Origin of the sequence: Secundilactobacillus silagincola, assembly GCF_002583405.1 — a bacterium.
GTDB lineage: Bacteria > Bacillota > Bacilli > Lactobacillales > Lactobacillaceae > Secundilactobacillus > Secundilactobacillus silagincola.
In genome coordinates, this window is record NZ_BCMJ01000002.1 from 345,653 (window position 1) to 403,323 (window position 57,671).

At 44.1% G+C, this 57,671-nt stretch carries 51 protein-coding genes, 8 tRNA genes, 1 pseudogene, 1 riboswitch and 1 other annotated feature (2 of these 62 running past the window's edge); of the genes and pseudogenes, 44 read left to right on the plus strand and 16 right to left on the minus strand.

Going from position 1 to position 57,671, the window contains the following annotated elements; all coding sequences use genetic code 11:
• From CES82_RS03445 to CES82_RS03465, 5 genes are all read right to left on the minus strand, one after another.
• A protein-coding gene (locus CES82_RS03445; RefSeq protein ID WP_098823928.1) for a 3-hydroxyacyl-CoA dehydrogenase crosses the window boundary here: on the minus strand, positions 1-224 show its beginning. The gene continues 661 nt to the left of window position 1, outside the view; the window shows 224 of its 885 coding nt (coding positions 1-224); it begins with the start codon at positions 222-224; its stop codon lies beyond the left edge, outside the window.
• Positions 225-307: 83 nt separating this feature from the next.
• Entirely contained in the window at positions 308-880 is a 573-nt protein-coding gene (locus tag CES82_RS03450; RefSeq protein WP_098823929.1) for a TetR/AcrR family transcriptional regulator, read from the minus strand.
• A 106-nt stretch (positions 881-986) separates the two neighbouring features.
• Positions 987-1,766, minus strand: coding sequence for an MBL fold metallo-hydrolase (locus CES82_RS03455; protein ID WP_180245644.1), 780 nt, complete (start codon positions 1,764-1,766; stop codon positions 987-989).
• A 216-nt stretch (positions 1,767-1,982) separates the two neighbouring features.
• Positions 1,983-3,107 (minus strand): aminotransferase, encoded by a 1,125-nt coding sequence (locus tag CES82_RS03460; protein ID WP_098823931.1) that lies wholly within the window; start codon positions 3,105-3,107, stop codon positions 1,983-1,985.
• A 12-nt stretch (positions 3,108-3,119) separates the two neighbouring features.
• Positions 3,120-4,166, minus strand: coding sequence for an ornithine cyclodeaminase family protein (locus CES82_RS03465; protein WP_098823932.1), 1,047 nt, complete (start codon positions 4,164-4,166; stop codon positions 3,120-3,122).
• Between the two features lie 300 nt (positions 4,167-4,466).
• Here CES82_RS03465 and CES82_RS03470 point away from each other — a divergent pair, with 300 nt between their 5' ends.
• Both CES82_RS03470 and CES82_RS03475 read left to right on the plus strand, forming a co-directional pair.
• Positions 4,467-5,123 carry an ABC transporter ATP-binding protein gene (locus tag CES82_RS03470; RefSeq protein ID WP_098823933.1) on the plus strand — a complete coding sequence of 219 codons (657 nt, stop codon included), beginning with the start codon at positions 4,467-4,469 and terminating at the stop codon, positions 5,121-5,123.
• Positions 5,116-5,898 (plus strand): ABC transporter permease, encoded by a 783-nt coding sequence (locus tag CES82_RS03475; RefSeq protein WP_098823934.1) that lies wholly within the window; start codon positions 5,116-5,118, stop codon positions 5,896-5,898. The genes CES82_RS03470 and CES82_RS03475 overlap by 8 nt, the downstream gene beginning before the upstream one ends.
• Before the next feature lie 71 nt (positions 5,899-5,969).
• Here the strand turns inward: CES82_RS03475 and CES82_RS03480 are convergent, their stop codons facing one another.
• Positions 5,970-6,947, minus strand: coding sequence for an NAD(P)H-dependent flavin oxidoreductase (locus CES82_RS03480; RefSeq protein ID WP_180245645.1), 978 nt, complete (start codon positions 6,945-6,947; stop codon positions 5,970-5,972).
• Positions 6,948-7,087: 140 nt separating this feature from the next.
• Between CES82_RS03480 and CES82_RS03485 the strand changes: the two genes are divergently transcribed.
• The 11 genes from CES82_RS03485 (at position 7,088) to CES82_RS03535 (ending at position 20,190) form a co-directional block, all read left to right on the plus strand.
• Positions 7,088-8,014: a LysR family transcriptional regulator gene (locus tag CES82_RS03485; protein ID WP_098823936.1), complete on the plus strand. Its 927-nt coding sequence runs from the start codon at positions 7,088-7,090 to the stop codon at positions 8,012-8,014.
• A 41-nt stretch (positions 8,015-8,055) separates the two neighbouring features.
• Positions 8,056-8,733: a type 1 glutamine amidotransferase gene (locus tag CES82_RS03490; RefSeq protein ID WP_098823937.1), complete on the plus strand. Its 678-nt coding sequence runs from the start codon at positions 8,056-8,058 to the stop codon at positions 8,731-8,733.
• A 166-nt stretch (positions 8,734-8,899) separates the two neighbouring features.
• The gene (locus CES82_RS03495) at positions 8,900-10,186 is read left to right on the plus strand and encodes an MATE family efflux transporter (RefSeq protein WP_369689069.1); all 1,287 of its coding nucleotides are present in this window, start codon (positions 8,900-8,902) and stop codon (positions 10,184-10,186) included.
• A gap of 664 nt (positions 10,187-10,850) precedes the next feature.
• Positions 10,851-11,972 (plus strand): NAD(P)-dependent alcohol dehydrogenase, encoded by a 1,122-nt coding sequence (locus tag CES82_RS03500; protein WP_098823939.1) that lies wholly within the window; start codon positions 10,851-10,853, stop codon positions 11,970-11,972.
• A 92-nt stretch (positions 11,973-12,064) separates the two neighbouring features.
• Positions 12,065-13,504 carry an aldehyde dehydrogenase gene (aldA, locus tag CES82_RS03505; protein ID WP_098824017.1) on the plus strand — a complete coding sequence of 480 codons (1,440 nt, stop codon included), beginning with the start codon at positions 12,065-12,067 and terminating at the stop codon, positions 13,502-13,504.
• 392 nt (positions 13,505-13,896) lie between these two features.
• The gene (locus CES82_RS03510) at positions 13,897-15,075 is read left to right on the plus strand and encodes an RNA-guided endonuclease InsQ/TnpB family protein (protein ID WP_098823940.1); all 1,179 of its coding nucleotides are present in this window, start codon (positions 13,897-13,899) and stop codon (positions 15,073-15,075) included.
• A gap of 151 nt (positions 15,076-15,226) precedes the next feature.
• Positions 15,227-16,441 carry an NAD(P) transhydrogenase subunit alpha gene (locus CES82_RS03515; RefSeq protein ID WP_098823941.1) on the plus strand — a complete coding sequence of 405 codons (1,215 nt, stop codon included), beginning with the start codon at positions 15,227-15,229 and terminating at the stop codon, positions 16,439-16,441.
• A gap of 1 nt (position 16,442) precedes the next feature.
• On the plus strand, positions 16,443-16,754 hold the full coding sequence (locus CES82_RS03520; RefSeq protein ID WP_098823942.1) for an NAD(P) transhydrogenase subunit alpha part 2: 312 nt from the start codon (positions 16,443-16,445) through the stop codon (positions 16,752-16,754).
• The gene (locus CES82_RS03525; protein ID WP_098823943.1) at positions 16,754-18,172 is read left to right on the plus strand and encodes an NAD(P)(+) transhydrogenase (Re/Si-specific) subunit beta; all 1,419 of its coding nucleotides are present in this window, start codon (positions 16,754-16,756) and stop codon (positions 18,170-18,172) included. The genes CES82_RS03520 and CES82_RS03525 overlap by 1 nt, the downstream gene beginning before the upstream one ends.
• Before the next feature lie 269 nt (positions 18,173-18,441).
• Positions 18,442-19,068 (plus strand): NAD(P)H-binding protein, encoded by a 627-nt coding sequence (locus CES82_RS03530; protein ID WP_098823944.1) that lies wholly within the window; start codon positions 18,442-18,444, stop codon positions 19,066-19,068.
• Positions 19,069-19,230: 162 nt separating this feature from the next.
• A complete protein-coding gene (locus CES82_RS03535; RefSeq protein ID WP_225364832.1) occupies positions 19,231-20,190 on the plus strand; it encodes a serine hydrolase in 960 nt (319 codons plus the stop codon).
• A 111-nt stretch (positions 20,191-20,301) separates the two neighbouring features.
• On the opposite strand, the gene CES82_RS12450 is transcribed toward CES82_RS03535, so the two are convergent.
• Together CES82_RS12450 and CES82_RS03540 are read right to left on the minus strand one after the other, a co-directional pair.
• Positions 20,302-20,466, minus strand: coding sequence for a hypothetical protein (locus tag CES82_RS12450; RefSeq protein WP_180245647.1), 165 nt, complete (start codon positions 20,464-20,466; stop codon positions 20,302-20,304).
• An 82-nt stretch (positions 20,467-20,548) separates the two neighbouring features.
• Complete coding sequence (locus CES82_RS03540; protein WP_098823946.1) at positions 20,549-20,881, minus strand: TetR/AcrR family transcriptional regulator; 333 nt, start codon at positions 20,879-20,881, stop codon at positions 20,549-20,551.
• Positions 20,882-20,957: 76 nt separating this feature from the next.
• Here CES82_RS03540 and CES82_RS03545 point away from each other — a divergent pair, with 76 nt between their 5' ends.
• Together CES82_RS03545 and CES82_RS03550 are read left to right on the plus strand one after the other, a co-directional pair.
• Positions 20,958-21,713: a sulfite exporter TauE/SafE family protein gene (locus CES82_RS03545; RefSeq protein WP_439959037.1), complete on the plus strand. Its 756-nt coding sequence runs from the start codon at positions 20,958-20,960 to the stop codon at positions 21,711-21,713.
• A 128-nt stretch (positions 21,714-21,841) separates the two neighbouring features.
• Positions 21,842-24,376 (plus strand): M1 family metallopeptidase, encoded by a 2,535-nt coding sequence (locus tag CES82_RS03550; RefSeq protein WP_098823948.1) that lies wholly within the window; start codon positions 21,842-21,844, stop codon positions 24,374-24,376.
• A 77-nt stretch (positions 24,377-24,453) separates the two neighbouring features.
• On the opposite strand, the gene CES82_RS03555 is transcribed toward CES82_RS03550, so the two are convergent.
• Entirely contained in the window at positions 24,454-24,777 is a 324-nt protein-coding gene (locus CES82_RS03555) for a hypothetical protein (RefSeq protein WP_143466283.1), read from the minus strand.
• A 189-nt stretch (positions 24,778-24,966) separates the two neighbouring features.
• Here CES82_RS03555 and CES82_RS03560 point away from each other — a divergent pair, with 189 nt between their 5' ends.
• The 4 genes from CES82_RS03560 to CES82_RS03575 all read left to right on the plus strand — a co-directional run bounded on the left by CES82_RS03560 (position 24,967) and on the right by CES82_RS03575 (position 28,876).
• Positions 24,967-26,718 (plus strand): thiamine pyrophosphate-dependent enzyme, encoded by a 1,752-nt coding sequence (locus CES82_RS03560; RefSeq protein WP_098823950.1) that lies wholly within the window; start codon positions 24,967-24,969, stop codon positions 26,716-26,718.
• Between the two features lie 17 nt (positions 26,719-26,735).
• Positions 26,736-27,608, plus strand: a complete 873-nt coding sequence (locus tag CES82_RS03565) for an RluA family pseudouridine synthase (protein ID WP_098823951.1) — start codon at positions 26,736-26,738, stop codon at positions 27,606-27,608.
• A gap of 170 nt (positions 27,609-27,778) precedes the next feature.
• Positions 27,779-27,970 carry a hypothetical protein gene (locus CES82_RS03570; RefSeq protein ID WP_098823952.1) on the plus strand — a complete coding sequence of 64 codons (192 nt, stop codon included), beginning with the start codon at positions 27,779-27,781 and terminating at the stop codon, positions 27,968-27,970.
• A gap of 183 nt (positions 27,971-28,153) precedes the next feature.
• Entirely contained in the window at positions 28,154-28,876 is a 723-nt protein-coding gene (locus CES82_RS03575; protein ID WP_098823953.1) for a DUF1003 domain-containing protein, read from the plus strand.
• A gap of 57 nt (positions 28,877-28,933) precedes the next feature.
• On the opposite strand, the gene CES82_RS03580 is transcribed toward CES82_RS03575, so the two are convergent.
• Positions 28,934-29,878 (minus strand): dihydroorotate oxidase, encoded by a 945-nt coding sequence (locus CES82_RS03580; RefSeq protein WP_098823954.1) that lies wholly within the window; start codon positions 29,876-29,878, stop codon positions 28,934-28,936.
• A gap of 197 nt (positions 29,879-30,075) precedes the next feature.
• On the opposite strand from CES82_RS03580, the gene CES82_RS03585 reads away from it, so the two are divergent.
• The 5 genes and pseudogenes from CES82_RS03585 to CES82_RS03605 all read left to right on the plus strand — a co-directional run bounded on the left by CES82_RS03585 (position 30,076) and on the right by CES82_RS03605 (position 35,000).
• Complete coding sequence (locus CES82_RS03585) at positions 30,076-30,486, plus strand: hypothetical protein (RefSeq protein ID WP_098823955.1); 411 nt, start codon at positions 30,076-30,078, stop codon at positions 30,484-30,486.
• A 231-nt stretch (positions 30,487-30,717) separates the two neighbouring features.
• A pseudogene (locus CES82_RS03590) lies at positions 30,718-32,042 on the plus strand (cytosine permease).
• A gap of 688 nt (positions 32,043-32,730) precedes the next feature.
• Positions 32,731-33,300, plus strand: a complete 570-nt coding sequence (locus CES82_RS03595) for a GNAT family N-acetyltransferase (RefSeq protein WP_225364833.1) — start codon at positions 32,731-32,733, stop codon at positions 33,298-33,300.
• Positions 33,301-33,410: 110 nt separating this feature from the next.
• Positions 33,411-34,334 (plus strand): cation diffusion facilitator family transporter, encoded by a 924-nt coding sequence (locus tag CES82_RS03600; RefSeq protein ID WP_098823957.1) that lies wholly within the window; start codon positions 33,411-33,413, stop codon positions 34,332-34,334.
• An 18-nt stretch (positions 34,335-34,352) separates the two neighbouring features.
• Positions 34,353-35,000 carry a metal-dependent transcriptional regulator gene (locus CES82_RS03605; RefSeq protein ID WP_098823958.1) on the plus strand — a complete coding sequence of 216 codons (648 nt, stop codon included), beginning with the start codon at positions 34,353-34,355 and terminating at the stop codon, positions 34,998-35,000.
• 151 nt (positions 35,001-35,151) lie between these two features.
• On the opposite strand, the gene CES82_RS03610 is transcribed toward CES82_RS03605, so the two are convergent.
• Complete coding sequence (locus tag CES82_RS03610; protein WP_098823959.1) at positions 35,152-35,484, minus strand: hypothetical protein; 333 nt, start codon at positions 35,482-35,484, stop codon at positions 35,152-35,154.
• Between the two features lie 161 nt (positions 35,485-35,645).
• Between CES82_RS03610 and CES82_RS03615 the strand changes: the two genes are divergently transcribed.
• On the plus strand, positions 35,646-36,395 hold the full coding sequence (locus CES82_RS03615) for a threonine/serine exporter family protein (protein ID WP_098823960.1): 750 nt from the start codon (positions 35,646-35,648) through the stop codon (positions 36,393-36,395).
• Positions 36,396-36,405: 10 nt separating this feature from the next.
• Positions 36,406-36,888 (plus strand): threonine/serine exporter family protein, encoded by a 483-nt coding sequence (locus tag CES82_RS03620; RefSeq protein WP_098823961.1) that lies wholly within the window; start codon positions 36,406-36,408, stop codon positions 36,886-36,888.
• Between the two features lie 319 nt (positions 36,889-37,207).
• On the opposite strand, the gene CES82_RS03625 is transcribed toward CES82_RS03620, so the two are convergent.
• Entirely contained in the window at positions 37,208-37,597 is a 390-nt protein-coding gene (locus CES82_RS03625) for a DUF1634 domain-containing protein (RefSeq protein WP_098823962.1), read from the minus strand.
• Between the two features lie 4 nt (positions 37,598-37,601).
• Positions 37,602-38,444 (minus strand): sulfite exporter TauE/SafE family protein, encoded by an 843-nt coding sequence (locus tag CES82_RS03630; protein ID WP_098823963.1) that lies wholly within the window; start codon positions 38,442-38,444, stop codon positions 37,602-37,604.
• A gap of 225 nt (positions 38,445-38,669) precedes the next feature.
• Between CES82_RS03630 and CES82_RS03635 the strand changes: the two genes are divergently transcribed.
• Positions 38,670-39,335 carry a phosphatase PAP2 family protein gene (locus CES82_RS03635; RefSeq protein WP_098823964.1) on the plus strand — a complete coding sequence of 222 codons (666 nt, stop codon included), beginning with the start codon at positions 38,670-38,672 and terminating at the stop codon, positions 39,333-39,335.
• 58 nt (positions 39,336-39,393) lie between these two features.
• Here the strand turns inward: CES82_RS03635 and CES82_RS03640 are convergent, their stop codons facing one another.
• From CES82_RS03640 to CES82_RS03650, 3 genes are all read right to left on the minus strand, one after another.
• Positions 39,394-40,500, minus strand: coding sequence for an amidohydrolase (locus CES82_RS03640; RefSeq protein WP_180245648.1), 1,107 nt, complete (start codon positions 40,498-40,500; stop codon positions 39,394-39,396).
• Between the two features lie 13 nt (positions 40,501-40,513).
• Entirely contained in the window at positions 40,514-42,145 is a 1,632-nt protein-coding gene (locus CES82_RS03645) for a peptide ABC transporter substrate-binding protein (RefSeq protein WP_098823966.1), read from the minus strand.
• Between the two features lie 184 nt (positions 42,146-42,329).
• Positions 42,330-42,557: a binding site (T-box leader), on the minus strand.
• Positions 42,558-42,676: 119 nt separating this feature from the next.
• Positions 42,677-43,477: a lp_1002 family arylesterase gene (locus CES82_RS03650; RefSeq protein WP_098823967.1), complete on the minus strand. Its 801-nt coding sequence runs from the start codon at positions 43,475-43,477 to the stop codon at positions 42,677-42,679.
• 115 nt (positions 43,478-43,592) lie between these two features.
• Between CES82_RS03650 and CES82_RS03655 the strand changes: the two genes are divergently transcribed.
• From CES82_RS03655 to rpoC, 17 genes are all read left to right on the plus strand, one after another.
• Positions 43,593-44,123 (plus strand): GNAT family N-acetyltransferase, encoded by a 531-nt coding sequence (locus CES82_RS03655; RefSeq protein ID WP_098823968.1) that lies wholly within the window; start codon positions 43,593-43,595, stop codon positions 44,121-44,123.
• A 41-nt stretch (positions 44,124-44,164) separates the two neighbouring features.
• Positions 44,165-44,342: riboswitch (Lysine riboswitch) on the plus strand.
• A gap of 84 nt (positions 44,343-44,426) precedes the next feature.
• Positions 44,427-45,893 carry an amino acid permease gene (locus CES82_RS03660; RefSeq protein ID WP_098823969.1) on the plus strand — a complete coding sequence of 489 codons (1,467 nt, stop codon included), beginning with the start codon at positions 44,427-44,429 and terminating at the stop codon, positions 45,891-45,893.
• 373 nt (positions 45,894-46,266) lie between these two features.
• Complete coding sequence (locus CES82_RS03665; protein ID WP_098823970.1) at positions 46,267-46,905, plus strand: deoxynucleoside kinase; 639 nt, start codon at positions 46,267-46,269, stop codon at positions 46,903-46,905.
• Positions 46,906-47,179: 274 nt separating this feature from the next.
• Positions 47,180-48,454 carry a serine--tRNA ligase gene (serS, locus tag CES82_RS03670; protein WP_098823971.1) on the plus strand — a complete coding sequence of 425 codons (1,275 nt, stop codon included), beginning with the start codon at positions 47,180-47,182 and terminating at the stop codon, positions 48,452-48,454.
• A 415-nt stretch (positions 48,455-48,869) separates the two neighbouring features.
• Positions 48,870-48,942, plus strand: a tRNA-Val gene (locus CES82_RS03675).
• Positions 48,943-48,944: 2 nt separating this feature from the next.
• Positions 48,945-49,017: transfer RNA gene (locus CES82_RS03680), tRNA-Lys, on the plus strand.
• Between the two features lie 17 nt (positions 49,018-49,034).
• Positions 49,035-49,116: transfer RNA gene (locus CES82_RS03685), tRNA-Leu, on the plus strand.
• Between the two features lie 28 nt (positions 49,117-49,144).
• Positions 49,145-49,217, plus strand: a tRNA-Thr gene (locus tag CES82_RS03690).
• Positions 49,218-49,221: 4 nt separating this feature from the next.
• Positions 49,222-49,293: transfer RNA gene (locus CES82_RS03695), tRNA-Gly, on the plus strand.
• Positions 49,294-49,309: 16 nt separating this feature from the next.
• Positions 49,310-49,395: transfer RNA gene (locus CES82_RS03700), tRNA-Leu, on the plus strand.
• A 22-nt stretch (positions 49,396-49,417) separates the two neighbouring features.
• Positions 49,418-49,491, plus strand: a tRNA-Arg gene (locus CES82_RS03705).
• 24 nt (positions 49,492-49,515) lie between these two features.
• Positions 49,516-49,589 (plus strand) — tRNA-Pro (locus CES82_RS03710).
• A 423-nt stretch (positions 49,590-50,012) separates the two neighbouring features.
• Positions 50,013-50,480: a CtsR family transcriptional regulator gene (locus CES82_RS03715; RefSeq protein WP_098823972.1), complete on the plus strand. Its 468-nt coding sequence runs from the start codon at positions 50,013-50,015 to the stop codon at positions 50,478-50,480.
• A 17-nt stretch (positions 50,481-50,497) separates the two neighbouring features.
• Positions 50,498-52,984 (plus strand): ATP-dependent Clp protease ATP-binding subunit, encoded by a 2,487-nt coding sequence (locus CES82_RS03720; RefSeq protein ID WP_098823973.1) that lies wholly within the window; start codon positions 50,498-50,500, stop codon positions 52,982-52,984.
• Positions 52,985-53,151: 167 nt separating this feature from the next.
• Positions 53,152-53,739, plus strand: coding sequence for a TetR/AcrR family transcriptional regulator (locus tag CES82_RS03725; protein WP_225364834.1), 588 nt, complete (start codon positions 53,152-53,154; stop codon positions 53,737-53,739).
• Between the two features lie 238 nt (positions 53,740-53,977).
• Positions 53,978-57,580 carry a DNA-directed RNA polymerase subunit beta gene (gene rpoB, locus CES82_RS03730; RefSeq protein WP_098823975.1) on the plus strand — a complete coding sequence of 1,201 codons (3,603 nt, stop codon included), beginning with the start codon at positions 53,978-53,980 and terminating at the stop codon, positions 57,578-57,580.
• Positions 57,581-57,599: 19 nt separating this feature from the next.
• Positions 57,600-57,671, plus strand: the start of a protein-coding gene (gene rpoC, locus CES82_RS03735) for a DNA-directed RNA polymerase subunit beta' (RefSeq protein WP_098823976.1). The gene runs 3,573 nt beyond the window's last position; only the first 72 of its 3,645 coding nucleotides appear in the window; it begins with the start codon at positions 57,600-57,602; its stop codon lies beyond the right edge, outside the window.

Sequence of the window (57,671 nt, forward strand, 5' to 3'; positions counted from 1 at the left end):
CTAGTATAAGTTAGGCGTGAAACGCCAGCTTTAAAGTCAGTTTCGTTCACGTTTAAATCAGTCTGATAACTGGGTTGTAAAGCTGCAACTCGTTTTTTAGCGGCGTTAAGGGCGTCTTCATTAATATCGTAGATGGTAACTGGGAATCCTTTGTATGCTGCCTGATAGGCGATTTGACTGCCTAATACACCGCCACCGGCAACGGTAAGCATTTTAATTGTCATTAAAAAAGCCTCCTTATTTGTTATCAATTATAAGGAGACTGATAGCAAATAAGGAGAGCCAGAAAACGGGATTGTGTCCCAAATTATTTTAGTTGGAAGAGATTGGCAAAATTAATGTTAAAGGCAGCTAGTGCACCAGTAGTCAAACGAGTAAGCTGATTTGCTAATTCATCAGGGGTACTGGTACCGTCAGTTCGTAGCCAGTTAAGTGCCATGCCCACGTGAGCAGCTACGATGTAGGACGCGATGTTTGTCACCGGGATATCTGGTTGATTAATTTTACCGAGAATGGCGGTGTAATTGGTCATCCCTTCCTCTAGCAACCTCTGTTCGAAGCCCAACCAATGTTGATCAACGATGAAGGACTTGTAGGCTTGCCGGTAAGCCTGACACTTTTCAAAGTAGCGTCGATAAAATATCAGTGGCGTTTGGGCTTCCTGTACCGTTTCTTGAAGCTGACTAAGTAAGTAGTCGGCTACCCAGTTGTAAAAAGCAAATTTATCAGCATAATGACGATAAAAAGTGGATTTAGAAATGCCAGCTTGCGCAATCAAATGGCGTGTACTGATAGTATCTAGTTGTTTGCCGTCATTCAATAAGTCAATGAAAGCGTTGAATAATTTTAAATCACTCGTTCTTGCTTGTTGAGTAGCCAATCATCTCACCTCAGCTTCTTAATGAGTAAAGTTTAACATATTTGCCGATTAAAAAAGCGATTAGCACGTGGCTAACCGCTTTTTAACATACTGGATTTTTCAACTGTTATGATACGTTCACGCTTTGTGGTTGATAATTTTTAGAATCAACGCTATTAAGGGTTTGTGGTATCAGATTTGGTAGCCAAAGGTTTCTGTAAATAAAGCTGGCATTTGCAAGTAAATCGTTGCCATGACTGACGAGCAGTTTATCGAATTCGTAGTAACTTAACTTCTCAAGACTATGACGCACCTGATTAAAATCAATATTACCAGGCGCAATAGCGAGATCATCGTTTTCATTAATCAAGTTATCGGCAGCAAATAAGATGCCGTTGTGACGGTTCCAAAGATAGGCTACCTGTCCAGCACTATGACCAGGTGTCTCAATCGCTGTAATGCCCCCAGCTAACGGAATTTGAGTATCACCATGAATGCGGTGAGTGACCGGAGCTGGTTCAAAATAGGGACAACCCTTACCAGGACTGCCATCATACTGATGAACGGGTGGCATTGGGAAGGATTTTTCCAAAATTCCTGCATCAGCGGCACCCATCCAAATTGGTGCGTGGGATTGTGCAGCTACTAAAGCAACGTTACCGATGTGATCTGGATGGCCATGCGTAATCAGAATTTGAGTGATATCAGTAGTCTTCAAGCCTAGTTGGTCTAGGGCACGGACCACCATATTTGGGTGACCGGGTTTAACCGGATAACCAGAATCGATTAAAATCCAGCCGTCATGATCATCATGGATCAAAAAAGCGTGGACGAACCACAGCTGCAGCTGCCATAAGTCAGGCTCCAGTTGAGTAATTGATAAAGGTTCAAGATTGTCTTCACTCAAAGTAAAAATCTCTTTTCTGTTAAATGACCAGTTTAATCATCACAAAAATAGCCACTAGCAACCATCCGTTTTATCGTCAAATCAATCTAATTATACCTTAATTATCGGACTCATTGCCGCGTTAGTCAATACACTAAAGGTTAGATATTACTGTTTTGCAGTCGTGGCTGAGTTGTTAGTGAACTAATCTTAGATTGTTTTAATGTTGGGTGTTTGTTAATTCAAACCAGTCATGAATTCACTTAATTTATCCAGTCCGGTTTGCAGTTCTTTGCTCTCAAAGGCATACCCGATTCGCAGTGCGTGTTCAATGTCGAATTCAGCACCAGGGACTAGCAGCACGCCGGTCTGTTTAAATAATTGATCACAGAATTGTTCACTTGGCAGAGCGAAATCGTAGTGCAGTAAAGCCGTTGTCCCAGCTTGAGGTTTGACCCAGCTGATATGTGGCTGAGAATTAACCCAGTCGTTTAAGATGGCTAAGTTCTTTCGCACGATATCGCGGTTCCGTTTCAGTAAGGTATCTTTATGATTCAGGGCAACTTCTGCTACCATTTCGTCCAGCACACCACAGCTGATGGTGTTGTAGTCACGGTGCGACAGGATGGTTTTCATGAAGGCTTCATCATGAGTTGCTACCCAGCCTAACCGCAAGCCGGCAAGTGAGAAGACCTTTGACATGCTGCTGGTAGAAATTCCCTTGTCGTAAAGGTCGATGACTGAAGGGGAATAGGTATCAGTTTGGGTTAAATGACGGTAAACTTCGTCGCACAAAACGTAGGCGTCAACTGATTTAGCAACTTCAATGATCCGTTGCAGGTGTTCTTGCGGCATTAATGAACCAGAAGGATTATCCGGATTGTTCAGCACGATTAATTTCGTTTTATCGTTCACTAAGGTCTTTAACTGGGCGATGTCTGGCAGGTAATCATTTTCCGGTTTCAGAGCAAGCAACCGGACTGTTGCACCAATGGTTTCTGGAATTGACTGCAGTTGCTGGTAAGTGGGCGTAACGACGACTACTTCATCGTCGGGGTCGACTAAGGTTGTCAGTACCAGACTGTTAGCACCGATTGCACCATGGGTGGTGACCACGTTTTCAGGGGTCAAGTTTTGGTAAAGCTGCGTGATGCCTGCACGTAATTCGGGAGCACCCACGATGTTGCCATAGGTCAGTCGGGTGGTTAACATTTTCTGCGTAAAAGTTTGTTCATCAGTATCGGTTAAGCTGAGTAATGCGTGCAAGGACAGCGGTGAGACACAGGTTTCGCCGAGATTATAGGTTGCAGCTGTTTCGTATTCGTCCATCCATTGTTCGACGCCAAAGGTTTTCATTTTCATAATTAAATTCTCCTAAAGGTTGATAGTTTGTCCGAGGTTTAACTTAGCAGCGTTATCCAGTGCAAGGTTAGCAGCTGCGATGTCTTGCAGCGCAATGCCCGTACTGTCAAATAACGTCACGGTTTGTGGGACCCACTGATTTTCAGTTGTTTTGGCGAGCAATTCACCAATTTCTGGTAGCTGTTCTTCGGTGACAATACCGGCTTTCACGGCCGTTTGGGCTTCCCCGACACTAGCTGATTGTGTACGGTCATCCACGTAGAACTTAGCGGAACTGAATAACTGTTCGTCTACTTCTTGTTTGCCGGCCATATCGGCACCAATGGTATTGATGTGAGTACCAGGTTTGACCCAATCAGCTTTGATCATCGGTTTGGTTGAAGGCGTCGCGGTAACGATGACGTCGGCTTGCTGAGTTGCTGCTTTAAGATCATCACTAGCACTGACTTTAAGCGCAGTTAATTGCTTGGCAAGTCGTTGATGTTCCTCACTGTTGCTATCAATCGCTGGCAGAAATTGGTTGGTGAGCGTTTCAACTAGTGAATGAGCCAGTGCCTCAGCATTTCCCGGTGACACCACGTTCACAATGGTAATGTCACGTAACTTTGGTAGTACCGTCAATTCGGCCATCACCTGAAAGGCGGCCTGTGAACCGGAACCCACCAGCAGGAGCTTAGTAGCGTCTGGATTGGCTAATGTTTTAGAAGCCACCGCTCCAGCAGCGCCAGTCCGGTACCCGGTGAGGGCCGCTGCGTTAACGATCCCCTTTGGTAAACCAGTTTGGTCATCGTACAGATTAACGGTGCCGTTGAGTTCAGGCAGTTGTTTGGCATCGTTTCCCGCGAACCAGGACAGTAATTTCATCCCGTAGACACCCTGTGACTTCAAATAACCGGAACGGATATCCATGTCGGCCTGATCTGAAATGAATTCATGGTAAATCATCGGCCAAATAGTGCCGTCGCCGGTGGCTTTTTCACGGTAAGCGTCTCCCACCACTTTGATGACACTCGGGAAATCTAATACTTGCTGTAAGTCGGATGCAGTTAATACACGCATATTGAAACCTCCTCAAATTGTTTAAAAGAAAAAAGGTATCCACCATTCAACCCTTGTAACGCTTTGCAGCGCCGTACCTACGGGTAGAATAATGAATACCATCACTCTTATAGTCTGATATATCCGGTGACATATCGACCAAGTTTGTTCAATTGCAATTAGTCTAGCATTGGGGAATTTGAAAGTCAATTTTAATTTTGTATTAACCCAAGTCTCATCTGATGACAACGTGACGAGTTGCTAGTAAAAAAGCGCTTTCTAAGATAAACTTGATTCAATAGAATAATTGGGGGGATTATGATGACAGAACCAATTTTTGACGTTCAGGGGTTAAGGTACCGAAACGGTAAAAACCAGATTTTGCAAGATATTACTGTTCAGATTGAACAGGGGGCTAATTTGACCATTGCGGGTCCATCCGGGTCGGGGAAAAGTACGTTTTTACGCATTTTAGCAACCTTACTGACACCAACAGCCGGGGTGGTGAAGTTTAATGGTAAAAAACAGTCGACCTATCCTAAGCCCGTCTACCGGCAGCAAGTTTCCTATTGTTTCCAGCAACCAACGTTGTTTGGTGAAACCGTGCGGGACAACTTAAAATTTCCGTTTGAGATTCGCAACCAAACCTTTGATGAGACTAAGGCTTTGGCTGCACTGGATTCGGTTGAGTTAAAAGCAGAGATGCTGGATCAGCCCATCATTGAGTTATCGGGTGGTGAGAAGCAGCGAGTGGCACTGGTGAGGAACCTGCTGTTTAAGCCACAGGTATTGTTGCTGGACGAAATATCAGCAGGACTGGATGTCGATACCAAGGGTGTAGTTCACCGCTTGATTCAATCCTATCGTGAAAGTGGCGTTACCGTGCTGTCTGTCACCCACGATGAGTCGGAAATTGCGGCTGCGGATGATTTGATGAGGATTCGCGACGGGAAGATTGAGGTGCCAGCTCATGAATAATTTAATTGTCAGTCCTACAGCGTTAGCCTTTGCGGTGATCCTCGTTGTGATTGCCTTAGCGATTAATTTAAAGGAAAAAATTGGCTTGGAACGCGATATGATTATTGGTGTGATTCGGGCAGTCATTCAACTGACGGTGGTTGGCTACGTATTGACCTACATCATTAAGGTCAATCGAATTTGGCTGACGGGCTTAATGGTGGCAATTATTATCTTTAACGCCGCTTTGAACGCAAATAAGCGAGCCAACGGTATTCCTCACGCCTTCGTTATTAGTCTGCTGGCGATTGCCACCGCTACATTAATTACGATTCTGTTGCTGGTTATAGCGGGTGCAGTCCGGTTTACACCTAGTCAAATCGTGCCAATTTCCGGGATGATTGCTAGTAACGCTATGGTGGCTATTGGACTGGCCTACCGCAGTATGAATACCAGTTTCCACGATCAGCGGCAGGGCGTGCTGGAACGATTGGCCCTTGGCGCTAATTTGAAACAAGCTTCCGCACACATCGTTCAAATGGCGATTCGGACTGGCATGGCACCTACAATTGACTCAGCCAAAACGGTGGGAATCGTTAGTTTACCTGGCATGATGTCGGGTTTGATTTTCGCGGGTGTTGACCCCACCAAGGCCATCATGTATCAGATCATGGTTACTTTTATGTTATTAGCGGCCACTAGTATTGGTAGCGTGATTGCCTGTTATCTGGCCTATCCGCGGTATTACAACAGTGATATGCAATTGAGAGATAAATCGTTAAATTCGGCTAAATAAGCTGATAACACAAAAGCAGCTTTACCATTCAGTTAGTCGCTGATAGTAAAGTTGCTTTTATGATTGAAAGTTTAGTTTTCCACTGGTACACCTGCGTTAAGGCGGTCCATGATCACTGAAACGGGTTCAATCTTCTTGATTTGTGAGATACCTAATCCAAATGAGGCATAACCCTTAGTGAGGTCGCCTTCAAGCATGCCAATCCGCATACCATCACCAGCAGATGAGGCTTTAGAAATTTCTTCCCGGCTTGCTCCCTTGGTATCCATTTGAACTAACTTATCTGGTAATTCGCCTGGTAAGGAACGGTAATAGGCGGGAAGTGTTCGGTACATCACCAGGTCATCCGCATCTGCCTTGAGTGCTAGTGCTTTGATATTTTCAGCCAAACGGCTTTCTTCAGACATCATAAATGCAGTACCAGCATACAGACCCTCAGCACCAAGCGCAAAGACGGCCTTAGCGGTTCGTGCATCCACGATACCGCCAGCTGCCATCACGGGCATGTCGTTAGCAGCATCGACAACCATTGGGACAGCTGAAAGGGTACCGATAACCTTTGTAGGGATAGTGCCACCTTCATCAAAGCCAGTGGCAACGAAGATATCGACGCCAGTAGCTTCAGCTTGTTTAGTAATTTCAACTGTGGGTGTGATGGGACGAAAGACAACGGTAATCCCGGCTGCTTTAACTTTAGTTACTTGATCAGCATTAAAATCACCAACGCAGATGGCAACGGGAACCTGCTCATCAATCATGAGTTGAAGGGTTGGCTCGAAGAAAGTGTCATTGGGGTTATTAGACATTGCCAAATTTAAGCCAAATGGTTTGTCGGTTAATTGACGGGTTTTCCGAATTTCGTTACGGGTGCGTTCGATGGTTTCGTCCAGTGAACGGGTAACGGTTGTTTGGCCAGCGTTAAAACCAATAACCCCTAAGCCACCAGCATTACTAACAGCGGCAACTAATTTAGCGTCAGTTAGCCAAAGTAGTGGTCCTTGGATGATTGGCTTTTCAATCTTCAAAATTTGAGCAACACGATTCGTCATGATTATTCACTCCAGTTATAATTTTTGTGATACAATTCACTTACAGATGTTATTATAGTGGCAGAAACCGAAACTTGCCATTAACTATTAAAATAAAAATTATTACTAAATAGATATAATTTTAAACAAGGAGGTTTGTCATGAGCACCCATCGAACATTATTGAATATCTTAAAAACGGTTGAATACTCACAGACTTTATCGGACGTTGCTAACCGGCTGTTTATTAGTCAGCCCTATATTAGTAAGTTACTTAAAGAATCTGAACAGGAATACCGCGTCACTTTGGTAACTCGTACTAAGCCCATCGAACTTACTGATGCCGGGATCATCATGATTAATGGCTTACAGGCAGTAGTAGATGAAGAAAACCGACTTAATGAAAGCTTACTGGCCCATGTTAATCAGGAGAACCAGCCGATTCAAGTTGCCGTAACTGATCCGTTTTTGAGCGACATCGTAACGGATGGGCTGTCCAAGTACTATGCAGCGCATCCTAACCAGCCGATTAATATTAAGCTTTTAAACGACGTGCCAGTTAGCAGCCAGATTGATACTAAAAATATCGATATTTTTGTCGGTAAGCGGCTGCTCGATACCAATTTTAAACAAATTCACGTTCCTGACCGACAGTTGTGTTTCTTCATTTCAAGTCACTGTAATTACTACGACCCTGACAGACTCTATCAAGACTTTCAGTATGATTCAATTAAGGCGTTGAATACCCATTCGTACATTGGCTTTGCGGGTTATGATGCTTTTCAACGTTACGTGAACCTGAGCTTTAAAAAGGAAGATGTGGCGTTATCGACCGCTCTAACTGTGCCAACGGCAGCGGATGCCCTTAGAGCTGTTGATCATATTCCTAACTCGGCGACGGTAACCACGTTATATACTGCCGAAAAGGTTTTTCCAGAACGGAATTTTAATTTAATGCCACTACCAGCAAACATACTGAGCCTTGCTTCAACCATCAATTATCGCAACACAGCGGATGATGCGTTTGTCAATATTGCCCAATACATCAAGCAATTACTGCAAACTCACGATCATTCACTAATGGTATGATAATAATCAATACTTCCAATTTGAAATGAAGGTCGTTATTAATGAGAATAAACGTTTTACAGCACACGCCAAGTGAAGGTCCAGGAAGCATCGTCGATTGGGCAGCAGACCATGGGCACCAAGTCTATATTTACCACCCGTATCAGTTCAACGGAATTCTGCCAACGGTGGATGACACGGACCTGTTGGTAATTTTAGGTGGGCCAATGAGTCCCAATGATGACGTGGAATGGGTTAAGAACGAGCGGCAATTGATCAAACAGTTACTAGCACAGCATAAGCCGATTTTTGGTGCTTGTTACGGGGCCCAGCAAATTGCTAAAACGCTGGGGTATCAAGTTTTAAAGGCACCGCATAAAGAGGTCGGCTGGGCACCGGTATACCTTCAAAGTAACAAGGTTCCGGGATTGCCTAAGCAACTAACCGCGTTGCATTGGCATGAAGAAATGTTTGAAGTCCCCACTGAAGCACAATTGTTATTTACCAGTGATTTAGTGCATAATCAGGGCTTTATACTAGGCGATAACGTGATTGGCTTGCAGTTTCATTTAGAACCCAAGACAATCAACGTGCGAACCATGGCTATCAATGATGGTCAGTATGCCAATGAGGGTAATGATCTGCACCAGACTGCTGCTGAAATTCTCCAAGCACCAGTGCCTGTAGAGAACAAGATGGCGATTGACGCTATTTTTGATTTTTTAACCAAAACTAATTAGTAAAATCCCGTTTGAAAGCCCATTCAAACGGGGTTTTTGTTCGAAATTGACTCCAAATTAAACTTATCTTGTGATATCATAATTGTTATGAATTTAAACAGGGGATGATAACATTATTGAGCTTTTCGAAAAAGCGCCGATTCCAAAAGCCTACTTTACATTAGCTTTGCCCGTAGTTTTTGGGACCGTTATTTCCATGATTTATAACTTAACGGATACCTTTTTTATTGCGCAGACGCAAAACGCTAACCTGGTTGCCGGAATTACGCTGTGTACCCCGTTGTTTTCAATGATGATTGCATTGGGGGATATGTTTGGCTTGGGTGCCAGTTCAGCTATTTCAAGGTTGCTCGGTCAGAAAAAGTACAAGCTGGCCGGCCGTGTTAACAGTTTTTCGTTTTATGGCGCGCTTACACTTGGCATTATTGTAATGATTTGCCTGTTTGTGTTTAGAAAAGAAGGCTTATCACTGTTGGGGGTTACACCTAGTACATATCAATACGCCAATATTTTTTATGAAATTATGGCGGCGGCTAGTGTGCTGATTATTATTTCTTTGGTTCCCATTAACACCCTTCGTACTGAGGGCTTGGCTACTCAATCGATGATTGGGACGGCATCAGGGACCGTTCTGAAGATTTTCTTGGATCCACTATTTATTTTTGGTTTTCACTTAGGTGCAGCGGGTGCCGCGTTAGCAACCGTGGTCGGGTACTTAGTTACAGATACAATTTTAATTGGCTACACCGTTCGACGCGCACGTTATTTGCACGTTCATGTTAACAAAATGAAGATTCCCCTCAGTGAGGTAAAAGACGTACTCATGATTGGTTTGCCAGCTTCGGTAACGAACTTTATGACCATGCTGGGCACGGCTTTAATGAATAACTTTTTGATTGTGTACGGTGCCACCAAAGTTGCCGGTTTCGGAATTGCAATCAAGGTTGAAACCATTGTTATCATGGTACTCGTTGGTTTCTGTTTCGGCTCACAAGCATTGATTGGGTACAACTATGGTGCTAGAAATAAAGAACGGTTAACCAAAATTATTCAGTTTGACTTGTTAGTTAACGTTGTGTTCGCGTTTATTATTGCGCTGGGCTTGATGGTGATTTCACCTGCACTGTGTGGGTTGTTTATGAAGGATCAAAACGTTGTGCACGCTGCAAGTTACATGTTGCGCTGGTTCCTGATTACCACACCGTTCATTGGGGCCTCGATGGTGTTCACCACCATGTTCCAGGCTGTGAACCAACCGCTAGATGCCTTCTTGATGTCAGTTTCCCGTCAAGGTGTGGTGTTTGCCGTTGTGATTTTCATCATGGCATCCGTTATGGGTTATCAGGGTGTCATTGTGTCGCAACCAATTGCGGATGTGATCACTGCAGTTATGGGATTAGGCCTTTATTACCATGAATTTGGTCCCAAGGGGAAAGTGGTTGCAAATTGGTGAATGAAACAGAGTGTGAAAACAAGCGGTTAAAGAGTGAAGTATAAGGGCTCAAAGCGTAACTTTCCCAAAGTTCAGGGAAAGTTACGCTTTGAGCCCTTATATGCAACTCTTTGCTTGTTTGAGCACGTTTAGGAGAGTGTGGTACAACTCGGTAGATTCCAGAATGTAACGCAAAAACTATTCCGGCGTTCTTTGTCGGAGTAGTTTTTGCGTTACATGGCCGGAATCTGAGTTGTAAAGCACGTTTAGGCTAGATAAAAGTATTGAACAAAGCAAGACTATTAAAACAGTTTGGTTAATTCGTGTGAACCATCACAAACTAACCAAGCTGTTTTAATTATGAGCACAATAACTCAAACGTTAGACTAGAACAAAACTTTGATTTAAAACTGAAACCCAGTATGTGATAAAATAACAATCTCAAAGTTTTTCTTAGACAAATATAATCGAAAAGATTGATGTAAACGCTTTAAAATTTAGCTGAAATGAACTATAACTAAGGTGTAAGCAAATGAGAACCAGTTCACAAGCAATTCTTAAGCATATGTAGAACTATAACATTCTGGTTATAGTGATATGTTCCAAGAATGATTTGTAAATTGACTTTCACTTCAACTTTCATTTAATTATTTTGTCAAATTAATCATTTGGAGATGATGGAGTTATGCGTATTAAAGCAGCAGTTGTTGATAAAAAAGGCGCTTCATTTGAAATGCGCGATGACGTCGAATTAGCACCAATGCAAGCTGACGACTTGCAGATCCACATGGTAGCTTCAGGGATTTGTCATTCTGACGAAGCTTTACGTAAGGGTGATGCCGAAATTGGTTACCCAATTATCCTCGGTCATGAAGGTTCAGGTATCGTTGAAAAGATTGGCCCAGAAGTTAAAAACTTCAAGGTTGGCGATCACGTTGTGCTTTCCTTCTATGGTTGCGGAAGTTGCGTGAACTGCTTGAGAGGTGTTCCGACACAGTGCTTGAACTACGCTGCTAATAACCTGTCAGGTGTACGTCCAGATGGAAGCGCTCACTTCACTGAAAACGGCAAGCAAGTTGATGACATGTTTGACCAATCCTCATTCACCACAACGACCATTGTTCGTGAAGCTAATGCAGTTAAAGTTCCTAAAGATCTTGATTTACGTAAATTAGGACCTCTGGGCTGTGGCTACGTCACTGGTAGTGGTACCGTTCTTAACACCTTGAAGCCGAGACCAGGTCAGACCATTGCCGTCTTCGGTACTGGTGCCGTTGGCTTGGCAGCTATGATGGCTGGTAAGATTTCCGGCTGCACAACTGTTATCGCGGTTGATGTTGTTGACTCACGTCTAAAGTTGGCTAAAGAATTGGGCGCTACTGATGTTGTTAACAGTAAGAGTGAAGATGCTGTTGAAAAGATCAAGTCATTAACGGATGGTCACGGTGTTGACTTTGCGGTTGATACTACCGGTGTTAAGAAGGTTATGGAAGATTCTATCCAAGCCTTAGCACAAGGTGGGACTTCAGCATGCATCGCCGTTACCCCTAACCACGTTGATTTGGATACTTGGAACGACCTTTGTGTTGACGATCGTAAAGTTATCGGTGTTAACATGGGCGATGCCGTTCCACAAATCGATATTCCTCGTTTGATCAAGTTCTACCAGGCCGGCATGTTCGACTTCGACAAGACCGAAAAGTTCTACAAGTTCGATCAAATCAACGAAGCTAACGCTGATTCAGGCAGTGGTAAGACCATCAAGCCAATCCTGGTTATCGATCCAGACTACGTACCAGGCAAATAAGTGATTGAGACGTTTGTTGTAGAATACAGTTTGCATTTTGGAAGGAAGCAATAACCGTGTCAGAAACAAAAACAGGTTTAAAGCATTATCAAATGTATATCAACGGTGAGTTTAAGGATTCTAAATCAGGCAAACTTTTAACCGTAATTAATCCTTCAACTGGAGAAGAGATTTCAACGGTGCCAAGTGCTACCCGTGAAGAAACTAAAGAAGCCATTGATGATGCTTATGAAGCTGAAAAATCATGGAAATTTGTACCAGCTGCTACTCGTGGCCAGTACTTACATGATGTTGCGACTGAAATTCGTAAGGATCAAGATCACTTGATCGATATGCTGCAAGAAGAACAAGGTAAGATCCGTTCATTAGCAACGACTGAAATTACCTTCTCAGCAGACTATTTCGATTACATGGGTTCGGCTGCACGGACTTACGAAGGTGAAATTCTTCAATCTGACAATGCTAACGAAAACATTATGATTACCAAGCAACCAATCGGTGTCGCCGCTGGGATTCTCCCATGGAACTTCCCATTCTTCCTGATTGCTCGTAAAATGGGTCCAGCTTTGGTAACGGGTAACACCATCGTTTTGAAGCCAAGTTCAGATACACCAAACTTAGCCCTTGAATTTGCTAAGATCGTCGACAAAGTTGGAATTCCAAACGGTGTTGTTAACTTTGTTACTGGCCCAGGTTCAGTTGTTGGTGACGAATTATCCAAGAACAAGAAGATCGGTATTATTAGTTTGACCGGTTCCGTTGATTCTGGTAAGCGTGTCATGGCATCAGCTGCTACCCACATGGCTAAGGTCTCATTGGAATTAGGTGGTAAAGCACCTGCTATCGTGATGGACGATGCTGACATTGATCTCGCTGTTCAATCAATCATTGATTCACGTGTGGACAACAATGGTCAGCTTTGCAACAACTGTGAACGGATCTACGTTCAAGAAGGGGTTGCTGATGAATTCATCAAGAAGCTTAGTGACAAGATGTCTGCAATCAAGGTTGCTAACCCAATCACTGATAAAGACTCTGGCATTGGCCCTCTGATCAACCAAGCTGCTTTGGACAAGGTTGCCGGAATGGTTGACCGTGCCGTTGAAGCTGGTGGCAAGATTACGGCTGGTGGTCATAAGGTTCAAATCGAAAACGGTTTCTACTACGAACCAACGGTCATTACCAACGTCAAGCAGGATTCCGAAATTATTCAAGACGAAATCTTCGGTCCAGTTCTGCCAGTTGTTACCTTCAAGACATTGGATGATGCTATTGAAATGGCCAACGACAGCGACTTTGGTTTAACATCATCAATCTTTACTAAAGATGTTGATGTTGCCCAACGTGCTGCTAACGAATTGGAAGATGGCGAAACTTACATCAACCGGTTCAACTTCGAAGCCATGAACGGGTCTCACTCAGGCTGGAAGGAATCAGGTATCGGTGGTGACGATGGTCGTCACGGTATCGATGAATTCTTGAACACTCACGTTATTTACCTACAGGGTCACCCTGAGAACACTAAGGCATAATTGAATCAAGTTAAATAACGCAGAATAGGTATCTAGGGGTGATTGTCTCTAGGTACCTTTTCTGTTAAGCTGGAATTGGAAACGCTTTCATAAAACGTGCATTTCCGTTGAATAGGATGAGTGACTGTGGAGAATAAATGTGTTATTTAAGGCGTTTTCAAACATTGAAGTGGAGGTATGAATAGTTATTATTTTGGTATAACAATATCTAAAAATTTATCAAAGGGGGTAACACTACGTTGCTTTGTCAAACTTAAATGAACTGACTGATTTTGAAAATAGTTTCCCTCATAATTCCCTTAAAGTGACTTTTAAATGTATCTATCCCGTATAATTATCACGAACTCATTAGATAAAGTGGGTCATCAAATTTAATTAAATGGGGATATGTGATGCTAATTACCTACAAAATTGAGCTTAAGCCAACGAATCAACAGGCTTGGCTGATCGATCAGCAGATATCTGGCAGTCGTTGGGCCTATAATCTCTTTTTAGATATTAATCGTCAGCGTTACGAATGTGGTTACCACTACATGAATGCCTACGAGTTCTCCAAGTGGTTTAATCATGATTACTTAGCAGCGAATCCAGATGATCAGTGGATTAAAGAATTGTATGCCAAATCCGTAAAACAGGCGTTTATTGATGCGGATACGGCCATGAAACGATTCTTTAAAAAGTTAAGTGGTTATCCGCATTGGCGTTCGTTTAAACGCGGTCAAGGTAGCTACTACTTTGTTAAGAACAGTCAGCAACAGATCATTGCTTGTGAAAGGCATCGAATTAAATTACCTAAATTGGGTTGGGTTCGCTTGAAAGAATATGGTTATATTCCCACTGATGCCGAACATTTTGTCATTAAACAGGGACGAGTTAAGTTTAAAGCCGGTCGGTATTATCTAACTTGTGTCATAGAACAAGCGGATCCCATTCAACTAACACTAGTCAATGACCCAATTGGAATTGATTTAGGATTGAAAAATTTGGCAATTTTAAGTAACGGTTTAGTTTATGGTAACCAAAATAAAAGTAGCCGTTTGAAAAAAATTAGAAAGCAGTTACGACGACTACAAAGAAAATTATCACGCCAGTATTGTGCACTGAAAGCTAGAAAACAGAAGGAAGGCAGATCTGCTACTGATTTAAACCTAGCCAAAACTCAGCTGAAAGTGCAACGGCTTTATCAACGGTTAACTAACATTCAAATTGATTATCAAAATAAGTTAATAGCAATTGTGGTGAGAACCAAGCCACTATGGGTTGCCTTAGAAGATTTAAATGTTAGTGGTATGATGAAAAATCGCCATTTGGCTAAAGCTATCGCTCAACAAGGTTTCTACAATTTTAGAGTGAGGCTGATTGCTAAATGCCAGCAATTAGGGATCCCAGTACATCTTACTGAACGTTTTGAACCAACTTCCAAGCTCTGTCATAACTGTGGCACTAAGAAAGTGAGTTTAAAGCTGAGTGAACGTACTTATCACTGTCCTAATTGTCACTACACCAATGACCGTGATTTAAATGCTGCCCTGAATATCAGGGATACGAAAAACTTTGTCTTAGCCTACTAAATAGGCCGCGAAGGATGTACCGGTGGCTAGCCGGGAATTGACGCTTGTGGACTATCAATGAACTGCAGTAGCAAGCAACGTGCGAAACAGGATAGGGAGAAGCAAGAATAATCGTTAACTTTTTATAAGTTATCAGTAGCAGGTAGTTTTCATGAGTATTGTGGTTTCTGCTTTAAAAGAAGAGCAGCCCCACGAAAAAAGGGTTGCCATCGATCCAGACGTCACCAAGCGGCTGATCAAAGCTGGTATGAAAGTTCTCATTGAAAAAGGTGCGGGGATTGCCTCGTACTACAACGACGACAGCTATCAAAAGGCTGGTGCGGAAGTCGTTGATCGCCAAACCGCGTTGTCTCAAGCTAACGTGGTTGCGGTCATTAACTTACCTAGCGATGAAACGCTGAATGCCTTGAAACCAGGACAAGTGCTGTTAGGTTTATTGAGTTCGCTGATCAAGCCAGAAAAGATGCAGCAGTTGGCCGATAAGAAAGTTTCGGCACTGTCGTTTGAACTCTTACCACGGACAATCAGCCGTGCGCAAACCATGGATGTATTGAGTTCTCAATCCAGCGTTGCGGGTTATAAAGCCGCTTTAGTTGCCAGTGATGCCTACTCGAAGTATTTCCCAATGATGATCACCGCTGCTGGGACCGTTAAGCCAGCTAAAGTATTAGTTCTTGGGACCGGTGTTGCCGGTTTACAAGCCATTGGGACCGCTAAGCGTCTTGGTGCGATTATTTCCGGTTACGATGTTCGGCCAGCTTCTAAGGGTGAAGTTGAATCCTTGGGTGCGACTTTCTTGACCAGTTCAGTTTCCAACGGGGCTGGTTCAGGTGGTTACGCTCGGGCGTTGACCCCTGAAGAAACGGCTGCCCAGCAAAAGGAGTTAGCTGGTTTCATTGCCGATAATGATGTCATTATTACCACGGCTCAGGTGCCTGGACACAAGCCGCCGTTGATGGTCACCCAAGAAAGTGTTGATAACGCCAAACCTGGGACCGTCTTCGTTGACTTGGCTGCCAGCGAATTGGGTGGTAACGTCGCTGGCAGTAAACCTGACGAAACGGTCACAACTGACAATCAAGTGATGATTATCGGCGGTAATAATTTAGCCAGCGAGCTTTCTAACTCAGCGTCGCAGTTATACGCCAAGAACGTTCAGTCAGTCATCAACGCCATGGTTGATAAAGATGGCAACCTGGCCATTGATCCTAAAGATGATGTCTTTAGTGGGCTGACCGCTACAACGAATGGTGAAATTATTAACGCGCGGTTGCGTGAAGCCCTTAAACTTGATCCGCTGCCAACGGATGAGCCAGTTAAGGACGAAAAGACTGATCAATCAGCTGAGTCGAAGGGAGCTGAGTAGAATGAGTCAGGAATTATATACGAATCTTGCCATTTTTGTTTTGAGTCTACTAGTTGGATTCGAAGTTATTAGTAAAATCCCAGCAACGTTGCATACACCAATGATGTCTGGTGCTAATGCTATTCACGGTGTGGTTGTTGTGGGTGCGATTTTAGTTGCTCTTGAAGCTGATACGCCAACCTTTTATGTGATTGCCTTTATCGCAGCCTTTCTGGGAGCCATCAACGTTTCTGGTGGTTACGTGGTTACCGACCGGATGCTTGAAATGTTCTCGAAGCCTAAGGACAAGGGTAACAAAGGAGGCGACAAGTGATGTCTGGGTTAATGACGCTTGTTTCTCTGTGTTATTTAATTAGTGCGGTTTGCTACGTGATGGGGCTGCATATGATGCGGACACCTAAAACTGCCCGTAACGGTAACCGGCTGTCATTTGTCGGCATGATCCTTGCCGTTATTATGACTTTCTTGATCGTTTTGAAAAAGAATGATACCACGATGACCGCATGGCTTGTGCTGTTGGTTGCCTTGGTTCTTGGGGTCGGCTATGGTGTTTACCGAGCTCGAACCGTGAAAATGACCGATATGCCACAACTGGTTAGTCTGTTTAACGCCGTTGGTGGTGGTGCCGCTGCTGCGATTGGTACCTTTGACTATTTGAGTAAGCCAGCTGGTGCTTCACTATCAGTTGCCTTTTCACTGCCCGTGATCTTGGACCTGATTATTGGTAGTATTACCTTCTCAGGTTCGCTGATTGCCACGGGTAAATTGGCCGGTAAGGTTTCCGGTAAGCCAATTACTTTTCCTGGTGCCAAATTATTAAATGGCATTGTGGTGCTGATTATCTTAGCTGCCATCGTCATGACGGTTGGTTTTCCAACCAACGTTTGGACGTTAGTGACCGCTATCGTTGCTAGTCTTGTCTTCGGTATCTTAATGACCATTCCAATTGGTGGTGCCGATATGCCGGTTGTTGTTTCACTGTTAAACGCCTTTACTGGTTTAGCGGTTGCCATGGCTGGTTTCGTTATCGACAACCAAGTCTTGATCATCGCCGGTGCCTTAGTTGGTGCTGCTGGTACCATTTTGACCTTGCAAATGGCTGCTGCTATGAACCGTTCAGTGGCGAACATCATTGCCGGAGGTTTCGGTACTGGTGATAGCGGCGGATCGACTAGTGCTGATGAAGTTCCCGTTAACGTTAAGGAAACTTCTGCTGATGATATTGGGGTGCAATTAGCCTATGCCAAGAACGTTATGATTGTTCCTGGGTATGGTCTGGCTGCTGCCCAAGCGCAACATGAAGTCGCCGAATTAGCCAAGTTATTGACTGATAACGACATTAACGTTAACTACGCGATTCACCCAGTTGCTGGACGGATGCCTGGTCACATGAACGTGCTGTTGGCTGAAGTTAACGTGCCATACGACCAAATGAAGCAGCTTGAAGAAGCCAATTCCATGTTTGAAAACACGGATGTTTCCTTGGTTATTGGTGCTAACGATGTCACTAACCCAGCTGCTCGTGAACCTAACACCGCAATTTCTGGGATGCCTATTCTGGACGTTGATAAATCGAAGTCGGTGGTTGTCATCAAGCGTTCTATGAGTACTGGTTATGCTGGTATTCAAAACTCGCTGTTCTCTGATGATAAGACCAGCATGTTCTTCTCAGATGCTAAGAAGGGGTTGCAAGAAATTATTGCATCGACTAAAGAGTATCTGGATCAATAATCTTAATTTGGGTTTCCAATCAATTCACTGATATGTTTCAAGTTTTAATTGAAAGCAGCCTGACCGTTGTCATTTAGTGATAAGCGGACAGGCTGTTTTTTAATACCAGCATTTCTAACGTTTTAGAAACATTTTTGAACTGTCAAGCTCGGAAAGAGCTCTTTTGATGACTATGAAGTGCTGGTTTGCTAAGAATATATATTAAAGTTATAAAAAAATATGCCAAGTATATGTATTATGTGATATTATGAACATACAGGAGGCGACGTATGAAAATTTTAATTCTAGGTAGTTCTGGTGTTTTGGGACAAGCCGTACTAAAGCAATTAGCACCATTACCAGACGTTACTATTCGGGCGTTTGATCGAGGAAAAAAGGGTGTTATTTACCCTGAGTTTGTTGAACATGCAGTTGGTGATGCCACGAAAGTTACTGATTTAAAGATGGCTTTAAAGGACGTTGATGTTGTTTTTTCAACACTTGGTCCTTTCAAAGTGGAGACTTATGCTAAGCCGCTAGTTCAAGCTATGCAGGAGACGGGTGTGACCCGTTTATTCTGGTCAACTCAGTTTCAAATTTACGATAAAGACGTTTCCAGTGAGAATCTAGCATTAGCAGCCACATTTGGTTTTGATGAAGTAACTGAACGGGGTTATGTTCAAAATCAACGCGAGGCCGCTGATATTATTGAAGCTGGCGGTCTTAACAGTACGTTGTTAATGATTCATTTCTTCAAGTATGACGATACTCTCCAGCACGCTGTTTTGGATCCTAAGGGCCGGTCAATTTCTGGTGGTCCAATTAGTATTCCTTCGTTAGCAACTGTGTTAGCAGAGATGCTGCATCATGAAACTGATTACCGCGAGGATGCTATTCAGATTTCTGCTGCTAAATAAATTTTTATTTTTTTAAATAATATGGCTCCAGGTCACCGTTTAATACTAAAAACGTTGATTTGAAGCTTTTTTATTTGATGATGACAAATATGCTAAACGCTGAGAATCGCCAGTTTAAAAGTGTATAATAACAGTAAAATAAGCTGAAGGGAATGACCAGCCATGGACAGACAGACGAGGATGACGCGATATCAGCAGTCTTCGAAAAAGCGTCTTCAAGCGTTCATTTTTATCGTTGCCGCAGTTGTTCTATTTCTTGGGGTTAGTTTTGTTAGCACTTCCGTACACGCTGCACCGGCTAAAGAAGAGGTTAGCAGTCAGCAAAGCGCAGTCAAACAGCAGTTGCAGAAGTATATTAATTCGGTCACTAAAGACGGTACAGTTAGCGTTTCGTTTTATAATCTGGGGGCGAAGTCTTCCACTCCCGCAGGTGCCAGCAGTACTGCCAGCTTTTACAAAGCGGGTCAGTTAGCCGTTGAGAGCTCAAACGCACATAAAGCTTACACCTCAGCAAGCACTTATAAAATGTTTATTGTCACGAATATCTTATCCCGAATTAATTCAGGGACGCTGAACAAGAGTGTGCTGAAATCAACCGGATTTAAAGAAATGATTTTGCACAGTCAAAATGGTTTTGCGGAAAGTTATTTAAGTTCATATGGATTGAGTAACATGAATAGTTTCGTTAAGAAACAGGGCTGGTACTCACATCCGTTCGCCTCGAATAGAGCTGCCAGAACAACTTCCGCAACTTTGGTGTCCGTGATGCGTAAATTGGATCAGGGTCGTTCCCCATTCAACAATGCGTCAAATCGTAGTCAGGTGTTGTCGCTGATGAGTCGTCAAGTTTATCGGTCCGGTATTCCCGCAGGAGCTAATCAGGCTATGAAGGGTTCAACGACGGCTGATAAAGTTGGCTGGCTCTGGTCGTATAACAACGATGCTGGTATCGTTACTTTACCAAACGGTCAGCGGTACGCCATCGCCATTATGACTCACGGTCATGGTCAATCTGGTTTTAGCGGTTTTCCAAAAATTGCTCGGATTACGAAGAATATCCAAACGATTGTTTATGGTAAAACGACTACGAATAAGGTGAACCAATTGTATGGCGTGAAATAGAGTGTGAAAACAAGCATGGAGAATAAGGCACAGCCAACAGAAATTTAGATTTCTGTTGGCTGTGCCTTATTTGCAACTCGTGCTTGTTTGAGTACGTTTTGAATAAATTCGTTACAGTTCCTCCAAGTGATGCAACGCCACCAACAGCATTTGCTTAAAACTATCAGTTTCGTTGACCGCATCGTTTTTAAACCAGCCACGGCCGACATTGACAATTTCGCCAATAATGAGATTACGGATCATCCGGGTAGCATTCAAGCGAAGTTCATCACTCATGTCAATTTTCATTAATAACTGGTATAAAATTTGTCTCAAAGCTTGGGAACTTGGCGCTTGAACGGGGTCTGTATTTAATAGTTCACGAGGAATTGCCAGGACGAACTGCCAGGACGAACTGCGTGAGTTTAAAACGCTCAAGCGCGTATTGCCGGCAAACGAAGGCAAATTTAAGGACGGCTTCCTCACCTGATAGCCCCAGTAATTGCTGCTGTAATTTGGCCAGCAAGTCAGCGTTATAAGCTTCATCGATTGAGGCGTTTAGCGCTGTGACATCGGGAAAATAATTGTAGAGTGCCTGTGAGTGGATGTCTAATCGTCTGCTGATGTTAGAGAAGGTTAACGGCTGCTGTTGGGCAATCAGCGCCATTGCAGTATTGATGATTTTTACCTTATTTAAAGTTCGACTTGTCAAAAATATTCGCCTCTTTGGATTGAATTTTACACACAGTCATTTATAATTACAAGGTGTAAATACTAAAATCTGGGTCATGAAAGAAGACGTTAATGTGAATACGGTTATCTTACTATTCGTTGGTTTAATCGTTGGTATCATCGTGATTTCCTTGGGCGGTGGCGGAGGAGCCATTTATCTTGGGCTGTTAGCTTCCGTGTTTAAAATTTCACCGCTATCAGCAGCTGCTACGTCTCTTGTGACCTCGTTGCCCTCTGTGATTATCGGTTCATGGGGGTATTATCGTCAGAAACAAATTAATTTTCGAATTGGCAATCAAATGCTGATTTCTGCTATTCCAGCAGTGGTGATCGGCGCTTTATTGGCGCCGTATATTCCAGAAGTCATTTATCGCTGGGCACTAGGACTGATTTTGGTTATTTTAGGGCTCAGAATCATTATTCGAAAAGGTGACCGGACTTCACACACGACCCATACCTTATTAATGGCTTCCATGTACGGCGTTTTGAGTGGTCTGATGGTGGGAATCGCTGGTATGAGCGGTGGTGGTCCGGTTTTAGCTGGCCTATTAATTCTCGGGCTGAATACTTTTCAAGCCGTTGCTACCTCTTCCTATGTCCTAGTTGGGTTAAGTATCATTGGTGCGCTGATGCACATCAGTGGGGGTCAAGTCGATTGGCAGTTAGGGCTACCACTGATGCTGGGGGCTGCTGTTGGCGCTTTGATTGCGCCGTTGTTAATGAAGCGGATCGCCAAATCATCACATGCTGCGATGGTTCAGGTGATCATGGCGGTTTTGATGGTGATTATGGGGATTAATACGATTCGTTAACACTGTTTTGGAGATTAGGAAAAGCAAGGTGGCATTACACGATTTAATTTGTGAAGCGTTCAAATTACCTGCTGAATAAGGAAAGTCGTATAATGGATATATTCTAACCATTAAATGGGGGCCAATCTATGACAGCAACAAACCATTTTTATGAGACTTTTCAACCAAGTCATTACAACTTATATCTAGATATTAACCGGGAAACAAAATTGATTTCCGGTAAAACTACGATTATGGGAAACGCTTCTCAAACGGCAATTTCCCTGCATCAGAAATTTCTCAACGTATCTGCTGTTGAGGCGGATGGGGAGGCAGTTGATTTTAACTTAGATCAACCTGCTGAAGCCATTCGCATCAACCTCAAGCAGGCTGGTGAAACGACGCTAACAGTCACTTACACCGCACCTTTGACCGACTCCATGATGGGCATTTACCCGTCATATTATGAAGTGAACGGTGAAAAGAAACAGATCATCGGCACTCAGTTTGAAACGACCTTTGCCCGCCAAGCCTTCCCAGGGATTGACGAACCAGAAGCTAAGGCTACCTTTGATTTAGCTATCAAATTTGACGAACACCCCGGCGAAACAATCATCAGTAACATGCCGGAAGTTCGCACGGAAAATGGTGTCCACTATTTCGACACCACCATGAAAATGTCCACTTATTTGATTGCCTTTGCCTTTGGTGAACTGCAAACGAAACAAACCAAGACCAAGAGCGGTGTCACGGTTGGGGTTTTCGGTACGAAAGCACACAAGGCCAACGAGCTGGACTTTGCGTTGGATATCGCCAAGCGCTCGATTGAATTTTACGAAGACTTCTATCAAACCCCTTATCCACTGCCACATTCATGGCAATTGGCACTGCCTGACTTTTCAGCTGGCGCTATGGAAAACTGGGGCTTGGTCACTTATCGGGAAGCCTACCTACTGTTAGATCCTGACAACACGTCGCTGGAAATGAAACAGCAGGTTGCCACAGTCATTGCTCATGAATTAGCTCACCAATGGTTCGGTGATTTAGTGACCATGAAGTGGTGGGATGACCTATGGCTTAATGAAAGTTTTGCCAACATGATGGAATACGTGGCGGTCGATGCTCTTGAACCTGATTGGCACATCTGGGAACTATTCCAGACCAGCGAGGCGCCAATGGCCCTGAATCGTGATGCCACTGACGGTGTTCAATCCGTTCACGTTCAAGTGGAGGACCCCGCAGAAATCGATGCGCTGTTTGACAGTGCTATTGTTTATGCAAAGGGTGCTCGGATGCTGGTGATGGTGCGTTCATTATTGGGCGACGATGCGCTGCGTAAGGGACTAAAGAAATACTTTGAAGCTCACCAGTATGGCAACGCAACCGGTGCCGATTTATGGTCAGCACTTGGTGAGGCGTCTGATTTAGACATTGGTGCTATCATGAACTCTTGGTTGGAACAACCAGGCTATCCAGTGGTGGATGCGCAAGTTGTCGATGGTCAGTTGACCTTGAAACAGCACCAATTCTTTATCGGTGACGGCAAGGATACTGGTCGCCAATGGCAAATTCCGTTGAATAGTAATGATTCACAGGCACCGGCTATTTTCAAAGATGCTAAACTGTCTCTAGGTAATTATGATGATGTTCGTCAGCGTCTTGGGGAACCATTCCGTGTGAACGTGGGGAATAATTCTCATTTTATCGTACATTACGATGAGAAATTACTGAACGATATTTTAGCTCACGTGGATGAGTTCGATGCCATTACACAGTTACAATTAATGCAGGATCTCAGGTTGTTAGCAGAAGGCCGGCAAATTTCCTACGCTAGCGTTGTGCCACTGTTGAAACGATTTGCTGATAGTCATGAAGCAGTGGTCATCACCGCTTTGTATACGTTAGCGAATAATTTAAAGAAGTTTGTTTTGCCTGATTCAACAGAAGAAAAACAGCTGCAGCAATTGTTTGACCAGCTCAGTGCCGCTCAAGTTAAACGGCTTGGCTGGTTGCCGGTAGCTGGTGAATCCATCGATGATCAGCTGTCACGACCAATGATTTTGAGTGCGGCATTATACGCGCAAAATGCGGATGCGATTGCGGCTGCCCATCAGATTTTCCAGGACAACCAAGCGCAGTTAGCAACGTTATCCGCTGACATTCGTGGCTTGATTTTGACTAACGAGGTTAAGCACTATGGGAGTGAAAAACTGTTTGATCAGTTATTAGCTGACTATCAACAGACTGCGGATGGCAGTTACAAAGCCAATATTCGTGCTGCTTTGACCAGTACGCCAGATGCTGGGTTGATCAAGAAAACCATTGATCAGTTTGAAAATGCGGATGTCATCAAACCGCAAGATCTCCGTGGCTGGTTTAGAGGGGTTCTTGCTAACCCTCATGGCGAACAAGCTGCGTGGGATTGGCTCCGTACTGATTGGCAATGGCTGGAAGACACGGTTGGTGGCGATATGGAATTCTCAACTTACATCACCGTTACCGCTGGCGTCTTTAAGACGGCGGATCGACTAGCTGAATTCAAAGCCTTCTTCGAACCAAAACTCAATACACCAGGTTTGACGCGTGAGATCACTATGGACATTAAAGTGATTGAAAGCCGGGTAGCATTGATCGAAGCTGAAAAGAACGCTGTGAATCAAACGGTTGCCAGTGAGGTTAAATAGTTAAAAGCAAGTTTCAGACAAAAAACAGACAGGGTTTCAATCTTTCGGTTGAGACGCTGTCTGTTTTTTAATACGAACTATTCCTCCGCACCGAAGCTAAGTTCTGACATGGAATCTTCTAGTTCTTCCAGTAAATTATTTTGTTCAATGAGTCTGAGCCACGCTTGTTGACTCTGTTCGCCGCGTAGTTGCTGGGCAATCTTACCATGGACCTGTTCGACAAATTGACCATACAGTTTGTCTGCTTGACGCTGCACTACGGTACTATTGTAACGGCGTGCTGGTGCTCGCTTAAGGTTTTCATCTTTTAAATAGGGTAATGCCCTTTCCATGAAGCGCGCTTCAACCTGACTATTAGCGGTGAGATAAGCTTGTAACTCTGTAGGATTCAACTGATTCACATCACTTTCCGAACAAACGTTCTTTTAATTAGTATAACCGAAATTTCTCGAGATTTAAACAGCAGATTTTATTGAGAAGTGGATTGCAGATTTTGCTCTGCCCTTTTACATTACAAGTGTCCGCGAAAAAATATTTTGCGGTGTAAACATGGTAAAATAAAGGTAACTTTATATGTAGGAGGAACGGTCATGACACAGATGAAGGCATCCGAAGCACTGGTAAAAGAATTGGCAAATTGGCACGTTGATCACGTCTACGGTATTCCCGCAGATTCATTGATTGATGGTTTTGCCGCTGAACAGGATCTCGTTTCTTACATCCAGGTTCGCCATGAAGAAGTTGGCGCGCTGGCTGCAGCGGCTGAATCGAAGTTAACTGGCAAAATTGGTGTGGCACTGGCAGCAGTGGGTCCGGGTGCCGTTCATCTCATCTACGGTTTATGTGATGCCAAAATGGATCACACACCGATGCTGGTGATCATCAGCAACGTTGCCACCAGTATGATGAATACCCATTACTTGCAGGACATGGACGAAGATGAGCTGTTTTCAGGTCTGGATACCTTTCATCGCCAAGTCAGTGATGCGAAGCAGATTCCGGGAACGGTTCGGGCGGCAATTCAAGCAGCCTATGATACCCAATCGCCGTCAGTAGTCATTATTCCAGATGATTTGGCTAACGTTGAAATTGATTATGAAGCGTTACCGATTCAAAGCCAGTCGCAACCCGTTCTCGCTGGAACCGATGAGCAAGTTGCCGAAACGATTTCTCTGATTAAACAGGCGAAAAATCCTGTCATGCTAGTGGGAACTGGGATTCGTCATGCTCAGTCAGAAGTGGTGGCCTTCTCCGAAAAATTCGGCTTACCAGTAGTCACAACGGCACCTGCAGTGGGTTATGTTCCTACTGATTTCGTCAATAATCTTGGTGCTCAGGGGACCATTGGCACGCAACCCGCCTTTGAAGCCATGCACATGGCTGACTTAGTTGTCATGGTCGGGACCAGCTATCCGTTCATGCGGTTTATGCCAAAAACGATTAAAACGGTTCAGATCAATTGCGACGGCCAGGCACTGGGTGAACAGTTCCCAGCTACCCAGATGGTTCATGCAGACGCCAAAACATACTTAAACCAAGTGCTTCAAGCTCAAGCTGAAGCCTTACCAGAAAGTCATTTCTTGCAGGCTTGTCACATGGCACGAGAAAATTGGCACGGATATTTGGATGAGCGGGTGGCCGCGCGTCCAAATGGTCAGTTAACGCCGGAAGCCGTGTTGCGGCAAGTGTCACAATTAGTCACTGCCGACACTGTTTATGGACTGGATATTGGTAATAATACCGTGTGGTCAACGCGAATGCTGCCGTTTGGCGATGGTCAGGTCATGACCATGTCATCTTGGTTCGGCGCTATGGGTTACGCCTTATCTGCCGGAATTGCCGCTCAGTTAACTTATCCGGATCGTCGAGTGATTACCTTTTCTGGTGATGGTGGTTTTTCGATGGTTGTCCAGGATATTTTGACTCAAGTTCAGTATCAGTTACCAGTGATTAACGTGGTGCTTGAAAACGGTGGTTATGGCTTTATTCGTCAAGAAAAGGCGAAAGCTGGCCAAAGTGACTATGCACTGAAATTTATGAATGCCAACTGGGCTGGTGTCGCAGAAAATATGGGTGCTATTGGTTTGCGAGTCACCAACGATGATACCCTGAAAGCTGCTGTTGAAACCATCAAGCACCACTTGGCAGCTGGTGATAAAAAGCCAATCGTGTTGGATGCGGTAGTGACGGATGAAGCGCCGCTGGATACCAACACCATGAAGCTGGATCCGGATAAGTATTCTGATCGGATGATTGGGCAGTTTCGGGTTAAGTATCATTTGGATGGTGACCGCTACCCATCATTAAGACGAATTTTAAACCGGCTAGAAGCCGATAAATAGGATTGGGGTAAAGTTAAATGGAATTTACGTGGACGGTGGACGAAGCTGGTTTATCAGCCAAACAAGTACTGGGGCAGCATGGCGTCAGTCACCGGATGTTTACACAACTGAACCAAAGTAACGGACAAATCTTGGTCAACGGTGTTTCAGTAAAACCGTCCGTTAAGGTGCAGCTAGGCGATACGCTGACACTGGTTGTGCCAGTGGAGCCAGCTGATCCAGAAGTGCCTGTCAGTTCGGCACCCTTGCAGGTCATTAACGAAGACGAAAATACCATAGTGGTTTTGAAGCCTGCTGGACTCACTTCAGTCCCCGGTCCAAGTAACCGGACCGATACGCTGGTTAACCGAGTGAAGGGCCATTTAGTTGATACGGGTGATCAAAATCTCGTCCCCCACATTATTACCCGATTGGATCGAGACACAAGTGGCTTGGTTCTGATTGCTAAGCATCGACTGGCGAACTCATGGTTGAATCAGCAATTAGCTGATCACCGGTTAAAAAAACGCTATTTAGCTATCGTTAGTGGTCCATTAGAGAAAGATCACGACATGATTGATGCCCCTTTGAGACGTTCAGATGATGGTTTTGATCAGATTGTTGCGGCAGATGGTAAGTCAGCCCAAACCGAATATTGGGTTCGTCAGCGTTGTGAGAACTGGACGCTGGTGGAGGTGTTGCTACACACTGGTCGGACGCATCAGATTCGGGCACACTTTAGATCCATTGGCCATCCGTTACTGGGCGATGCACTTTACGGTGGCCCTCAGGATCAACTCAAACGGCAGGCGTTACACGCATACCAATTAGACTATCAAGATCCAGTCACCGACGCGTCTCGTCATTTTGAAGCTGATCTACCGGCTGATATGTTAAAAGTGATTAAGTGAGCAATTTGAAAAATGATGCAATTCAATGCATGTTTATCTGAGTAAAGAATGTTGAAAAAGACGGCAAATTAAGAATTCATCTCATAATAAACTTTTTAGTGTAAAACGCTTGCTATTCCCTAGAAATTCTGTATTATGGCAATTGTAAAAACTACTAAGGAGTGAATTTGATGACAACTAATGATGAGTCACAGCAGGCGATTGCGAAGATTTTGGACCAGATGGACGAAAACCTTTCCGAATTATCGTGGTTTGACTGTGACCTTAAGGACGACAAGTTTGTTAAGCACATGGCTGAAATGAAGGCATCTTTAAAGGCTGCCAAGAAACCATTTGTTGACAAGGACTTAGTTACAGAATAGACCGTTGCTGGAGACATCAGTTTGTCGCCATAAATTTGAAACACCGTACTCAGACAATTTCCAATTAACATCCACCGCAGTTACGTATTTTGCGGTGGGTGTTTTTAATTTCATCAATCGCAAAACAAGCATTTTGTGATCAACGGTTTTGCGGTAAACTATTGAGCAGAAGGGGTGAAATCCATGTCAGAAAATGAGACGGTAACGTGCATTGTGGACGGCAAGGCGTACCACGTCGATGAAGGGCTGTACCTTGCAGATTTATCCACGGCGATTCGTCAGCGGGTCAAGCGCGATTATCCCAAGGCAAAGGTGACGGATTTTATTTGCGGTCATCATTTATTAAAGTATCGATTGGCCAATGTGGACGCCATGATCAACTCGGATTTAAAACAAAGTCAAAAAATTAATCGGAAATTGACACGAGCGATGCAAAGCGACGATTATGAGATTACAGATGTGAATGAGACCCTCACAAACAGTCTGACCGTTGGTGAACGGGTGGCGGATAACGTGGCACGTTTTGGTGGTAGTTGGGGTTTCATCGGTATCTTCGTGTTCGTCCTGATCGCTTGGATGTTAGTCAATGGACTGCAGTTATTTGGCGTTCATTTTGACCACTTTCCGTTCATTTTGCTGAATTTGGTTCTAAGTTGTATTTCTGCGATTCAAGCCCCTATCATCATGATGAGTCAGAACCGTTCGGCTGATCGTGACCGAATGGCTGCTGAGAACGACTATCACGTTAACTTGAAGTCCGAACACGAATTACGAATCCTACATGCTAAGTTAGACCATCTCTCTCAAAATCAGATTCCGCACACCCTAGAGATTGAAAAGTTACAGATTGAAATTCTTTCTGAGATTCGTTCAGAGTTAGCTGAATTACGGGATCAACCAAAATAAAAAGAACTGTTTCGACAAACATTGCCGGAACAGTTCTTTTTACGTTAAATTCTGAAATTAGTCATCAAATGTTTTAAGTTTGCCACGGAATTCGTTGATATTCGTGTAACCCTTTTGGTTCATGATCTCTCGGAGTTCTTTAGCTAGGCGGTCAAATAGTGGGGTGCCTTCATAACCAAATTGAGTACCAATTTGAACCATAGAAGCGCCACACAAAATGTGTTCAAAGACATCGACACCGTTTAAAATACCACCAGTACCGATAATTTTAATCTCTGGTTTTAAGCGCAATGCTAACCCACGTACGTTAGCTAAAGCGGTTGGCTTCACAGAAGCACCGCCGATACCGCCAAAGCCACCTTTAGGCCGAATGGCGACCCGTTCAGTTTGTGGGTCCACAACTAGGGCGTTACCAATACTGTTGATTGAGTTAACAAAGGTAAGTGGGTATTGGTTCAAAATCGCCGCAATTTGGTCAAAGTGAACCAGATCAAAGTAGGGTGGCAACTTCACACCCAACGGTTTAGTATAGAATTCAAAAACTTTATCTAATACAGTATTGACCCGGTCAAAGTCATAACCGACTTGTGGTTTACCAGGAACGTTGGGGCATGATAAATTCAGTTCTACGAAGCCCGTGTATTCAGATTCTTGAATCTGGTGCAGCATGGCTAAGTTATCTTCCAAACTTGTGCCGGCTACGGAAAGAAAATTGGTAGCGTCAGGACGTTTACGTTGGTCATCAATCACGTAATCTAAGTAGTAATCCAAGCCGTTATTCGGTAGACCCATAGAATTAATACTGCCCTTAGGCAAAGTGTGCATCCGAGGTGACGGATTGCCCGCTCGCTTCTGTGGGGTAGCACTCTTAGTGACGTATGCGCCAGCGCTAGAGGCCACCAGTGCGTCCAAATCCTGTTTGTTTTGGCAACGGACTCCCGCTGCGTTCATCATACAGTTGTCAAAAGTTCTGCCACCAATAGTCGTTGTTAAACTCGTCATCAAAAATCAGCTCCCTGTCTGAATTTATTTGGTCTTCAATTGCCGTTAACTTTACAGTATAAATTTGCCAGCGTCAAGTGAGATTTCAAACAAGCTGGTTGATGTTTCGATGATTTAACACTTGCCGAAAATTTCGGCAGACAATCATGGTCAAAAACTGGTAAGATAGAGCATAAATGTTTAAGAGGGGGTCAATAATGAGTGAAAATGATGATGCAGCTTTAAAGCTTGGCGATGATAAGTTTACTAAGATGATGCTGTTTTTAAAGACACCGATCAACCAGCAAAATCACCTGGATTATAAGTTCGGTAATTCTGAACTGCGTGAATTACAGGAAGGTATCTGGGCGATGCCCGCGTATTTGACGGATGATGATCCATATAGTCTGTTTTTCCTGTTTACCACGATTGATACTGGTGAGATGGTGGTTGCCTTTGCGGAAGGCACCCGTCAGGATAAGCAGTTGAAGTTGGGTCAGCCGTTAACCACTGGTGCTGGTCTGAACAGTTTGTTCGCGCAACAAGAAAAACGTGCCCAACGTGTTTTGAAGTTTTTGAACGATATTTCTCGAGCTGATGAAGCCGAGTGGCACGAGATTGCGAACTAAGGTGAGTTTTTATGGGCGTATTGACAACGCTCGTGCGGAAAACTATACTGAATGAAATCAATAAACCTTTTAAATTTAGTCCCGTGAGGCTAATAAAGGGTCGGCGCTGGCGACAGCATAAATACGACACCTCTATACCTGCGGGCATAGGGGTGTTTTTTTTACTATAATTCGAGATGAGGAGTGGTTGAGTTGGCAAAGAATGGGTTAGGACGGGTGCCCGCAATTCCGATGAGTGCGCGGCACATGTCTTACTGGGATATGTTTGCCACTTGGGTTGGTGCCAATGCCAATAACGGGACTTGGTACATTGGCGGTGTGATTGCTGCCTGTGGCTTTTTAACGGCTTCAACGACTTTGATTGTGACTGGTATTATTTCATATTTGTTGCTGGCAGCCGCCAGTTATATGGGTTATAAAACGGGTCTGACTGCCATGACGCTGACTCGAGCATCGTTTGGGCTGCGTGGTAGTCTGCTGCCTTCAGTGATTAATCTCGTTCAGTTTATCGGCTGGGCAGCGGTGAATACCTTTATTGCCGCAACCTCAATGAGTTACTTGTTTCACGATTTATTCGGTTGGCCAGTCTATGGCAAACCGGGCGGTACGATGGGACTGGCAGTGGGTATCATCGTGATGAGTATTTTCCATCTCTGAGTATTTCGGTGGGACAACGCTCCGTGCAAATGATTGAACGCGTGGGTATCGTCTTGGTGTTTATCTTCGTGATCTGGGAATCAATTGTCGTGTTTAAAACCGTCTCCTTCCATGAAATCATGAGTTGGCAGCCGCCTCACAATCTAAAAATGACGCCAGGCGCCGCGGTTGATGTACTAGCAGCATTCAACTTAGCTTGGGTAACCGCAGCCAGCGACTTTTCTCGGTTTACCGGTGTGAAGAAGAATGCGACCCAAGCTTCCTTCCTTGGCGCGAACTTGGGACTTTTCTGGTTCGCCTTTATTGGTTTGATTGCCACCATTGGGACGGCCATTACACTGAATCACTTTGATCCGAATAATTCTGATCCAAGTACGATTGCCAGTAAATTAGGACTTGGTTTCCTAGCCATGATCGTGATTATTTTGACCAGTACCACTGCTAACGCGGTGAACCTCATGTCGGCCGGCTCCGCTTTAACAAACATGACGCGTCGGTTAAGTTTAACGGTGAGTCTATGGGTAGTGACGTTGATTGCTACGGCCGTCACATTCTTACCGATTTTTGTGGCATCGTTCCTGACGATTTTTACAGCGTTTCTGGATGGTATCGGAATGGTGCTTGGACCAGAAATTGGCATTTTTCTGGCGGACTATTTCTGGTTGCGTCACCGAAACTATCAAATTGATGACTTCTCAAAGGCGCACGGCCAGTATTGGTATCAAGGTGGCGTTAACTGGATTGCTATTTTAGTTTGGGCAGTGTCGGTGGCTTGTTACATTGGACTCAAACACGTGTCATTTATCGCGAATACTATTGGGGCAACGTTCGTGGTCATTTTACTCAGTATGGTTTTGTACGGCATCATAATGAAATTCACGCAAAAGCAGGTTAAATAGGTTCCCAACGGGGTTTGATAATGTTATTCTTACTGTAGTGACAGGATATGACTGGCTGATACTGGAAATACTTTTGAAGTTTGTCTTTAAATGTAGTTTGATAAACGTCGCTAGTCGCTAAACTTGACAAATTTGCCATGGATGGCGCTACAATGCGCTTTGAGTGTTCAGTGTAAAGCTGAGCCAGTAATCGTATCTGAATGACGGGTAAGTGAAAATTAAGAAATTGATTTTCTCAGTGCTAGCCAGGCACCCTGTCACTGGGAAAGTCCCTTCAGTGAAAAACTGGGGGGGCTTTTTTTGGTGTAGAGTGTGGAAACAAGCGTTTAGAGACTGGAGTCTAAGGGGCTTCCGGCATAAATCCTGGTCTTTAGGATTTTTGCCGGAAGCCCCTTAGATGCAAGTCTCTGCTTGTTGGAACACGTTCGGCAATGTAGCTAAAAAGGGTAGATCCTGTTTTTGAATTTGTGTTGTCTCACCAGTAGAGCAAGTCCCTGCCCTCGCAACACGATTAGGTCATACAAATTTTCCCTCCCCCAACTTTCCTAAGAAACTCAATTTTTAACCCGCTTTCAACAGCGGTTTATCAACCATCCTAAATTAGAAAATCCTTAATGAAATTATTAGGAAAATTCGGAGTGATTTTGCTAGACATCACTAGATATATAGTTTAAGATATCAAAATCTTGTGAAAAATAAAGGGGTGGAACAAATGTATTTACGTCGCGCAGAAATGAAGGATTTACCACAAATCGAATCAATCATCCAGGATGGGAAAACTCACCTGGCGGCTCAAAACATTGATCAATGGCAGGGGGGATATCCCAATACCAATGTGCTGGTTAATGACATTCAAAACGGCCACACGGTAGTGCTTGTTGAGGGCTACGAAGTGTTAGGTACGGCTGCAGTCATTCCAGCACCAGACGAAAGTTATCAAGAAATCGATGGCGAGTGGCTGACGCATGACAATACGTACGTTGCCATCCATCGTGTAGCAGTGTCTGCTAACCATCGCGGTCAAGGTTTATCAGGCAAATTGTTCGCGGCAATTTTTAAGGAAATCGAAGCTAACTCTTCCATTAAAGGTATTCGAATCGATACTCATCCAGATAACAAAGGCATGCAACACGTCATCAAGAAGGCAGGCTTCAGTGAAACAGGTACCGTTGAAGTCCTTGCTGACCAACAGACGTCAATTCGCGATTTTGCCTATGAAAAGCTGACTAAAACGGGGTCACTTGTTAAGACCCATTAAATTCATTAAAAACGTTCGCCAATTTGGTGAACGTTTTTTGACGGTTGCCCTAACTTTTTGGATGATTTTCCCTAAAAATGTGATAGTATTATCCTCTAGGGGGAATTGGTATGGCTGAAGACAAACACATGTCAGGTAGAAAATTTTTCACGGTGACCGTACTTAACGGGGTCATTACCATCGTAGAAGCAGTCGGTGGTCTGCTGTCTGGTAGTTTATCGCTGCTTTCTGATGCGTTTCATAATCTCGGCGATACCTTCTCCATTGTTATTAGCTACATAGCACATCGGATTAGTTTACGGGATGAGGACGAGCGCAATACGTTTGGTTACGGCCGTGCGCAGATTTTAGCGGCCATGCTCAACGCACTGTTGCTGATTATCGTTTCGATTTTTCTGGTGGTTGAAGCCGTTAAGAGGCTCAGCCATCCAGAAACCATTAATGGTGAATTGATGATGGGTGTTGCTGTCATTGGCTTGGTAGCTAATTTAGCGTCAGCAATCTTGATGCATCGTGGTTCAAAACATAATTTGAACATGAAGGCAACCTATCTTCACTTACTGAGTGATACGTTATCGTCAGTTGGCGTTATTTTCGGTGCATTCATGATTCAGTGGTACAATGTCACTATTATTGACCCAATTATCACCATCATCGTGGCGGCTTATATTACGTTTGAGTCGTGGCCAATTGTGCGTCATACGATTACGATTCTGATGCAGGGTGCACCGAAAATGGATTACGATGCCATTAAACAAGATTTAATGCAGATTGATGGTATTACAAGTGTTCATCACATTCACATCTGGATGATCGATGAAAACCGAATCATGTTTTCGGCTCACATCAACATGCGAGATATGCTGCTGAGTGAGGCAGAGCCCATTTATCATCAAGTAGAAGAAATTCTGGCTAAAAAGTACGGCATTTGTCACGTGACGCTGCAAGCTGAAGATGTGCGTGGACGCGGTGAAGAAATGATTTTGAATGAAGATCTTGATCAGCAACTTTTAAAACGGCAAAATGAAGAATAACAAGGAGTAATGAAGTATATGACACCCATGAAAGAGGACTATTTAAAAATTATCTTTGAGCTTGGTGGCGCAAGTGAAAAAGTATCGAATAAACAAATTGCCATTAGTTTGAACATTGCAGCGGGTTCAGTAACTGAGATGATCAACAAAATGGTTGAGGAGGGACTCGTTAATCACGAACCCTACGCTGGAATTTCACTGACGGACGCTGGTCGCGAAAAGGCAGTTACTCTGGTAAGAAAACACCGTTTATGGGAAACCTTTTTAGTGAAAAAGTTGGGCTTTGCCTTACCTGATTTGGATGTGGAAGCTGAAAGATTGGAACACGTTACCAGTGAAAAATTAGCTAACGCTATGGATGACGCGCTGGATCATCCTAAAAAGTGTCCCCATGGCGGGACGATTCCGGATCGTAATGGACATTTTGACAGCGAATCTCACTTGATCTTAAACGATGTTAAAGACGGTGAAACCGTAACGGTAACGCGCTTTATTGATAATCATGATCTGCTGACGTATCTGGGCGATATCAAACTTGATATTGGTGACAAGTTAAAGGTGAACAAGCACGATCCCTTTGAAGGTCCTGTGTTGGTGACTAACTTAACTGATAAGCAGGATTTGACGATTGGGTATAAGGCGGCACATTATATTTTTGTGGAATAGAGCAGAGTGTCAAACAACTCGGTTAGATTCCAGAATATAAGGACAATAAATAAGGTATCCGTGTTCTTGACGGATACCTTATTTATTGTCCTTATATGGCGAGAATCTGAGTTGTTTGACACGTTTAGGCTAGGTAGGCTAAACACAGCCTTTATTTAATTAGCATCAGTAACAAAACACTGTTCACTAAAGCAGTCAGCAACGGACCAATGGTTTTAAACCGGCTGACTTTTAGTCCAATTAAGCCATCAAAGAGTTGAACGAGAATCATTGCCACTGCCAGTGCAATGAGATAGGGTTTCGAAGCAAAAATCACCAACCCAATTGAAACAATTAGCAGGGCCAGACTTCTGGAAACGGCATATTGTGCGGTAGTCGATGAATGATTTGGCTGCTTTTTAGCGGTAATATAGGCTTCAATAGCGAACCCAAAACTGACGGTAGCGCTAATTAAAGTGAAAATGGCACACAGATAGTAGGTCATTTGGGAATTTCCTCATTTCTAAAACGTTATATTAAGCATTAACTATTGATAATGATTTGTCAAATTAAAGTAAAATTCAATCAATCCCGTAATTAAGGATAGCGTAAGTGAATTGATGCACGTATAATCTAGTTGAGAGATAGCGAACGGAGGCAGCTGAAATGACGAATGATCAGGGCCATTTGATGATTAAAACGGCGCTTCATGCAGGGCGACTCATGATTGAAAATGGGTCAGAAATCGCAAGGGTGAGTGATACCATTAGCCGAATCGCATCCAACGCCGGGTATCCTGATAGCAAAGTGTACGTGACGATCACCGGTATTATGATGTCAGTATCGGGTGAAGAAAACGCCCAAATCGAACCGGTGACATCAAGGTCAATCGATTTGGAGAAAATTACAATGGTGAATGACTTATCACGTGATTTTGCTGACCACAAAATCACCTTGGCACAGTTTGAGGAGCAGCTAACCGTTTTGGATCACCATTCCCATTATTTTCCCCTCTGGATCCAGTTGCTTTCTGCTGGGATAGTGAGTGGTGCCCTAGAAGTGGTTTTCAGGCACAACTACCCAGACTTTCTAGTGACCTGTGTCATTGGTCTGATTGGTTGGGGTATTTTTTACGTGATCAATCGCGTCGCTAAAATTCGCTTTTTAAGTGAATTTTTAGCCTCTGCCGCAATTGGTACTTTAGCGATTTTAGCTGTTAGATATCATTTAGGTACTAATGCCGATGATATTATCATTGGCTGTGTCATGCCGTTAGTTCCTGGTGTACCGCTTACCAATGCGGTGCGAGATATTTTGTCGGGTGATTTGGTCAGTGGTATTGCGCGCGGTATGGAAGCATTGATGAGTGCCATCGCGATTGGCAGCGGGATTGCCATGATCCTGCAGGCTGTGTGAGGGTGGACAAATGCTGAAATTAATCACAGATTTGATTTTAACCTATATTGGAACCGTTACTTTTGGCGTTTTAATGAATGTGCCGCGACGGTCACTTAACCTTGGGGGTTGGATTGGAACCATCAGTTTTCTGGCTTATCGGTTATGTATAGCGGCTAATCTGGGTATTGCGGTTGCCAATCTACTGGGAACGCTGATTATTGGTATTTTGAGTATGCAGGCTGCTAGGTATAAGCGGATGCCGGTAATCAACTTTAATATTCCGGCGCTGGTGCCGTTCGTCCCGGGTGGACAGGCCTACCAGATGATAAAAAACTTCGCGTTGGGAAACGTGGGGGAGGCCATTAGCTTCTTATTGCAGGTGGCCATTATAGCGGGCTCGATTGCTTTTGGCTTCTTGTTGGCGGAAATGGTGAATAGGATGCAAACAAAGTTGATGGTGCAATTTTCGAGTAGGTGGAGTCATGAGAATAGGAATAATCCAAAGTTGTAGAGCGTGAAAGGGCTCGGGTAGAGTCCAGAATGTAACGAAAAAAGCAGGTATGTCCCTGAACTTTGGGACATACCTGCTTTTTTCGTTACATGGCCGGACTCTGAGCCCTAGAACGCGTTTTGGCTAGATAAAATAAAACGCGCAAGTCCCTGACCTTTGGGACATACCTATTTTTTCGTTACATGGCCGGACTCTGAGCCCTAGAACGCGTTTTGGCTAGATAAAATAAAACGCGCAAGTCCCTGACCTTTGGGACATACCTATTTTTTCGTTACATGGCCGGACTCTGAGCCCTAGAACGCGTTTTGGCTAGATAACCTTAAACCGTGTGCCCAATAACAAAGCTAATACATAAAATCACTAAAACAATAGAAGTGATCCAAACGTAAAGTGTGTCGTGTTCTTTGTAGAAAGCATAGATTGAAACTACGACTCGTAAAACAGGTGTCATGATCAGGCAAAACATGCCCACCATCATGACAGCGTAAGGTTTTAAAGCCACGGTACCAGAAAGAATCGAACTGATCGTAGTGGGTTGATGGCCAACTGGATAACCACCATTACCGCCATTGATCAGCAAGAGGATTAGGCCAAACAGCATCACGATTGCTGCGATGATGACGCCAATTTGCAGAATTCGACCAATGATGATTTCGATATGTTCCATTTCGTTTTCGGTTGCGCTATTTTGATGTGATTGATCGTCCATGTGATTAACCTCCGATTATTCCCTTGTAAAGCATTTGCAGGCCAATAAATAAAATCACTGGAATAAAAATCATCCGAATGACGCGGGCAGGCAAAACTTGCATGACACGTGAACCGATGACTGCACCAACCAGGATTCCTAAAGCCAGTGGAACAGCAATGTTTGGCAAAATTGAACCATTGAAGAAGTAAACGGTGGCACTGGCAGCTGCGGTAACACCCATCATGAGGTTACTAGTTGCTGAAGAAGGTTTTAGCGGCATTTTCATAAACGTATCCATAGCGGTGACTTTGAAGGCACCTGAACCAATACCTAGCATCCCACTGGCAAGTCCAGCACCTAGCATGACCAGGAAGCCTTGGGGGACATCTTCAACTTGATAATCTACCCGTTTGAACTCAGATTTATCAAAGTAAGACCCGTTTAGCTTGAGCTTGGTGGCAATCCGGTCAGGTTTGACGTTGGTCATGACTTCTTGACCACGACGTAACTTCCGCCACATGTTCCAACCAGAGAAGACCAGCAAAGCGCCAAATAGGAGATAGAGATACTTGGGATTGAGGACACCAGTTAACAGTGCACCCGAAATCCCACCAATTGTTGTAGCAATTTCAAGAAACATAGCAACCCGCAGATTTAATACTTCGTCTCGCAGGTAAGCAATGGTAGAACCGGAACTGGTAGCAATGACGGCGATGATACTTGCGCCAATGGCATATTTGATATCTAAGCCCATCATTAAAGTCAGGACTGGTGTGATGATGATTCCGCCGCCAAGGCCAAGGATTGCACCCGCAATCCCAGCAAATAGGCCGACAGCCATCATTATGAGCATTGTTTGAATCATGATAAATTCCTCTCTTGAACAATCAGTAAAATATTCCTCAACAACTTTAGCATACTTTTACCTAACTTTGTATGCGTAAAATCGGTGTATCCGGATACATTCCAAAGGCTCCTTGATTTCTAAATTTTCTACTAACAATCAAAATCTGATATCAGGCGTGTGATAATGTATGCTATACTCGATTGCGCAGTGTTAAATCGTTAACAACAATGGGAGGAAACAACAATGATCATTGAACAAGAGCGTGACCGACCGTTTCGCTTGCTTGTCAGCGGTGGCTTATTCGCTTTTCTAGCAGCTGTCGTCATGGCTCAATCTGGGTTATTGGAATTTATTGACGGTGTCTTTATTCAAGAGATTCAAAAACACCAAACTGGTACCAAAGAAATCATCATGAAGGGTATTTCTTTTTTAAGCAGTCCGACGTTTGATATTGTCTGGGTGCTGATTATTGCTTTTCTGTTATGGGGATTTAAGTACCGAATTCCCGCGCTATGGGCGCTTTGCACGTTATTTGGCGGCGACGTCATTGCGACGCTGGTAAAGCACATTGTTCAACGGCAACGGCCAATTGGTCACTTAGCTAGCGACAATGGGTTCAGTTTTCCAAGCGGTCACGTTTTTGGTATGACCTTGGTAATCGCCATTTTATGGATCGTCGTCGTACCGATGATTGAAAAAGACTGGCAGGCGATTGTGGTAAGAACCGTAATGATTATTTGGTTGATCTTGCTGGCGCTGTCACGGGTCTACCTTGGCGCTCATTATCCAACTGATACCATTGGTGCTATGTTATTGGCTTACGCTTGGTTACAGATCAGCGAGTGGTTGTACCGCTGGCTGGCACCTAAACTATCACAGGTTAGATTATTAAATCGTTCAATTTATTAGCAATTATAGAAAAAAGCATTGGCGCGAGCCAATGCTTTTTTAGTGTTTGATGGGAGTGTTACTTTTCCGTCATTTGAATAACGTTAATTAAAATCTTGGCACCGTCAAACATTGCTGTGTGGTCAAAGGTCATACCAGGTACGTGCAATCCGGGGGTTAAATCACAACCCAAGCCAAGCATGGTTGACTCCTTTGCCACGCCATCATAGGCGTAAAAGTGGAAGTCGTCGCCACCCTGTGTCGGTGCTGGTTCAACTAAACCGTCTTCACCCAGCACCTGAGTGATTGCCTGCTTCATGTTATTAATGGCAGGTTCACTTGGGATTGCTGCTGGGGAAAGGTCGTTACCGTTTAAAATGACGTTGATACCGTTGACGGAGACGTCTTTCATTGCTTGAAAGGCTTGTGCTTGGAGTTCGTCCATCATGTCGTTGGTGCGGGCTCTCAAATCCACTGCGAAGGTCCCTTTATCAGGAACGATATTGGAGGATTCTCCAGCTTGAATCATGGTTGTCGTTACCGAATAGGGTAGCTTGGTGTCCAATTTGATTTGCTTAAATTTTTCATTCAACGTGCTGAAGCCGTCGATCACATTGGCACCTAGTTCTGGTCGACCGGCGTGGGCCGTTTTGCCGGTAATCGTTACCCAGTACGTCCGTGTTGCAATATCTGGGATGATGGGCTCGGCGTGTTTATCCGGTACTTCGTTTTTGGCGCAGACGTGCAGCCCGTAGAGGTAATCCAGCTTGCCTAATTTACCGCTTTTGATCACTCGTTCAGCTCCGGTAACGGTCTCTTCAGCAGGTTGGAAAATAATTTTTAGTGTGCCAGGAACTTTTTCTGGATTGGTTGCGTAATAACTTGCTACTGCCAACACCATTGACATGTGAGAATCGTGACCGCAGGAGTGTAAGACTTGGGTTTTGCCCTGATATTCTTGTTTCAAAGCATCAATGTCTGATCGTAAGCCAATGATGGGAGTACCACTACCAATTGTGGCGATCAGTCCGGTAAAATCATCGAAACGCTCGTAACTGACGCCCATTTCATCCAAGCGTTTGGCTAAATAATTGGTTGTGTTGACTTCGTTAAATGCTGTTTCGCCACGGGGGTGGAGGTACTCGAAGTCTGCTAAGATTTGTTTTTCGTTAATTAATGTTGTCATTGAAAACGCTCCTTTACTTTGCCCAGTAGGCATTCTTTAGTGAAATTCCTTGTGCAGGTGCGTAGGCAATTCCTTTTAAACCGGGTTTATTCAACCGTACGATTTGGCCTTGATTCAAGGCGGCAATGGCTTGGTCTTTCATTGAAACCTGGTTGGCTTGTTTGAAGTCGTCATAACGTTTCTGGGTACTAGTGACGTCCTTAACGTTGGCGTTTGAGTACAACTGATCGTAAGTCTTGTTGGAATAGTTACCGGCATTATTCACATTGTTTGTATTTAATAATTGGAAAAATTCGTTTAAGTCAGGGTAAGAAGCAATCCAGTTGGTAAAGCCGATATCGTAGCCCCGCTTTTTTTGCATGGTCGTGATGGCCTGTACCTTTGGCTGTGCGTTGATCTCAATGTTGGCACCCTTCAGGTATTTCTTAGCGTTAGCCTGAATATACTCAGCTGAGTTCTTGAATGAATCGACATCGTAGCAAACCAGTTTTAAGTTCAGCTTTTTGACGCCTAATTGTTTCAAGCCCTTTGCCCAGTACTGTTTGGCAAGGGTTGGGTTATATGCAACGGATTCCTTGACGCTGGAATCTTTAGCAAAGTCAGCGCCATTGCTAGGATTCTTGGAAATTTCTTCTGGTGCTAGTCCATAAGGCACTTTTGAACCGTTTTTCAACACGTTTTGAGTTAAACTCTGACGGTTGACTACCAGTGAAATGGCCTTACGAATGTTAGCGTTGCGCATTGCTTTGCTACGGAAATTGTAGGCGAGGTAGTCGGTTTCACCGCTAGGGTAGCTGAGGTAGCCCTTGTTATTCTTTTCTTGTGCGGCCTGTTGACCAGCTAGGATAATGTTATCCAGTTTACCTGATTGATATAGTGAGAGGGCAGTTTCGGGTGATTTAGCCACTTCGAACTTAACACTACTTAATTTAACTGCCTTTTTATCCCAGTAGTTAGGGTTCTTCTTTAATGTCCAGTTAACGGATGATGTGGTCCAGTTTTGAACGGTAAATGGGCCATCAAAGACGGTTTTAGCTGCAGAAGTCCCATAGGCGCGACCGTATTTTTCAACGACTTTTTGATTGAGCGGCAGGAATGGAACAGCTGCTACTAGGTACTTGAAGTAAGGGGTTGGCTGAGCTAATGTGACCTTTAAAGTGGTTTTGTTAACTGCTTTGACGCCTAGATTAGAAACGGGTAAAGTTCCCTTCTCGATTTGTTTAGCGTTTTGAATCGGCAGAAACATGTAGGCATCGGCCGCTTTAGTTGCGGGGTTCACCGCTCGCTGCCAAGCATAAACAAAATCTGCGGCAGTCAACGGATCACCGTTGCTCCACTTTAAGTTTTGACGTAGCTTAAACGTGTAGACGGTTTGACCATTCGTTGGTTTCACGATTGCTTTGGCGATACCCGGAACCACCTGAGGACTGTTTTTTAACCGATACAGGCCTTCCTGTGCATTATTAACGGTCTCCAGCGCACCCACATCGGTGATTTGTGATGAATCCAACGACGAGATATCCGTTTGTTCCATGATGGTTGCAGTGTTTTTGACCTGTGAAGTTGCTTTACCGCAACCGGCTAAGACGATCCCACTGACTAAAATAAGTGCTGTTCCAATAAAACCCTTGATTGATTTTTGCATATGCGTTTCCTCCCAAATTGTACTTCCCTATTCCGACAATTTTGTGTGCAGACTATGTCGCCGCAAATGCAGGTGATGTTCCTTGACTCCTGCAATGAGTGTATTATCGTGAAACATCATCAATTGAAACATGGTCGTCAGCTTCCTTTCCAAATAAAAAAATCCCCTCAAAGAAATTAATCTTTGAGAGGACGATAATCTCGTGGTGCCACCTCTGTTCGTAGCTATCTCACAATAACTACCTCAGCAAGTTAAATAACTTGCCCCGCTTAACGGTGGGTGACCGGCTATCCCTAATAAATTCAATCGTTCAGGTTAACTGCTAGTAGCTGTGTTTCGACTCGGTTCATTCTCTCAGCCTTACGAATGATCTCTAAAATTAGAATCTACTTTGACTACTCATGGCATTTGTAATTTAATTCTCATTCTAGAGACGAATAGGCTGATTGTCAAGGAGTAATTTTACAGTTATTCGCGATAAACAGATTAAAATGGTCTGAGAAACTTTTGGAGATATGATTGAATCTGTTATTAAAGAGTTGCGTTGAGCCATTCTTCAGCCAGTTTGAGCCAGTGGGCAACGTGTGGTTGATTAGCATCACGTTTCCAAGCTGTCAAATGGTTAGCCAGTGCTAGTCCATGTGGGCCATGGCGGAAAAGATGTAGTTCAAATGGGATCTTGGCTTGGCCTAAAGCATTGGCATAGGCCAGACTATTGGCTGATGGTACCAACGGATCATCTGTGGTTGCCCAGATAAACGTTGGCACGTTTTGAGCGTTCACGTGCTCATCTGCCGCAATGGTGTCTGGATCGTCAGTCCATTGCGCTAACATGCCTTCTTTAACCGGAAAGCCGAGTTTTGGACTGATCACTGGATAGCCTAACAGAATAGCTTGTGGCTGAATCTCGTCAGCGGTGACTGCTGCTTGTTCTGTTAACCATTGGGAGTGCCAGTAGTCGTTGTAGAGGGCGGCAATGTGACCACCGACGGAAAAGCCGGCAATCGCGATTCGTTCCGGGTCAATCAACCATTCAGAAGCCTTTTGCCTTAACAACGACATCGACTTAGCCAATTCAATCAAAGGTGCGGGATGGAGCGGCTGTTTTTCATCAACAAAACTATAGCGCAGGTAAAACGCCTGATAGCCCATATTGGCAAAGGCCATTGCCAGTGTTTCGGCTTGTTGTTCAGGAATATGGGTATAGGAGCCTCCAGGAACCACGATCATTGCTGGGTAAACGTGATCCGGGTTATCAGGGTCCTTTTCTCTCAGGTAACCTTGTAAGTAGGCGGCGGTATTGCTGCCAAGTGATTCTTTAATGATTTGCATAGTCATCATCCTAATCGTAATCTATGTTAAAATTAACACAAACAACGTCTTAACTAACGCTGAATACTAATAGTTTAACGCATTTTGGACTTCTAGAAAAAGGGAACGGTTAATAATGATCAGTATACAAACAGAACGTTTGAGGATTCGACAGTTCGTAGAGTCTGACTTAGATGACTACTATGACATTGTCAAAGATCGCGAGAATGCTAAAGCGGCAGGTTTTCAGTATGCACATCAAAAGACGGATGCGGCTTATCTGCTTCACGCTGCCATTACTCAAGGAATGATCTTTGCGATTGTAGAAACGTCGACACAGCGGGTGGTTGGCAGCATTGGTTTTTATCCGAAGATTGCCTCCAATGGTGAACAAGCAGAAGATGCGGCCGAACTGGGGTACGTGTTAAACCGTTCGTATTGGGGCAGGGGTTATATGACTGAGGCGGTTCAAAACTTGATTAAGGTGGTTTTTGATCGGCAACTGTTAAACACAATCTGGGCCAGCATTTTAGATGATAATACTCGGTCAAAACACGTTTTGGAAAAAAGCGGCTTCCATTACATTGACACTTTTACACATTCAGAACACGCACTGTATCAACCGGGGAAAACGGAAATCATCTATCGACTGGATCGTGAAGGTTGAAGTTTGCTTGCAATTTAAATGATGCCGGTTTAATATGAATACTATTAAGAAGAGGCGCGAATTGAAAGAGTAACTTTCAGGAGAACGGTCAGGTTCTGTGATTGGAAGTGAAAGGGTAATTTGCCGAAGCTCGACGTGACTGATAACGCGGGGAGCTGGGACTAGTTTTAAGAAAACTAGGACTGTCGCAGTGATGTGCTGCGGAGAGCTTCCTACGGTAGAATGACTTTCAGGTCGTCTCGCAGGTAGCTGCAGGCGGCCTTTTTTATTGCTTAAAATAAATGTGAAAGTGAGTGTAAATAAATGGCGAATCAAACAGGCGGCAATGACAACGAGGTTAAGCGTTCACTGAAAACGCGCCATATCTCGATGATTGCCTTGGGCGGTAGTATTGGTACGGGGCTGTTCGTTGCCAGCGGATCAGCAATTTCAAAGGCGGGTCCCGGTGGTGGTCTACTGGCCTACGTTGCGTTAGGAGTCATGGTGTTTTTCTTGATGACTTCCCTTGGTGAAATGGCAACTAATATGCCAGTGTCGGGGTCGTTTGCAACCTATTCAACGAAGTATGTCGATCCGGCTTTAGGCTTTGCCATGGGCTGGAACTATTGGTTTAACTGGGCGATCACACTGGCAGTGGATATTAGTACCGCTGCTTTGGTGATGAAATTCTGGTTACCAAACGTACCAGGGTGGATCTGGAGCACATCGGTTTTAGTGATTATCTTCCTGATCAACGCGCTGACCGTTAAAGCCTTTGGGGAAACGGAATATTGGATGGCCATGATCAAGGTTGTGACCGTTATCGTTTTCCTGATCGTCGGTTTCTTAACCATTTTTGGGATTATGGGCGGTCATGCAGTTGGCTTAAGTAACTTTACCTATAAGCAAGCCCCATTTGTGGGTGGTGCACCAGCTATTCTCAGCGTGTTCGTTGTTGCTGGGTTCTCGTTTCAGGGAACTGAATTAGTCGGGATCACTGCCGGTGAATCCGCTACGCCGGAGAAGAGTGTGCCAAAGGCGATTAACCAAGTATTCTGGCGAATTTTACTGTTTTACATCTTGGCCATTTTTGTGATTGCGTGCTTGATTCCGTATACCAGTCCAAAATTGCTAGGGTCTTCCGCCAGCGATATTGCCATTAGCCCATTCACGCTGGTCTTCCAACGTGCCGGTCTGGCTGCAGCGGCGAGTGTGATGAACGCAGTTATCCTGACTTCCGTTATTTCGGCGGCTAATTCGGGTATGTATGCCTCATCACGGATGCTTTACTCGTTATCACTGGATGATTTTGCACCTAAGTATTTCCAGCACACCACCAAAAACGGTGTGCCTTTACGGGCTCAGATTGCAACAACAGTCGTGGGTGCCATCGCTTTTATCACCAGTATTGCTGGTCCAGAAGTGTACACTTGGTTGGTTGCTGCTTCAGGGTTGACCGGGTTTATCGCTTGGTTAGGAATCGCCATTTCTCATTTCCGGTTCCGACGTGCCTTCATCAAGCAGGGACATCAATTATCAGAGTTGAAGTTTCACGCTAAGATGTTCCCATTTGGACCACTTTTGGCACTGGTACTGTGCGTGTTAGTGATTGTGGGTCAAAATACCTCGGCATTTGCTCATTTTGATTGGGAGCAGATTGCGGTGACGTATCTCAGTGTGCCACTGTTCTTTATTCTGTTCTTCTACTACAAGATTCGGCATCATACACATCTAATTCCGTTAGATGAGGTGGATGTTGCACCTCATAAACGGCAGGAAGTTGAAGATTAAGCAGAGTGTGAGAACAAGCGTTTAGAGAGTGAAAAATAAGGGCCAAACAACGGAAATCCTGGTTTTGGATTTATGTTGTTTGGCCCTTATTTGCAACTCTCTGCTTGTTTGAACACGTTTAAACAATGTGAAATCCTGAAATCCACTGAATCGTGTCACACGTCATAAACGTGCTCAAATAAGCAAAGAGTTGCATGTAAAGGGTCCCAGCACAAATCCCAAACCCATGGATTTATGCTGGGACCCTTTACACTCCACTCTTTAAACGCTTATTTTCACACTCTTTTTAAAATTACCCACAATATATTGCATTTACCGTCAGCAATGATACAATATGAAGTACTGACTTTTGAGGTTAAAGGAGAAATTATTAATGATCGTACTTTCAGGAACCATTGGGGCTGGGAAAACCAGTTTGACCCAGCTACTTGCACGTCACTTAAATAAACCAGCTTTTTATGAATCAGTAGAGGATAACGAGATCTTACCGTTGTTCTATCAAAATCCTAAAAAATACGGTTTTTTACTGCAAATCTACTTCTTAAACAAGCGCTTAGATAGTATCAAGGCTGCTGCCAAAGATGACGAATCCGTTTTAGACCGCTCGATTTTTGAGGACTCCTTGTTATTCAAGCTGAATGCTGATTTAGGGCGTGCGACTCAGACTGAATCCGATATCTATAATTCTCTACTTCAAAACATGATGGAAGAATTACCGAATACCCAGGAAAAGAAGAATCCAGATTTACTGATTCACATCAATATTTCGTTTGACACCATGCTGTCTCGTATTCAGAAACGTGGTCGGTCATACGAACAAATTGATAAGGATCCTGAGTTATACGATTACTACAAGGAATTGGACGCTCGTTACGTCGATTGGTACAAGAATTACGACAAGTCGCCTAAGATGAGTATCAATGGGGATGAACTGGACTTTGTTGAAGACCCTAAGGCACAGCAGAAGGTTCTGTCACTGGTTGATGAAAAGATGGCCGAACTGAATCTTTAACCGTGAGTTGCTTTTAACGGGTAAATATTTTACAATGAATGCATGATAAAACGCGATGTACCTTTAAGTAGATGCGCAGAGAGACGGGTTGCTGAGAACCGTTCATCGAAACTCCAGTACATTAAAGCGGACAGTTAATCCTGTACGGTTAATCACCGTTACCGAAATTGAGTGTGCAGCTAGTCTGTAAACTTGGGTGGTACCGCGAGCTTTCGTCCCAATTTTTGGGGCGGAAGCTTTTTTTGCGGGCCAGAATAATGAGAGGGGTATTATCATGATTGATTTAAAGTTGGTTAGAAACGAAACTGATTTTGTGAAGGAAAAGTTAGCTACCCGTGGCGTTGAGGCGGCTGAAATTGATGAGCTGCTAGCAGTTGATCAAAAGCGACGTGACTTGATCGTTAAGAGTGAAACCATGAAGGCCACGCGTAACCAGGTCTCTGATGAAATTTCGCAGCTGAAACGTAATAAAGAGGATGCTTCAGATAAGATCAACCAAATGAAGCAAGTGAGTGCTGACATCAAGGCCATGGATGAACAGCTGACTGAGATTGCTGAGGAAGTTCATGATAAGGCTTCTCGTCTGCCAAACATTCCTAATGACAATGTCCCAGTTGGGTTGACTGAAGACGGCTCCGTTGAATTACGCAAATGGGGCGAGATTCCAAGTTTTGATTTTAAGCCGAAGTCTCACTGGGAAATTGGTGAAGCATTGGGTATTTTAGACTTCGAACGTGGTGCCAAGGTTTCAGGCAGCCGCTTCCTGTACTACATTGGTCAGGGTGCCCGTCTGGAACGTGCCATTTACAACTTCTTCTTGGACGAAAACGAAAAAGCTGGTTTTACTGAAGTATTGCCACCATACATGGTCAACAGTGCGTCAATGTTTGGTACTGGTCAATTTCCTAAGTTTACCGAAGACGTTTATTCGTTGAAGGAAGCGGATGAAACGTTGATTCCAACCGCTGAAGTACCATTGGTAAACTACTACCGTGATGACGTGATCGATACTGAAAAGTTGCCAGTGAAGTTTACAGCCTTGACTCCTGCCTTCCGTTCAGAAGCTGGTAGTGCTGGCCGTGATACCCGAGGCTTGATCCGGTTACACCAATTTAACAAGGTTGAGATGGTTCAATTTACAAAGCCTGAACAATCATGGGACGCCTTGGAGAAGATGACCAACCATGCTGAAGACTTACTGAAGCAATTAGGCTTAGCTCACCATGTGATCACGTTGACCACTAGTGATATGAGTTTCACTGCCGCTATGACCCATGACCTTGAAGTTTGGTTACCATTCCAGGACAAGTATCGTGAAATTTCAAGTTGTTCAAACTGTACTGATTTCCAAGCTCGTCGTGCTCATATCCAATATCGTGATGAGAACGGTAAGCTGCAGTACGTTCACACCTTAAATGGTTCTGGACTGGCAGTTGGCCGGACCGTTGCCGCTATTTTGGAAAACTATCAAAATGCGGATGGCACAGTTAACATCCCAGAAGTGCTGCAACCATACATGGGCGGTCAAACGAAGATCGTTAAGGAATAAGCGAGTTAATTCAATAGTCGGTACCGGTGCTTTGAGCTGGTATCGACTATTTGTTTACGGATAAATACATTTTTATAAAGCTAAATGGATAACTTATGCATTGGTACTAGTGATGGATTTACGAATCGTCAGCGTGGGGGAAAGAAGTGATACGAAAAAACGATTCAAGTTTGAAAACAATACAGAGCAACTAATCCGCGTTGTAAAATAGTTTAAATAATTTTGAAAAAGGGGTAGCTTTTTTTAGAGAATACGTGTAATATAGTTTTTGCAGTTGAAACACGGAACACTTTGCTCTGAATAACTATTCACCAATTTAAAAAAAGTTGTTGACAGCAGTTTTGCTGGATGATAAACTGTAATAGTTGTTTCAAAGAGGTCGATCGTAATTGTTCACCTTTTGAGCATCATTCATGGAGGATTAGCTCAGTTGGGAGAGCGTCTGCCTTACAAGCAGAGGGTCACAGGTTCGAGCCCTGTATCCTCCATTGAGCCGTTAGCTCAGTTGGTAGAGCATCTGACTTTTAATCAGAGGGTCGACAGTTCGAGACTGTCACGGCTCATTAACCAGTATCACCATGCGGGTGTGGCGGAACTGGCAGACGCGCTAGATTTAGGTTCTAGTGTCTTACGACGTGGGGGTTCGAGTCCCTTCACCCGCATTACAATTAAATAGCAACATTCACTTTCGCCGACTTAGCTCAGTTGGCAGAGCATCTCACTAGTAATGAGGAGGTCGGAGGTTCGAATCCTCTAGTCGGCATTGTGCGGAAGTAGTTCAGTGGTAGAACATCACCTTGCCATGGTGGGGGTCGCGGGTTCGAATCCCGTCTTCCGCTTTTAACGTTTGTTCCTGCCGGGGTGGCGGAATTGGCAGACGCACAGGACTTAAAATCCTGCGGTCAGTGATGACCGTACCGGTTCGATCCCGGTCCTCGGCATTTCTTAATTTAATATTTATTTGCACCCATAGCGCAACTGGATAGAGTGTCTGACTACGAATCAGAAGGTTGTAGGTTCGACTCCTACTGGGTGCATTTTTGTTGCTTTCATACAACAAACGGGAAGTAGCTCAGCTTGGTAGAGCACTACGTTCGGGACGTAGGGGTCGCAGGTTCAAATCCTGTTTTCCCGATTTACGGCCGAACGTCGGAGGTTATCAGAAATGATAACCTCTTTTTTTGTGTTAATTTATTGAACTAAAAGCAGTGACAACTAATTTTAGGAAAAATGATTAAAATACTTACCAATATAGATTTGGGTGAGTGACTTGCCCCTTTTTGTATGCAGAAGAGAACCTGAGTCTCATCATAATCGCTTTAACGAGAGTTTTATTGACGAATGCTTTATAATAGAGGTACCCAAGAAATAATTTGAAATATTAGTCGTGAGGTCCGAAAAACCTTTACTATAGGTAGAAACTTTTTCGATTTGGAAAAAATTGGGCATTTAGGCGATAAATTAAAGTTTAAACCTTTGCAATTTCACCAAACATTCGTATAATGAAAGTCAACATTAGTCAAACATGATTGCTAAGTTGGTGAATGGAGGGAGTAGCGTGCAAAATCAAAATATTTCCGATATTATTGAGAAGTACCTGAAGGAGATTTTGTCGGATACGGAGCACGTGGAAATTCGCCGATCTGAAGTTGCGGATTTGTTCAATGTGGTGCCGTCACAAATTAACTATGTGATTAAAACCCGGTTTACTTTATCCAATGGGTATTTGGTTGAAAGCAAGCGAGGCGGTGGCGGCTATATTCGAATCGAAAAGGTTAACCTATTAGATGATACCGATGTTTTAGACTCATTGATTGAAACGATTGGTGATTCAATTGGGCAACGTGATGGTTATGCTGTGGTTCAGGGACTTTACGAGAGTGGTGTGATTGGTCGTAGAGAGGCTAATATTATTTTAACCATCTTAAGTAAGGATACCTTGCAAATGGAAAACCGTGCGGAAGAGAACGGCTTGAGGGCGCGTATTTTAGTGAGTATCTTAAAACATCTACGCTATGAGAGCTAAGAAAGTGAGGAATTTACATGGATAATCTTTTTACCCCCAGTGCAAAGAGCGTCTTGGCATTAGCCCAAGAACAGGCGAAGTACTTTAAGCACCAAGCTGTTGGCACAGAGCACTTACTTTTAGCACTCACAATTGAAAAAAATGGGATTGCAAACAAGGTGTTACAGCAATTTTCCATTAGTGAAGATGATGTGCGTGAAGAAATCGAACGCTTCACAGGTTATGGCACCCTTAACAACGTTGATAAGGATACTTATCTGCCATATTCACCAAAGGCAAAGGATATGCTTTCCGTTGCTGGTGAAGAAGCTAAGCGAATTGGTGCCACAAAGATTGGCACGGAACATTTATTGCTGGCCTTGCTGAGCGATGAAACGATCCTTTCCTCACGAATTTTGATGAATTTAAATATTGATTTAGCTCAGGCGCGCAAGGTAATCTTACGCAAGTTGGGCGTAACTGAAAACCAGGATAAGCGTCGCAATCAACGTGGACGCAAGCAACAGGGCGGTACACCGACACTGGATTCATTGGCACGTGATTTAACGCAATTAGCACGTGACGACCGGATGGATCCAACGGTTGGCCGTAACAACGAAGTTCGGCGGGTGATTCAGATTTTGAGTCGTCGGACGAAGAACAACCCAGTTCTGATTGGTGAGCCTGGTGTTGGTAAAACTGCCATCGCTGAGGGCTTAGCACAGCGGATCGTTAAGGGTGATGTTCCAGAAGATATGCAAAACAAGCGGTTAATGGCGCTGGACATGGGGTCATTGGTTGCTGGTACCAAGTATCGTGGTGAATTCGAAGATCGCCTGAAGAAAGTGATCGAAGAAATTTACAACGATGGGGAAGTCATTCTCTTCATCGATGAATTGCACACTCTGATTGGTGCTGGTGGTGCTGAAGGGGCTATCGATGCTTCAAACATTTTGAAGCCTGCCTTAGCACGTGGCGAACTCCAAACCATTGGGGCAACCACGCTGGATGAATACCAAAAGTACATTGAATCTGATGCTGCCCTTGAACGGCGGTTTGCTACCGTTCAAGTCGACGAACCCACTGAAGACGAAACCGTTGAGATTTTGAAGGGGTTGCGTCCTCGCTACGAACAACATCACAAGGCTAACATTACTGATGATGCGTTGGAACAAGCCGTTAAGCTATCAACGCGTTACATCACAGACCGTTACTTACCTGATAAGGCGATTGACTTGATGGATGAAGCGGCTGCTAAGGTTCGTATCAGTCAGATGGATAAGCCAAATAATCAAACGAAGCAAGAAGCTAAACTTTCAGACTTGTCTGATCAGCGTGAAGCCGCCATTCTTGACCAGCGTTTTGAAGAAGCTGCCAAGATTCGTGAGCAGGAGATTGCGCTGAAGAATAAGCTGGATAAGAAGGCTGAAAAGCAAGCTGAATCTGGTCAGAAGTACAATCTGAACGTCACTGGCGAAGACGTCGCTGAAGTGGTTTCAGAATGGACCGGTGTACCAACCACACAACTTAACCGGACTGAACAGGAACGGTTGGTTAACCTGGAAGGTATTTTGCACAAGCGGGTTGTTGGTCAAGAAGAAGCTGTTTCGGCGGTCTCTCGAGCTATTCGGCGTGCTCGTTCCGGATTGAAAGATCCGAACCGGCCAATTGGTTCATTCATGTTCTTAGGCCCTACTGGTGTTGGGAAAACGGAACTTGCTAAGGCTTTAGCTGAAGCAATGTTTGGTTCTGAAGACAACATGATTCGGGTTGATATGAGTGAATACATGGAGAAGTACTCAACCAGTCGTTTGATTGGTTCAGCACCCGGCTATGTCGGTTACGACGAAGGTGGCCAATTAACCGAAAAAGTTCGTCAAAAACCTTACTCAGTTGTCCTTTTTGATGAAGTTGAAAAAGCTCACCCAGACGTCTTTAATTTGTTGCTTCAAGTGCTGGATGATGGTTACTTGACTGATTCTAAGGGTCGTAAAGTTGATTTCAGAAACACCATTTTGATCATGACTTCAAACTTAGGTGCAACTAGACTGCGGGACGAAAAGACCGTGGGCTTTGCTGCCAAGGATAAGTCTGGCGATTACACCGCCATGGCTGCTACCATTCGAGAAACATTAAAGCAGAGTTTCCGGCCAGAATTCTTGAATCGAATCGATGAAGTGGTCATTTTCCACAGCCTTCAAAAGAAGGAACTTCACCAAATCGTCAAGTTGATGGCTAAGACAGTGACCGACCGTGTGAAGGCACAAGGAATCGACATCAAGATTACGCCAGCTGCAATCGACGTGATCGCTGATGCCGGGTTCGACCCTGAGTATGGTGCACGTCCGATTCGTCGGGCATTACAGACTAAAGTGGAGGACCGCTTGAGTGAAGCAATGCTGTCAGGTGATATTAAGACGGGTAACATGGTAACCTTGGGTGCCAGTCACGGTAAGATTACCGTCAATGTTAAACAACCAGAAAAGACTGAAACTAAGACCAATGAAACAGTTGGCAGTAAGTAAAGGCATAAATGTAAACAGGCTGATCGATTGTCTTTGGGGATGATCAATCAGCCTGTTTTGTGTCGCTTAAACTAGTATAAGTACCGCAATGAGGGGATTCGTGCTAAAATGGTAATCAGATTAAATACGGTAAACTGGAAGGGATAGTAGATGATTTGAAGAGAGAAGTGCAATTAGCAAAAACACATCAGGCCATTTTAGACGCTGCTCGAAGCCTCTTTTTGTCTCGTGGTTACCAAGGAACTTCCACGCGAGATATTGCGAAAATTGTCGGGATTACTCAGCCGGCACTTTATCATCATTTTGCTGACAAAGACGTGCTCTTTTTGCAGGTGATCAAAACGGTTGGTCTGGAGATTAAATCGGGCATTGATGCAATTAATCAGCAGGGGACTGCAGTGCCAGCTGATGAGCGATTAATTCAGATTACGCAGGTACTGACTGACAAGCATCCTCGAGATATCTTTACGGTGATCCATTCCAGCTTTGCGGATCTTAAACCAGAAAATATGCAGCAGCTGGGAACGATTTTTCAAACGGATTACGTGACCCCCATTGAAAACTATTTTAAGAGCGAAGATGTTAACCTACGTCAGAGTATCGAGCCAACCGAAGCCGCCCAGTTTTACATTACCAGTTTGAGCCCGCTGTTCAGCAAGTTTCATCGAATCGGTGGCGCCAACATGACGACAGAAGAACACATTCGATTGCTGTTAGATTTCATTTTACATGGTTTGGTGTCTGAGCAGGCATAACCAGTTGACAACTGAATCAGTAGCAGGTATACTATCTGCAGTATGTAACTGTGAACTGAAATGAATCGTTGCGATATATTGTCCGTAACGGTTCTCATAAAAACCAAAAGTAAGAAGTTGATTTCTTATTTTTGGATTTTTTTTGCCAAAAAACCGGTGAGAATACGTTTTCATTTGAAATGTAATCAAACTGTAATATTTGGTTCAGTCCGCTGAATAAAATGGAGAGGTGAACAACTTGGCAGGACACTTGGTTAAATATGGCAAGCACCGGACCCGACGAAGCTACGCACGAATTAAGGAAGTTTTGGATCTTCCTAACTTGATTGAGATCCAAAAGAATTCGTACCAGTGGTTTCTAGATGAAGGCCTTAAGGATATGTTCGATGACATTATGCCTATCGAAGACTTCCAAGGCAATCTTTCATTGGAGTTCGTTGATTACCAATTACTGGAACCAAAATATACCGTTGACGAAGCAAGAGAGCACGATGCCAACTTCTCGGCACCATTACATGTCACTTTACGGTTAACCAATCATGAGACTGGCGAAATTAAATCCCAAGATGTTTTCTTCGGCGATTTTCCACTGATGACAGAACAAGGGACGTTTATTATTAACGGTGCCGAACGGGTTATCGTTTCTCAATTAGTCCGTTCCCCTGGCGTTTATTATACAAAAGATACTGACAAGAACGGCCGTACTGTATACGGTGCCACTGTCATTCCTAACCGGGGTGCATGGCTGGAATTTGAAACTGATGCTAAGGGCTTATCTTATGTTCGGATCGATCGGACTCGTAAGATCCCAATGACCGAATTAGTTCGGGCTTTAGGCTTCGGTTCAGATGACGAAATCATCAAGATGTATGGTGATAACGACAGTCTTTCTGCAACTTTGGAAAAGGATGTTCACAAAAACAGCGAAGATTCTCGTGTTGAAGAAGCCTTAAAGGACATCTACGAACGTCTACGTCCAGGTGAACCTAAGACTGCCGACTCATCACGGAGCTTATTGACAGCTCGTTTCTTCGATCCAAAGCGTTATGATATGGCGCCTGTTGGTCGTTACAAGACAAACAAGAAGTTGGTTTTGAAGAACCGTCTACTTGGTTTGACTTTAGCTGAAACCTTAGCTGATCCAGATACTGGTGAAGTGTTGGCTTCTAAGGGCGACTTGATCGATAAAGATCTGTTGAAGAACTTGACTCCTTACCTTGACCGTGAAGACTTTAAGACGGTAACTTACACGCCTTCAGACGAAGCGGTTGTCACTGAACCAGTAACGTTGCAGACCATCATGGTGCAATCACCTGACGATCCAGAACGTGCTATTCCAGTGATTGGTAATGGTCACATCGATTTGAAGTACAAACACATTACGCCTGCTGATATTTTGGCTGCTGTTAACTACTTCTTTGATTTACAAGATGGTATTGGCAACACCGATGATATCGATCACTTGGGTAACCGTCGGATTCGTTCTGTTGGTGAATTACTGCAGAACCAATTCCGGATTGGTTTATCCCGGATGGAACGTGTTGTGCGTGAACGGATGTCAATTCAAGATGCCACGACTGTGACACCACAACAATTGATCAACATTCGACCAGTTGTTGCTTCAATCAAAGAATTCTTCGGTTCATCACAACTGTCACAATTCATGGACCAAACCAACCCATTGGGTGAATTAACGCATAAGCGCCGTCTTTCAGCCCTTGGACCTGGTGGTTTGACTCGTGACCGTGCCGGTTATGAAGTCCGTGACGTTCACTATACTCATTACGGCCGGATGTGCCCAATTGAAACTCCTGAAGGTCCTAACATTGGTTTGATCAACAGTCTTTCCAGTTATGCTCGGATCAACAAGTATGGCTTTATTGAAACGCCATACCGTCGTGTTTCATGGACGACTCATAAGGTTACCGATAAGATCGATTACCTGACTGCCGATGAAGAAGATAATTACGTTGTTGCACAAGCTAACTCACCATTAAACGATGACGGTTCATTCGTTAACGATGTGGTTATGGCCCGTGCAAAATCAGAAAACATTGAAACTAGTATCGAAAACGTCGATTACATGGACGTTTCACCTAAGCAAGTTGTCTCGGTCGCTACGGCCTGCATTCCTTTCTTGGAAAACGATGACTCTAACCGTGCTTTGATGGGTGCTAACATGATGCGTCAGGCCGTTCCTTTGCTTGATCCTCACTCACCATTGATTGGTACTGGTATTGAATATAAAGCTGCCCATGACTCTGGTGTTGCCTTACTTTGCAAGCAACCTGGGACAGTTGAATATGTTGATGCCCGTGAAATTCGTGTTCGTCGCGAAGACGGTGCATTAGACACTTACAAGTTAATGAAGTTTCAACGTTCTAACGGTGGTAAGAACTACAACCAACGTCCAATCGTTAAGGTTGGCGACAAAGTTGATCCTGACGAAGTAATCGCTGACGGACCATCAATGGAAGATGGCGAATTGGCATTAGGCCAAAACCCATTAGTTGCCTTCATGACTTGGCAAGGTTATAACTTCGAAGATGCCATCGCCATTAGCGAACGTTTGGTTACTGACGATGTCTACACTTCTATTCATATTGAAGAATACGAATCAGAAGCACGTGATACTAAACTTGGACCTGAAGAAATCACTCGTGAAATTCCTAACGTTGGGGAAGATGCACTTAAGAACCTTGACGAAGAAGGTATTATCCGTATTGGTGCCGAAGTTCATGATGGTGACATTCTAGTTGGTAAAGTAACGCCTAAGGGTGTCACTGAACTATCAGCTGAGGAACGTTTACTTCACGCTATCTTTGGTGAAAAGGCCCGTGAAGTTCGTGATACTTCACTTAAGGTGCCTCATGGTGGCGGCGGTATCATCCAAAACGTCCGGATCTTCACTCGTGAAAACGGTGATGAATTATCTCCAGGCGTTAACAAGATGGTTCGTGTCTACATCGCTCAAAAGCGTAAGCTGCAAGTGGGTGACAAGATGGCCGGCCGTCATGGTAACAAGGGGACTGTTTCCGTTGTTATCCCTCAAGAAGATATGCCATATATGCCAGATGGTACCCCAATCGATATCATGTTGAGTCCAATGGGTGTGCCTTCCCGTATGAACATCGGGCAAGTGCTCGAAATTCACTTAGGGATGGCTGCTCGTAAACTCGGCATTCACATTTCAACCCCTGTCTTTGATGGTGCACGAGATGAAGATATCTGGTCTGCTGTTAAGGAAGCCGGTATGGCTGATGATGCCAAGACTGTTTTGTATGATGGTCGGACCGGTGAACCATTTGACAAGCGTGTTGCCGTTGGTGTCATGCACTACATGAAACTGGCCCACATGGTTGACGATAAGATCCATGCTCGTTCAATCGGACCTTACTCATTAGTTACCCAACAACCACTTGGTGGTAAAGCACAATTTGGTGGCCAACGTTTTGGTGAAATGGAAGTTTGGGCACTTGAAGCTTATGGTGCTGCTTACACTCTGCAAGAAATCTTGACTTACAAGTCAGATGACGTTGTTGGTCGTGTTAAGACTTACGAAGCCATTGTTAAGGGTGAACCAATTCCTAAGCCAGGTGTTCCTGAATCCTTCCGTGTGTTGGTTAAGGAATTACAATCACTGGGTCTGGACATGAAGGTTCTGGGTTCTGATAACAAAGAAATCGAACTGCGCGATATGGACGACGAAGATGACGACGTTGTGAACGTTGACGCTTTGAGTAAGTTCGCACAGCAACAAGAAGAACAAAAGAAGGCTACTGAGGCTAAAGAAGCTCAAGCAGCTAGCAAAGATGAAGCTGACACTAACGCTAAAGATTAATTAAAGGGAGGTCGATCCATTGGTCGATGTCAATAAGTTCGAAAGCATGCAAATTGGACTTGCATCGCCTGACAAGATTCGGAGCTGGTCA

Bases quoted from the DNA above. Each gene is read 5' to 3' on its own strand.
- CES82_RS03610 (WP_098823959.1), bottom strand. From the start codon at position 35,484: ATGACCTACTATCTGTGTGCCATTTTCACTTTAATTAGCGCTACCGTC.
- CES82_RS03480 (WP_180245645.1), bottom strand. From the start codon at position 6,947: ATGACGAATCGTGTTGCTCAAATTTTGAAGATTGAAAAGCCAATCATC.
- CES82_RS03720 (WP_098823973.1), top strand. From the start codon at position 50,498: ATGGATAATCTTTTTACCCCCAGTGCAAAGAGCGTCTTGGCATTAGCC.
- CES82_RS03470 (WP_098823933.1), top strand. From the start codon at position 4,467: ATGACAGAACCAATTTTTGACGTTCAGGGGTTAAGGTACCGAAACGGT.
- CES82_RS03515 (WP_098823941.1), top strand. From the start codon at position 15,227: ATGAGTATTGTGGTTTCTGCTTTAAAAGAAGAGCAGCCCCACGAAAAA.
- CES82_RS03525 (WP_098823943.1), top strand. From the start codon at position 16,754: ATGTCTGGGTTAATGACGCTTGTTTCTCTGTGTTATTTAATTAGTGCG.
- CES82_RS03465 (WP_098823932.1), bottom strand. From the start codon at position 4,166: ATGCGTGTATTAACTGCATCCGACTTACAGCAAGTATTAGATTTCCCG.
- CES82_RS03530 (WP_098823944.1), top strand. From the start codon at position 18,442: ATGAAAATTTTAATTCTAGGTAGTTCTGGTGTTTTGGGACAAGCCGTA.
- CES82_RS03545 (WP_439959037.1), top strand. From the start codon at position 20,958: ATGAAAGAAGACGTTAATGTGAATACGGTTATCTTACTATTCGTTGGT.
- CES82_RS03565 (WP_098823951.1), top strand. From the start codon at position 26,736: ATGGAATTTACGTGGACGGTGGACGAAGCTGGTTTATCAGCCAAACAA.
- CES82_RS03620 (WP_098823961.1), top strand. From the start codon at position 36,406: ATGCTGAAATTAATCACAGATTTGATTTTAACCTATATTGGAACCGTT.
- CES82_RS03600 (WP_098823957.1), top strand. From the start codon at position 33,411: ATGGCTGAAGACAAACACATGTCAGGTAGAAAATTTTTCACGGTGACC.
- CES82_RS03485 (WP_098823936.1), top strand. From the start codon at position 7,088: ATGAGCACCCATCGAACATTATTGAATATCTTAAAAACGGTTGAATAC.
- CES82_RS03660 (WP_098823969.1), top strand. From the start codon at position 44,427: ATGGCGAATCAAACAGGCGGCAATGACAACGAGGTTAAGCGTTCACTG.
- CES82_RS03615 (WP_098823960.1), top strand. From the start codon at position 35,646: ATGACGAATGATCAGGGCCATTTGATGATTAAAACGGCGCTTCATGCA.
- CES82_RS03665 (WP_098823970.1), top strand. From the start codon at position 46,267: ATGATCGTACTTTCAGGAACCATTGGGGCTGGGAAAACCAGTTTGACC.
- CES82_RS03640 (WP_180245648.1), bottom strand. From the start codon at position 40,500: ATGACAACATTAATTAACGAAAAACAAATCTTAGCAGACTTCGAGTAC.
- CES82_RS03510 (WP_098823940.1), top strand. From the start codon at position 13,897: ATGCTAATTACCTACAAAATTGAGCTTAAGCCAACGAATCAACAGGCT.
- CES82_RS03635 (WP_098823964.1), top strand. From the start codon at position 38,670: ATGATCATTGAACAAGAGCGTGACCGACCGTTTCGCTTGCTTGTCAGC.
- CES82_RS03500 (WP_098823939.1), top strand. From the start codon at position 10,851: ATGCGTATTAAAGCAGCAGTTGTTGATAAAAAAGGCGCTTCATTTGAA.
- CES82_RS03550 (WP_098823948.1), top strand. From the start codon at position 21,842: ATGACAGCAACAAACCATTTTTATGAGACTTTTCAACCAAGTCATTAC.
- CES82_RS03520 (WP_098823942.1), top strand. From the start codon at position 16,443: ATGAGTCAGGAATTATATACGAATCTTGCCATTTTTGTTTTGAGTCTA.
- CES82_RS12450 (WP_180245647.1), bottom strand. From the start codon at position 20,466: ATGAGTGATGAACTTCGCTTGAATGCTACCCGGATGATCCGTAATCTC.
- CES82_RS03460 (WP_098823931.1), bottom strand. From the start codon at position 3,107: ATGAAAATGAAAACCTTTGGCGTCGAACAATGGATGGACGAATACGAA.
- CES82_RS03535 (WP_225364832.1), top strand. From the start codon at position 19,231: ATGGACAGACAGACGAGGATGACGCGATATCAGCAGTCTTCGAAAAAG.
- CES82_RS03630 (WP_098823963.1), bottom strand. From the start codon at position 38,444: ATGATTCAAACAATGCTCATAATGATGGCTGTCGGCCTATTTGCTGGG.
- CES82_RS03645 (WP_098823966.1), bottom strand. From the start codon at position 42,145: ATGCAAAAATCAATCAAGGGTTTTATTGGAACAGCACTTATTTTAGTC.
- CES82_RS03570 (WP_098823952.1), top strand. From the start codon at position 27,779: ATGACAACTAATGATGAGTCACAGCAGGCGATTGCGAAGATTTTGGAC.
- CES82_RS03585 (WP_098823955.1), top strand. From the start codon at position 30,076: ATGAGTGAAAATGATGATGCAGCTTTAAAGCTTGGCGATGATAAGTTT.
- serS (WP_098823971.1), top strand. From the start codon at position 47,180: ATGATTGATTTAAAGTTGGTTAGAAACGAAACTGATTTTGTGAAGGAA.
- CES82_RS03560 (WP_098823950.1), top strand. From the start codon at position 24,967: ATGACACAGATGAAGGCATCCGAAGCACTGGTAAAAGAATTGGCAAAT.
- CES82_RS03475 (WP_098823934.1), top strand. From the start codon at position 5,116: ATGAATAATTTAATTGTCAGTCCTACAGCGTTAGCCTTTGCGGTGATC.
- CES82_RS03605 (WP_098823958.1), top strand. From the start codon at position 34,353: ATGACACCCATGAAAGAGGACTATTTAAAAATTATCTTTGAGCTTGGT.
- CES82_RS03490 (WP_098823937.1), top strand. From the start codon at position 8,056: ATGAGAATAAACGTTTTACAGCACACGCCAAGTGAAGGTCCAGGAAGC.
- CES82_RS03655 (WP_098823968.1), top strand. From the start codon at position 43,593: ATGATCAGTATACAAACAGAACGTTTGAGGATTCGACAGTTCGTAGAG.
- CES82_RS03625 (WP_098823962.1), bottom strand. From the start codon at position 37,597: ATGGACGATCAATCACATCAAAATAGCGCAACCGAAAACGAAATGGAA.
- CES82_RS03575 (WP_098823953.1), top strand. From the start codon at position 28,154: ATGTCAGAAAATGAGACGGTAACGTGCATTGTGGACGGCAAGGCGTAC.
- aldA (WP_098824017.1), top strand. From the start codon at position 12,065: ATGTATATCAACGGTGAGTTTAAGGATTCTAAATCAGGCAAACTTTTA.
- CES82_RS03650 (WP_098823967.1), bottom strand. From the start codon at position 43,477: ATGCAAATCATTAAAGAATCACTTGGCAGCAATACCGCCGCCTACTTA.
- CES82_RS03580 (WP_098823954.1), bottom strand. From the start codon at position 29,878: ATGACGAGTTTAACAACGACTATTGGTGGCAGAACTTTTGACAACTGT.